This is a genomic window from Paenarthrobacter sp. NPDC089322 (assembly GCF_040684895.1).
GTDB lineage: Bacteria > Actinomycetota > Actinomycetes > Actinomycetales > Micrococcaceae > Arthrobacter.
Window position 1 is genome coordinate 109,420 of sequence record NZ_JBFBGW010000008.1, and the last position, 44,410, is coordinate 153,829.

The following is a 44,410-nucleotide window of genomic DNA, read 5'->3' on the forward strand; positions in this document are numbered from 1 at the left end:
CCAGGCAGGGCCACAAAGGCAACGTGAAAGGACATCATGACGGTCATTGATTCGGTAGCGCCATCACCTGAAGAAAAATCAGTACGTAGCTCACAGGACTCGGCAGGCAATAAATTCGATCGGGCCGAACGGCTTGAGGTGATTGCCTCCATCACCAACCATCACTTGCCCGTGTTCACAGAACTTAGCGACGCCATCTGGGATCATCCTCAACTGCGGTGGGAGGAGTCTGACGCCGTCGAAAGGCAGATAGCGCTTGCAGAACAGCACGGCTTTAAAATCACAAGGGAACTAGGAGGCATCCCCACCGCCTTCTCGGCTGAGTACGGCAGCGGTGGCCCTGTCATCGCAGTCCTCGGTGAGTTTGATGCTCTTGCCGGTCTGAGCCAGGCATCAGGCTCAGCCTCCCGGACCCCTGATCCAGGCAACACAACGGGCCACGGACACGGCTGCGGTCACCATTTGCTCGGTGCCGGTTCCCTACTGGCTGCCGTCACCGTTGCCGAGTATCTGCGGACATCGGGGCTCCCTGGACGTGTTCGCTACTACGGATGTCCCGCAGAGGAAGCAGGGTCAGGGAAGGCCTACCTTGTCAAAGCCGGGGCATTCGATGACGTCGATGCGGCTGTTACATGGCATCCGATTCCCAACACCTCAACCCGTCAATGGCTGAGCTTGGCCAATATCAACCCGGTCTTCCATTTCCGCGGTGTTGCGGCACACGCAGGCGGCGCCCCGCACATGGGCCGCAGTGCACTGGATGCAGTGGAACTCCTCAACGTAGGAGTCAACTTCCTTCGGGAACACATGCTGGATAGTTCACGGATACACTACGCGATCACGGACGCCGGCGGGGAATCTCCGAACGTAGTTCAATCCCAAGCTTCGGTCTACTACTTGGTAAGGGCGAGGACCGTCCGCGAGATGCAGGAGCTCTACGAACGTGTCCTCAAAGTAGCCCGCGGTGCCGCACTAATGACAGAAACGGAGCTAACGGTCGAAATCCAAGGAGCGACCGCCGAGCTGCTGCCCAATGAAGTATTGGAACGGGCAATTCATGAAATCACTGAGCTTATTGGGCCCGTCCCCTTCAACGAAGCCGACCAAGCCGTCGCACAAAAGTTCCTGACGCAATACCCCGAGTCCGAGATCACAGCAGTCCGGCAGCGTTTTGGTATCGACCGCTTCGATACCAAGGCCCTCCACGACTTGCTGCCTGCGCTGAATCCTTCAATGCCCAGGCACCAGGAGACCGGATCAACGGATGTGGGTGACGTTAGCTGGGTGACACCAACCGTCCAGATTTTCTCCGCGAGTATGGCCATTGGCACCCAAGCCCACTCCTGGCAATGGGTCGCCCAAGGAAAGCTTCCAGCAGCACATAAGGGAATGGCGCATGCCGCCAAAGTCATGGCAAGCACAGCGGTAGAGCTGCTCACAGATGAACCGCTCCTGGCAGCGGCGAAAGCCGAGCACCTGGAAGCCACCACGCTCACGCCATTCATTTCCCCGATTCCCGACGGCGTCCTGGCGCCTCCGCTGCGTACAAACGACGCCTAAGACTTCCCCTTTGGAGTAGCAATGAGTTCCACACGTATCCTTCGGAACCCCCAACCCGGTGCTGTCAAGGCCGGGACGTCGGCGGCAGTCGGGTTCCTGATTTTCCTGGAATTTGGCAGCGGGCTGTTGCAGGGCTGGTTGGGCCCCCTGCTTCCTGCCATTGGCGCAACCCACGGCGCCTCTGCCGCGTCCCTCAACTGGATCATGGCCATCTATCTTCTGGCAACCGTCGTCGCGGTTCCTATTTTGGCGAAACTCGGCGATATGTTCGGTCACAAGAAACTGCTGGTCTTCGCGACTGCTGCCGTGGCTGCCGGATCCCTGCTGGTCGCCTTTGCGCCCAGCTACGAATGGCTCCTGGTTGGCCGCGCCCTGCAAGCACCTCTTGGTGCATTCCTTCCATTGGAGTTCGCCATCGTCCGTCACAGGGACCCTGAAAACGCGGGCAAGAGCATCGGTCGGCTGGTCGGCGCGCTCACTCTAGGCGGAGTCGCGGGTGGCTTGATTTCAGGGGCGGTTATGGACGCTTTGGACAGCCTCACACTGACCCTGCTGGTCCCGGGTGTTTTCCTGGCACTGTGCATTCCGGTGGTGAAGTTCTTGGTTCCGGAGACAACGCTTCTTAAAAAGGGCTCCATTGACTGGCTCGGCGCAGCCTTGCTGGGCTTGGGAATGCTCGCACTCCTTGGTGGCGTATCCAATGGGAACGCCCTGGGTTGGACAAACCCGCTTGTGATTGGCGGGATCGGACTTGGGCTTTCCTTCCTTGTCGCTTGGGTCCTTGTTGAACGCTCGGTCAAGCACCCCCTTATCGACCTTCATGTTCTAACGCGCGGCATCGGTCTCCCCGTCCTGATGTCGCTCCTTGTGGGCGCTCAGATGTTCGCTTCCAACACGCCCAGTTCGCTCTTCCTCCGCGCGGACCCGGCAAACGGTTATGGATTCGGACTTAGTGCATCAACAGCAGGCCTGGTCCTTGCCAGTTACGCCTTCGCCCTCTTTGTCGGATCAACCTTCAGTGACAATCTCGCCACGCGCCTGGGAGCAAAGAGCACAATTATCGGCGGAGGAATTCTTAGCGCCGTTGGGTACTTGCTCATGGTTTTCTGGCCCGGAACGGTACTAACGTTCAGCGCGTGGCTATTCGTCTCTGGAGTAGCTTCGGGGATCCTCATCGGGGTTCTTCCCACTGTCATCGTCAAGCGAGCACCGGCAGATTCAGTAGGCATCGCCTCGGCAATGTACAACACATCGCGCTCCGTGGGAGGCGCAGTAGCCGGAGCCGGCTTTGTGCTCGTCATGTCATCCCTCATAACGCAGACAAGCGTCAATGGTGCTCCATCGGCCATACCTTCCCACGACTCGTACCGCATCGTATGGAGCATCTGCGCCGCCATTTGCCTGGTGGTTTCCCTCATGGCTACACGGCTGAAGAGTAGCAAGTCAGTGGAAACTGCAGGCTCACAAGGCAACGAGAGCCCATCGCTACGAGACCCGGACCATGAGCTCCAATCGGTCGGTAAATCCTCCGAAACGATTAAGCACGAACCGGCTCCCACTGCCCCTTCAGCGGCTCAGGACTTGTAAACGCGAAGAAAAACCAGGACCACGGAAGTAGGTTTGCTATGAAGAATATTGAAAAAGTAAGTGAAGTAATCACTGACCTGGCTCCAGAGTTTGTCCAACTCTCGGATGCTGTTTGGGACGAGCCCGAGCTCCGCTGGGAAGAACACGTAGCTGTTCGTCGCCACTGTGAACTGGCGGAGAAGTATGGGTTCACCATCACCCCGAACGTTGCGGGCCTCCCGACGGCATTTTCAGCTGAGAAGGGGACCACCGGGCCTATCATCGCCTTTCTGGGCGAATACGATGCACTCGCAGACATGAGCCAGGACAGTGGGAATCCTGAACGCTGCCCAAACCCACACAGTGATTCGCTTAACGGCCACGGTTGCGGTCACCATCTGCTGGGGGCCGGGTCCTTGTTGGCAGCTGTTGCAACAGCCCGGTATCTGGAGGAAAACAGCCTCCCCGGCCGCGTCCGCTACTACGGCTGTCCAGCCGAAGAGGCGGCAGCCGGCAAAACGTATATGGTCAGAGGCGGCGCATTCGACGACGTCGACGCAGCGATCACTTGGCATCCAAACAATTCCACAGTAGTCCGTCAGGTTCTGACACTCGCCTACGCGCAGGTCTACTTCCACTTCACCGGCATCGCATCACATGCAGGGGTGAGCCCCCATTTGGGCCGGAGCGCGCTCGATGCCCTTGAACTGACAAACACCGGACTGAATTACCTGCGCGAACACATCCCGGACTCGGCACGGATTCACTATGCCATCACTGACGCTGGCGGTCTGTCGCCCAACGTTGTACCTTCCCGGGCTTCGGGCTTCTATATCGTCCGCGCCGAAGACACCGCCCAGATGCGGGAGCTCTTCGACCGCGTCGTAAAGGTGGCTGAGGGTGCGGCACACATGACGGAGACAAAGCTGACGATTGAATTTGATGGTGCCTGCTCGGAGATCCTTCCCAACGACACTCTTGAACAGGCGCTGCACAGCACAGTGCAAACTTTGGGAAACATCCCTTTCACTGAGGAGGACCACGAGGCAGCTTCCACTTTCACTCTCAACTCATCACCCCGGGACATCAGGCACGCCAAGCAAAGCTTCGGTTGGCCATCCGAGGACCCACGTTCGCTCCATGAAAGCCTGCCGCTCACCGACTTTGACCGGCCGCGCACCCAGATGACCGGTTCAAGTGACGTTGGCGACGTGTCCTGGTCCGTGCCGACGGTACAGATCCTGGCATCGACATACGCGCTCGGAACCCCGTTTCACAGCTGGCAAGCAGTGGCTCAGGGTAAAACGCCCGCAGCGCACAAAGGCATGGTCTACGCGGCGAAAGCAATGGCCGGCACAGCCCTCTCCATCCTCACGGATCCGGATCTCTTGGCAGCCGCAAAAGCGGAGCATGCACGCGCCACAGCCGAGAACCCGTACGTGTGCCCGGTGCCTGACGATGTTGTCGCGCCTCCCCTTAGGACGAACACGGACGCCGGCAAAGAACTGCAACCGTCTTTGGCAGGAGCATCATCCCGTTAAGGGGGGATCGGCCGGGACGCCCTGGCCTTGAGTTTCCAGCCTATGTTTGAAGCAAAGTCACTGACCACGCTTCCGTTTACCTGGATCGCGTGTTTCCGTTCACCTCAGTGAGCACGCGATCCAGGTAATCAAACCTAACGCCCTGTCCAAACTGATTTTTGTCCAAGCTAATTGGACATTCCCCTCGAGGAGTGGGACATGCCTAACAGCATTGTCGATCCTGGCTCAACAAATATTGCACCCCTTATCAACCATCCCGTTCTGTGGGCATGTGCCATCGGGGTTTTCCTAGTAATCATTCTGCAGTCAGTGATCTACTATCGAGCGGTCAAACAGGCCGCTCCCGAGGCAAACCTGACTGCGGCTCAGGTTCGCGGGTCCGTCCGCACTGGTGCGGTCGCGGCGATCGGTCCCTCGCTTGCCGTCTCACTCATAGCCCTTTCGCTGCTGCCTCTGTTTGGCACGCCTGCAGTACTGACAAGAATCGGACTGGTCGGTTCTGCCGCCTTCGACGTAGCGGCAGCAGGTATTGCTGCCGGCACCCAGGGGGCACAGCTTGGCGGTCACACCTATACCCAGAAGATCTTTGCACTGGGATTTGCGGCAATGACCTTGGGCGGACTGTTGTGGATGCTCGCAGCCCTTATTCTCACTCCCGTCCTCAGCAAAGGCGATGCGAAGCTGCGAAAGATAAACCCCGCAGTGATGACGATCGTGCCCGCGGCGGCCTTACTGGGTGCGTTCTTCACGCTGGCCTTGCAGGAAACCTTGAAGTCCCCGACGCACCTGATCACGATGCTCGTTTCGGCGGCAGTCATGGGGGTCTGCCTGCTCGTAGCCAAGCAGCTCAAACGCCCTTGGGTACGCGAGTGGGGGCTGGGCATTGCGATCCTGGTTGCCCTCGCGGTCGCCTTCGTCATCACCGATGCAACTTCGATGGCCTGAGCAGAAAGACCCCGAAATGTCACGTTCAAAAGAAACCCGAAGCGGCCTTGCCGCGTTCGACCACGCCACCGCAGTCTGGGGCCCTGTAACCCTCGGACTTGGCTTCCTCATCTCCCTGCTGGCCGCCCTGTACGCCGTCTTCGGGACGGGATTGGGTATATCCGGAAGCCAGTTATGGACCGCTGTTGGTGCCGTTGTAGCAACTTTCGGCGCCCTTGCTGTGATTGAACCGGTCTCCTATTTCCCCATCCTGGGCCGCTCCGCAATGTATCAGGCGTTCCTCATAGGAAACATATCCAACAAGCTGCTCCCGGCTGCCATTGTTGCCCAGACGAACCTCGACGAAAAACCCGGTACCCGGCGGGCTGAACTCATTGCCGGAAGCGCGATCATCGGAGCGGTCCTGGTCCACATCACCACCTTGGTACTTTTCGTGGCAGTGCTTGGTTCATGGCTTGTCGCGTCATTGCCACCCTCAGCGGTTGCAATTGCCCGGCTCTACATCCTGCCTGCGATTTTCGGGGCGGTTCTATTGCAGAGCGTGCTTGCCATGAGAACGATCCGCACAACCATCATTGCGGCCGTGGTCGGGGTTCTGATCGTCTTCGTACTCCTGCCTCTGCTTCCAGCGCTGGCCTACTTTGCCACCGCATTGGCAGTGGCCCTCACAATTGTTGTGGCTTGGTACACGCGCTCAAATTCCCAGCGCCCTTCTGAGCCCATCACCACGTCCGTTCCGCATTAGACACTGCGGCGGAGGAAAGTGCACGCAGCCTGAAATTCAGAGACCCAGCGCCATACTTGTTTTATGCAGGCGACGACTGTCCTTGTGGAGGGCGAGAGTGACCGGCTTGCGGTCCTTGCGCTCGCTCTTCGCCGCGGCCATGACCTGACCGCTGAGCGGGTCACGGTGGTGCCAATGGGAGGTGCTACAAGCATCGTCCGCTTCCTGGACCACTACGGGCCTAACGGCGCAAACCACAGGCTCCTCGGGTTGTGCGACGAAGGCGAATCCCGCGGCATTGCCCGGGCACTCGGCCGGGCGGGCGTGGGGACCGGCCCACTGGACGAACTCGGTTTCCATGTTTGTCGCGCTGATCTGGAGGACGAACTCATCCGCTGCCTGGGCATCGATGCCGTACTCAACGTCATCGACGCCCAGGGCGAGCTTGCGTCCTTTCGGCTCCTCCAACGCCAGCCGTCGCAGCGCGAGCAGCCGGTATCGGCGCAGTTGCGCCGGTTCTTCGGAGGCCGCAGTGGAAACAAGATTCGCTACGCGCCGTTGTTGGTCGCTGCCTTGCCTGCCGGGCAGGCGCCGGAGCCGCTCTCCCGGCTCATTGGCGACTTCCGGCGCGAAAGCTAAGGCTCCAGCGGCCGGCGGGGTGGTCCGGACGTGAGCTTTGCCGGCAGTATCCTTGCGAAGAAGCTGACTACTTTATAGCGACGCGTCGGGATGGAAACAGCTTTGCCTTTGGCATTGTCCTCCAGGCCTTCCCGCACTACGCGCTCGGCTTTGAGCCAGAGGAAGCGGGGAGCCACGGACTTGTCCATGCCCATGCGTTCGTGGAATTCGGTGTGCGTGAAGCCCGGACATACGGCCGTCACCTGCACTCCGGACTTTGCATATGCGGTGTTGGCCCAGCGACTGAACGTTACCTGCCACGCTTTTGCGGCTGAGTAGCTGCCGCGGTTGGCGAAAGCAGCCACACTGGCGACGTTGATGATCCGGCCCTTGCCGCGGGCGAGCATGACCTCCAGGGCAGCATGGCACAGTTCCATGGGCGTCTGGACGTGGAGGCGAAGATGGCGCCTTTCCTCCTCCAACTTGTTCTGCTCGAACGACTTCAGGAGCCCGATCCCGGCGTTGTTGACCAGCACGTCCACCGGCCTGCTTGGGTCGCGGAGCCGGTCCGCCACCGCGGAAACCCCGACGTCGGTAGTCAGGTCTGCGGACAAGACCTCCACCGAGATACTGAAGTCGCGTTCGAACTCCTCCGCCTTCTCCTTCAGCCGCTGTTCATCGCGGGCCACCAGGATCAGGTGATGGCCCTGCTCGGCGAGTTGGCGCGCAAATTCCGCGCCCAAGCCGGCGGTAGCACCGGTGACCAGGGCTGTGAGTTCGTTGGCTCGGGTAGTCATGCGCCTAGATTAGTCCCCACCTCCCCCGCGAGATGGCACTTAATGACAATGTTTGCCCGTGGGACTGTCATTAAGTGCCATCTCGGCGAGGGGTTGTTAGGCGAACTTCGCCAGGGGGTTTGCGAGGCGTCCGGCCATCTGCAGCCCGCCGGACGGGTCGGAGATGTCCAGCATCTGCTGGTTGTTCCGCAGCTGCAGCCGGTTGAGGCAGGACAATTCAAAGTCCGGCGCGAATAGGTCGTGCATCGCGAACTGGTCCGTGAGCTCCGGGTGGCGTGCCTGGTACTCACGCAGCACCGCGGCGGCGGTCCCCCAGAACTCGTCCTCGCCCAGCGTCCCGTCCTCCACAAGGATTGCCCCAAGGAAACGGAAAATGCAGTCGAAGACGTCAGTGAAAATCGCCAACACCATTTCCTCGGCAGGAATCTCGGCCTTGATGCGGGACACTTCGGACGGCAGCTCCAGCCTGTCCCCCATCACCACGATTTCCTCGGCGAGGTCCTTCATGATGGCCCGAACGGGCACACCATCTTCAAGGACCAGGATGACGTTCTCGCCGTGCGGCATGAAGGCGAGTTCGTACTCGTACAGACAGTGCACCAACGGCACGAGGTAGGCCTCGAAGTAGCGGCGGAGCCACTCCGTCGGTGCCAGCCCCGAGCGGGAAATCAGTGCGGAGACCACGGAATTTCCGGAGCCATCCAGATGCAGCAACGACGCCATGGTGGCCAACTGCTGACCGTTCTCAAGCAATGGCAAGGGACTTTCCCTCCACAGCGCCGAGAGCATCTTGCGGTAGGGCGAACCCTTGGCCGAGGCGGCCTCGTAGTAGTGGTTGTGGTATCCGATCGCAGCGCATTCCTTGATCATGGCCAGGCCCCGGTTCTGGAGCTCCTGGTCCTTGTCGATCAGTTCCTGCAACCAGTCGTTGATGGCCGGTGTTGCCTTCATGTACTGCGGCGACAACCCGCGCATGAAGCCCATGTTCAGCACGGACATAGCCGTCTTGACGTACGCCTTCTCCGGTGAGGTGGTGTTGAAGAACGTACGGATGGACTGCTGGGCCTGGTAGGAGTCCTCTCCGGTTCCAAGGTGGACGATGTGCCGCTGGGCGATTTCTGCCGCGAACGTCACCGTGAGCTTGTTGTCCCACTGCCACGGGTGGACCGGCATCAGCAGGTAGTCTTCGGGGTCAAGGCCGGAAGCGGAGAGCTCGGTGTTGAACCACGCCAGGGTTGCCGGGCCGAGCTCGGATTCGAAGTGCGTCCGATAGTCCAGACCGGCACTCGACGTGAACACGGCTTTGCTCCGGTGCACGGCGATCCACTGAATCTTCACGGTGGCCCCTGTTTCCGGGGCAAAGGCGTGGTAATCGGCGATGCCGAAGCCCAGCCGGCCATTGTTGGCCACGAAACACGGATGCCCCTCGGTCATACTGTGCTCGATCGCTTGGAAATCGACTGCCCGGTCCGCGCCGCCCGTGACACCGGCGACCAACTCCGCCGAGCTGTACGGCTTGCCCTGCTTGTAGGCATGGCTCGCCAGGGTGCTGCTGATCTCTTCCAGATACACGGGCAGCATTTCCTCGCGGATGCCCAAGGCCTCATGGAACTCTGCGATGAAGTCCAAGGCATCCACCGGCAGTTCCTCGCCGTCCCGGAGGCGGGCGATCGATTCGGCGTTCACGGACCAGTGCTCAAGTTCCAGGAGCCGGGCCCGGAAACGGTACTCCACGGTGTCGTCGTCGCTCGCTACCTTGTACAAACCGACGCCGTCACCTTCGTCACGGATCAGCTCCGGAACCAGAATGCGCTCGTGCGAGAACTCCGCAATGGCCTTGCGAACCAGATGCCGGTTGGCGGCAGCCCAGCGTTCCGGAGTCAGATGGGCTACGGGAGCGGCGATCTCATTAACAGGCGTCTCGGCGGTGGTGGTCACAGGGATTCTCCTCTGGTCGCCGCGGCAGGCGCGGCCAGAATCGGGGTCAGGGTAGCGAGGAAATCCTCGCGGGTGCAGAAGCTCAACAGCCCTTGCTTGTGGTCTTCGGCAGGGTCGACGGCGGGAAGCGTCACCACGCCGTGCGGCCGGAAACCCACCTTCTCGTTGAGAACGTGAATCTTGTGGTTCCGGGCGTCAGGCTCGACGACGACCCGCCGGGTTGCGGGGTCATCGAACAGTTCCGCCATGACGGCCTGCATGACGGCGGTGGTGAAGCCTGGTTGCGGGTCACCGCTGGGCGGGGACACCAAAAGGTGCATGCCGACGTCACCCTTGAGGACCTCATAAACGTCCGCCAACGGTGATGACTCCGGACGGTACCGCTCCATCAGGAAGGCGGGGACGCCGTCGTCGAGCCCCAGAAAGGCCTGGTGATGCCCCGACTCTGCGATCCTCGTGTACTCCTCCACAACGTCCTGCTCCGTGGACGACACCATGCCCCAGAAGCGTGCGTACTCCTGGCTCACCCAGCTGTGGAGGACCGGTGCGTCGGCGATGGGATCAACGGGACGGAAAGTGAAGCTCATGCGGAGGCTCCGATGGGTGCGGCTTCGGCAGCGGGGACGGCGGCCGGAGCGCCAAACTGCTGGAACGCGATGCTGCGTTCAACCGGGTACACCTCGCGGCCCGTGATTTCCCGCAGGATGCAGGAGTTCCGGTAGGCGGCCATGCCGAGGTCCGGGGTTACGAAACCATGGGTGTGCAGTTCCGCGTTCTGGACGAAGATTTCACCCGGTTCGACGCCGGTCCCGTAGTTGCGCTCGACGTCAAACCGGCCCTTGGCGTCGCGCCGGATGCGGTCCTTGATGCCAGCCAGGAAGGCGGGTTCCTTGTAGGTGTAGCCGGTGGCGAGCACCACGGCCTCCGACTCCAGTGAGTAGTCACGCCCGTGCTCCTCATGGCGCAGGTGGAGGGTGTGGGTTCCGGTGGCGGCGTCCCATTCCGCAGCGGTCAGCGAGGAGTGGGTGTGCAACTGAGTGTCCACGATTCCGGACAGGCTCTTGGTGTAGAGGAGATCGTAGATGTCATCGATCAGGTCCGAGTTGATGCCCTTGTACAGGTTCTTCTGGTTCTTGATCAGGTGGTCGCGCTGCTCGCCGGGGAGTGAGTGGAAGTAGTCAACGTACTCGGGCGAGGTCATCTCGAGCGTGAGCTTGGTGTACTCGAGCGGGAAGAAGCGGCCTGAGCGGGTCACCCAGTTCAGCTGGTACCCGTAGACGTCAATCTCCTGAAGGAGCTCGTAGTAAAGCTCGGCTGCACTCTGCCCGCTGCCCACGATCGTGATGCTGCGCTTGGACTGCAGCTCACTCTTCCTCGACAGGTAGTCGGCGTTGTGGAGGACCAGCCCCCCACCGTCGACTATCCCGGCACACGAGACCGGGATATAAGGTGACGTGCCGGTGCCAAGGACCAGCCGGCGTGCGCGAAGCACCTCAGCGCCGTCCGGGCCTTGCACGGAAAGGCGGTACACGCCGTCGTCGTAAGCCACATCCAGCACATCCGTGCTAAAACGGACCGACTCCAGCTGACCGGCCACCCACTGGCAGTACTGGTTGTACTCCGCGCGCAGCGGGTAGAAGTTCTCACGGATATAGAAGCGGTACAGGCGGCCGGTCTGCTTCAGGAAGTTCAAGAACGAGTACGGCGACGTCGGGTCCGCCAGTGTGACGAGGTCAGCCATGAACGGCACCTGCAGATGCGCCGGCTCCAGCATCATGCCGGGGTGCCAGTCGAAGGATTCACGTCGCTCAAGGAACACGCAGTCCAAGTTCTCCACCGGCTCGCTCAGGGCGGCCAGCCCCAGGTTGAAAGGCCCGACGCCGATACCCGCTACGTCGTAAATCCTGCTGTTGTCCGGGGTGCTCACGCGGCGGCCTCCGTGGTGTTGGCGAGCAGGCTGGCGCCTGTCCGGCGGATAAGTTCGATGATTTCCTGAATGTCGCTCAGGGACGCCTCGGCATTGAGGAGGGTGAATTTGAGGTAATGGCGTCCGGCTACCTTGGTGCCTGCGACGACAGCTTCGCCCGACGCGAAGATCGCAGCCCGGATGGCGGGATTCAGGACATCTGCGGCGTCCTCGTCAAGCCTTGTGCCGTCAACTTCGGGGCGGTAACGGAAGACGAGGGTGCTCAGCTGGGGTGCGGCGGCGAGTTCGAACTGGGCGTCGTCGCCGAGCAGCGTGCCCACGCGGCCGGCAAGGTCAATGGCTTCGTCGAACAGCGCACCGATGGCATCGGCACCCATGATGCGGAGCGTAAGCCAGAGCTTCAACGCATCAAAGCGGCGGGTGGTCTGGATGCTCTTGTCCACCTGGTTGGGGATCTCGGCCTTGGCGGCGCTTTCCGGGTTGAGGTAGTCGGCGTAGTAGGTGACGTGGCCCATCATGGCGCCATTGCGGACCAGGACGGCGCTGGAGCTGACCGGCTGGAAGAAGGTTTTGTGGAAATCCACCGTGACGGAGTCGGCAAGGTGGATCCCGTCCAGGAGGTGGCGGTAACGGCCGGACACCAGGAGGCCGCCACCATAGGCAGCGTCAACATGCAGCCAGGAGTCGTAGGCGCGGACGAGTGCCGACAGTTCGGCCAACGGGTCTACCGAACCGAAGTCAGTGGTTCCGGCAGTGGCCACGACCGCCATAGGCACCAGGCCGGCGTCGTGCGCCTCTGCCAAAGCCGACGCGAGTGCTGTGGGGTCCATGCGGTGGTCTTCAGCCGTTGGCACGGCGATCACGGCATCAAAACCGAGGCCCAGCATGGAAGCGGACTTCTGGATGCTGAAGTGGCTGTCAACGGATGTGAAGATCCGGAGCCGGTCCAGCAGGTGCGGCAGACGCGCTTCACCGTTGCTGGCCCGCAGCTTCGCAACAGCGTGGTTCCGGGCGATCAGCAGCGCCTGGAAGTTGGACTGGCTGCCGCCCGAGGTGAAGACGCCGTCGGCCGCTTGGCTGAAGCCGATGCGCTCCGCGGTCCAATCGATGAGGCGGCGCTCGATCATGGTGGCACCCGCGCTCTGGTCCCACGTGTCCATGGAGGAGTTCACTGCCGAAAGAACAGCTTCACCAACAAGGGCCGGGATGACGACGGGGCAATTCAGATGTGCGGCATACCGGGAATCGTGAAAGTAGATCGCGTCCTTCAGGTAGAGCCCGTCAAGCTCCTCCAGGGCCGCCGCCGTGTCCGGCAGGGGACGGTCGAGGTCGACAGCACCAACACGCGCCTTCAGTTCTGCATGCCCGACGCCGGTAAACGGCTGGGCGGTCCGCTGGACTTTGGTGGAGACGGCATTGACTCCTTGAAGGACCTGCGCGACGTAACTGGGCGAATTTCGTGCGTTGAACAGCTGGTTGGTGGCAGCGAGGGCCAGTTCCACTTTGGAGCCAAAGTCCTGCTCCTGAACGATCCGCTCTTCGACACTAGGTGACGTCACGTCAGCTTCCTTCCATTGCATTGGGGCGCTAGTTAGCAAAGGCAAGCCTTACTTAGGATTGCCTTTCCGTCAAACTTTTGTGACCTAATTCGCCCTGAATGCGTTTTCTTGTCAGTTCGAAAGGGTGAGTGTCGTCATTGACTTTGTTTCGCGCGGTTTTCGGGGCAAGATTCTGCCCATTTTTGGGCACACACTGTCCGGCATGCTCGTGGCCCCCGGGACGCGTAGCCGAGGAGTAGAGTGCAAGGACTATCCCGTCAACGGCTTGGGGGAACCAATGAATGATCGCGATCACGAGCGCATCGGCTTCCGCGAAATCGACGAACACGGAAATGGTGTACCGGCAATCAACCCCCACATGCCGGCCGCCGTCGACCCGGCTCACACGCGGCTGCAGCCCAACCCCTTCATCATCGCGCTCTGGGTCCTAACCGCAGGGTTGTGGTTCTTCGGAGCGTGGGCCTTCAGCACGGCGGCGGCCGCCGTCATGGCCCCGCCCACCAGCGAGATCGCCCAGGTGAACTACATGCTGCTGGCCAACGCCCCCTACGCCCTGCTCGCAGCTGTCCTGCTGACGGCTGGCCTCCTGTTTTGGCACGCCTCGCGTTGGCAGCAGAAGCGGACGGGTCTCTAACTCACTCGAAAGCGCGGCCCGTCCGGCAAGTGCGGGCGAGCGGTTGGCGCGGGCAAGCGACGGGCGCGGGCAAGCCCAACTAGGTCGCATTACAGCGCGTTTTGAGGGCTCAAAACGCCATCTGCTGCGACCTACATTCAGGGTCGAGGCTCGGACTGCTTCCTCGTCACGGTTTTTTGTAACATCGCTACTGAGCGCCATGGGCATGGCTTCGCCCACTACTCAGTGGGACTCAATCACGGATCGTGACGCGAAAATCTGGAAATTCTTCACAGGCTAAGAGAACTCGTTGGTGAAGGTCATGCCTTCGAAACCTTGACCGGTAAACCCGTAATCCAGCTTGCCTCGCCGGGCTTCGCCCGGAACCAGCACGCCGAAGTCGAAAGTGACGCCATGCGGGTCCATGGACTGTGTGGTGCAGTGGATCCTGTGGATGTCTGCTGCCGGATCCGAACACGTCCAACCCGCTGGTGGCACAAAGCCATCCGTGGCAAACGAGGCGCCTTCGGACAAGGTGAAGTCCGCCTCAGCCCAGCCCGAGGAGCCTTGACCGTCGATTGAAAGACCAACGCTTAGGACCCGCTCGGTGGTGCCGCTACCCTGCCGGACTCCAAAGGTGACCTCCACAGCTTGTGCCGGTGCCGTGGGAGAGGGTGTCGGCGTTGGTGTCGGCGTCGGGGACGCTGCCGGGCCGGTCGGCGTCGGGGAGGCTGCCGGACCCGTCGGCGTGGGAGACGGCGAGGGTGTCGGCGTCGGGGAGGCTCCCGGACCCGTCGGCGTAGGAGACGGCGAGGGTGTCGGCGTCGGGGAGGCTGCCGGACCCGTCGGCGTAGGAGACGGCGTTGGGGATGCTGCCGGGCCAGTCGGCGTCGGAGACGGCGACTGTGCAGCCTTGCCCCCGGAGGTGTAGTTCCGCGGCAGTGGATCCCGGGAGGCCGGGCCCCGCAACGCCAGGATCGGCGCAACGGCCACCCCGGGTCCCAGATCGGAGGGCGACGTCACGAGTGTGGCCGGAGCCCACGGCACATCAAGCGGAGCCGGCGACGGAACAACCGGGGGGACGAACGGTGCGGCAGGCGATGGCACACTGCTTGGACGTGTACCCGATGGCGCTGCTTTCTGGAGCGGGGCGTTCGGCGCTTCGGCCGCGCTGGTGTTCGCCGAAGTTTGCCCGAGCCACATGAGCGCGCTGAACACCGCCAAACCGACGGCAGCCACGGCAGCTGCTGCTATTTTCCACATCTCACCGAAGGACCTGACGGCCGTGGTTCCGCTGGCGGCCTGCGGCATGGTTGGCCCGGACGAAATCCCGGCCACAGCCGCCGGAGTGAACACGACGCCGGTTACCAGCGGGAAGATGATCACCCTCATGGCGCTCTGGATGTCATTAAGCTCAATCAGCAGGGCAGTGCACTTGGAGCAGTTGTCCATGTGTGCGCGCACCTTCTCATAGGTGCTCCGCTTCAGCGCACCCCTGGCATACTTCCCGAGCTGGCTGGAATATTCGAAGCATTCATCATCCGGGGTTCGACTGATGTGCTTCTGCAGGTAAGCCTGGCGCAACCCCTCCCTGGCGCGGATTGCCAAGGAAGACACGCCGTTAGCGCTAACACCTAAGAACGTGGCAACCGCGGCCGGCTTCATTCCCTCGATGTCCAGGTGCCACAGCACGATCTGCCAGCGCTCGGGCAGGGACTTGAAAGCCGCCGCCATCGCGGACGACTCGAATTCGTTGAGGACGCGATCGTGATCCACAACGGCGAAATCCAGCATTGCGTCGTCAGGTGCCGCCTGGAGGCGCCTGGCCTTCCGGTTCCGGTCGTGAGCCATGCGCTGAACCGTCGTCAGGAGGTAAGCACGGAAGAACTTGTCCGGCCCCCTACCCTGACTCAGCGCCTGGAAAACCGACGCGAATGCCTCCGCCACCACATCATCCGAGTCACTGGGGTTGTCTATCTGGGCACGCGCAACATACTGCGCCGCCGGCAAGTGTCGGTGGTAAAGCTCGGCGAACGCATCCTTATTGCCGGTTCTAACCATCGCGATGATTTCTGGATCGCTATGCGGCTCGGCCGCCATAGTCCCGGGCACACCACTAGGCCCTGAAGCAGGTTTCTTCCCCATGCCCCCTAGTGTTACATCACATTGCGGAATGACTTGAATCGCAGGTTGCTTAGCAGTAAAGGCGGTCGGCGCGCCGAATGCCCCGCGTGGTCACCGTTATCGGGGCACGATTCCTCGGCTTCTCCTCGTAACGACACCGGGATGGGAACGTCCGGAAAGAAAACTCCCACTTTCTGCAACACGAACGGAAGCCAACTCCTACTTACTTCCTGAGAGCTGCCCAGGGGAACCTGGCGGCTAACCCAAAATCTCCAATCCAAGGTGCATGGACGCCCACCTTGGTCCACACGATGAGGGCACTGGAACGGATTACAGAAAGCTGGAAGGAACTCGTTTTGAAGTCATCCTTTAGGAAAGCGACATCGATTGTCGCCACATTGGTGGTGTTCCTTGGGCTGCTGTCTTTCGGCTCGTTGGGTTTCGGCGCCCCCGCCGAGGCCTATCAGGTGGCGACCACGCAGGCGAGCGTTAACGGCGGCGTTGCCACATTGTCCATGCCTGGATCGAACCTCGTCACCACCTATGACCAGTCCGGGCTAACAGACTTGGTGGGCAGGGCCCGGATGGACAGCCGCGGCTATGTCGCCACTGACTTTCAGCAAGGCATGCCCGCCACGACGCCAGGGGTTGAGTTCGCGTCAAACCTGATCAACAACTGCCCCGCATCCGGCACGTGTTCCGGCTTGGGAACCATAACAATCTCCTTCAACCAGCCCGTGCGGAACCCGGTCCTCAACATTGCTGGCATTGGCGGAAACGTCTACATGGACATCGGCGACGACGGAAACATTGACGAGCAGTCACAGCTCCATGCGGTCCTCAACCTTGCAACTCCGGGGTTGTCAATGACCAAACTCTCCGGTGGCAACCTCGCTGTTTCAGGAAATTCGATCACCGCCACAAACCATAACGCGGGCACGTCTTGCGAGACGAACGTCCAAAACGATTCACCGGATCCTTGGGACGCGCAGGCGACTGCTGCCTGCGGGGCGGTACGCATCAACGGCATCGTGAACACCTTGACGTTCAACATCAGTGCCGTGTTTGTCCCGACGCTCGACAACCGTCCTGGCTACACCAACAACGACACATCAGATCCGCCTCACAACACCGATAACTACGTGATCTCGATGACTGTGCCGCAGGACTTCGGAGATGCACCGGCTACTTACGACCAAGCCAATGCAGCCAGGGCTATCCTCTCCGACGTCACCTTGGGACCAAACGTGACGGAAGACAACGCCCAGGTGGCCAACGGCACGTCCTCACCGAACGCCAGTGCCACCGCGGCCCTGGACCAGATGGACGACGGCGTGATCCTGGCGCCCCACGTCGCAGGCACCACCAGCTACTCCACCACTGTTGCAATCAGTGGGGCCAGCAAAGCAGGCACTGTCTGCGGGTGGATTGACTTCGACAAGGACGGCATCTTCGACAACCCGGCAGAGCGCGCCTGCGCCACCTTTGCTGCCGGTGCAACCACGGCAACGTTGAATTGGACCGCGATTTCCAGCCAAGTCACGGCGGGCACCACCTATTCACGGTTCCGGATCGGCTACAACAGCACCCAGACGATGCTCCCCACCGGTGCCTCAGACTCTGGTGAGGTGGAGGACTACGTTTTCACCATCACCCCCGCGATAGTGCCCGCCCCGGCCATTTCGCTCGTGAAAACAGTGAACAAGACCACGCTGGTGGCCGGCGAAACTGCGACGTACACCTTCGTTGCAAAGAACACGGGAAACGTGACGCTGACCGGCGTAGTGATCTCCGAAACCCAATTCTCCGGCACGGGAACCATGAGCGCCCTGTCCTACACGTGGCCAGCCCTGCCGGGTGTGCTGCTTCCGGGACAATCTGTCACGGCAACCGCAACGTATGTAGTCACCGCCGCGGATGTCACCAGCGGATTGCTGACCAATACCGCGAAAGTCACCGGCAACCCACCTCTTGGCAACCCGGTCACCGCCACAGACGACGCCCAGGTCTCCGCACCACCGGCCTGGAAGATCAAAAAGACTGCGGCTGTGGACGGCAACTCATCCAACGGCAGCGAGGTCAGCCCTGGTGACACCATTACTTACACGGTCACGGCCACAAGCGTGAGCGGGCAGATCACGGGAGTCGTCCTTACGGACAACCTCGCTGACGTCCTGGACCATGCGATCTTCGTGTCCGGCTCGGCCAGCCTGACCATCGGTACTGCCGCTCCCATCGTCGTCGCCGACCCCGCCGCCGGCTCGACCACCCTCGTCACCGCACCGTTCACCCTGCCTGCAGGGCAGACGGCCACGCTGCGCTACAGCGTTACCATCCACGACGACGCCTGGAGTGCGGAGCTAGTCAACGTCGTAACCGGAAACGCATCAACTCCACCACTGTCCTGCCCCACAGGTTCCGGAACACCCGCGCCTGATTGCACCACAACGCACCGGACGCCTGCCAAGATCCTCATCGAAAAGATCGGTGAGTCATCTGATTCGACGTGGGTCCCCATGGCCGGTTCAACCTGGGCTATCCATGACGACGCCAGTGGAACACCGGGCGCGCTGAATACGAGCTACCCCGTGGAAGCAATCACGGGCCAGACCGGGCAGTTCCAGCTCGAGGGCATCCAGCCAGGCGTGTACTGGCTCCACGAAATCACGGCCCCGGATGGTTTCAGCCTTCTGGCCGAACCCGTGCAATTCACCGTTGCCCCTGATGGTTCGGTGAGTCTTGGACAGGGCAGCGGCACCGGTGTTGTCACCACCAGCGACGTCGACGGAGACGGCATCTTCCTTGTCACCGTCCGCGACGTTCCAGCACTGGAACTCCCCGAATCCGGCGGAATCGGGTGGTGGCCCTTCACTGTGGCCGGTTCCATGCTTCTTCTTACCTCGGCACTCATGGCCGCCGGCACCAGCCGACGCCAGAAGGTCCGGTCTGCATCTTCCTGATAACAGTCCCCGCTCCTACGTAACCCGTTAGGAGCAGGGCATTCACAAATGTTCAATTCCGAGCATCAGCACCACACAATAAGAAAGAGGATAAAAGTGAGTAATCAAAGCTCTCGGCGGCTTTGGAAAACCGCCGCCGCTACCATAGCCGGGGCGGTGTTGGCGATGACCTTCTCGGTAACGCCCGCGTCCGCCGCTCCCCTGGTGGACGGCGACCAGCTCGGTTCCATCACCGTGCACAAATTCGAACGGCCCTCCACCGCCACGGGCTTGCCGAACAACGGCACCGCCGTTGACACTACGGGGCTGACGCCTCTGGCCGGCGTCGAATTCACCATCCAGCAGGTCAACACCATCGACCTCTCCACGAATGCCGGCTGGGACGCTGCACACAACCTGAGCAGCGTTTTCTCCCCCGCGGACCCGACCGGGTCCATCACCGGTGCCGGTTACACCCTGGGCGGCGGGCAGGCACAGACCACCGATGCCGCCGGCACAGCAGCCTTCAGCGATCTTCCCGTCGGCCTGTACCTCGTCACCGAAACCAACTACCCCGCAGGCGTGACGCCGGCGGCTCCATTCCTGGTTTCCGTGCCGTTGACCGATCCTGACAACAACGACAACTGGATCTACGACGTCCACGTCTACCCCAAGAACTCCCTCACCGGGGCAGAGAAGACCGTCACCGATGCCCCCGATGTAAAGCTGGGCGACCAGATCGACTTCACCATCACCGGTGACATCCCGAACGAGGACGTCATCGACGGCTACAAGATCGTTGACCAGCTTGACCCCAAGCTGACCTACGTCGACGCCACCGCTACCCTCGTTGACGGCACCGTCCTCACCGAAGGCACCGACTACAACGTGGTCTTCGATGCAGCCACGAACACCGTCTCCGTTGTCTTCACGCCGGCTGGCCGTGCACTGCTCGCAGCCCACAATGACACCCGCGTCCAGGTTGTCGTCAACACCAAAGTCAACACCATTGGCGAGATCGAGAACGAGGCATTGGTTTACCCGAACGCTGCCAGCTTCGACATCACCCCGGGCCAGCCTGGCGGACCGATCGTTACTCCCCCGGTTGTCACCAAGTGGGGCGAGATCACGCTCGAAAAGGTTGACGAGAACGGTGCAGCCCTTGCCGGCGCTTCCTTCTCCGTTTACGCAACCGAAGCCGACGCACAGGCCGGTACCAACCCCATCGCCCTCAACGGCCAAACCACCTTCACGGTAGCGGCAGATGGAACCCTGACGATCTCCGGACTGCGCTACTCGGACTGGGCCAACGGCGCTGCCGTAGCTCCCGGCGATGCAGAGTACCGCACCTACTACCTCGTCGAGACCACCGCTCCGGCAGGGTATGAACTGCTCGCCGAGCCGATCTCCTTCCTGGTCAATGCAACAACCACCACCGTGGGCATCGACCTCGAGGTCAAGAACATCCCGTCCAACTCCGGATTCGAACTGCCGCTGACCGGTGGCGTGGGAACCGGGCTGCTCTACGCAGCCGGTGCACTCCTCATCACCGGCGCAGGTCTGCTGTTCGTCCGCTCACGCCGGACCAGCAACAACTAACACCCAGGAACCGCTACAGCGGTCCTAATCACCGAAGTGGGGAAGAACGCCGAACAAGCGCTCTTCCCCACTTTGCTTCATCCCGGAACAACCTTCTCCCAGGAACCTGATGACACAGCGCCAACTTTCCCAGCTGCGCCCGCGCAGAAGAGTTCAACAACCGCGGCACACGCCCACCACGTGGAGCAAGCAACGCATCTTCATCGTGCTGGCCGCAATCATCGGCGTTGGTGTCCTTCTCTACCCAACGGCGGCGGCCTGGTTCTCCGATCGGGTCCATGCAACAGAAATCAGCGGCTATGTGGAGACAGTGGAAAACCTTTCGCCCTCAGCTCAGAAGTCCTTGTTGGACGAAGCCCGGCAGTTCAACTCGGATCTTCCATCGGGCCCTCTCCGCGACCCCTACTCTTTGAACGAGAAGGGCGAGCATACAGTCATTGGTGCAGGATCCGATGCCTATAAGAAGATGCTGGACGTCGGTCCGGGAGGCATGATGGCCCGGATCAGCATTCCAGCCATTCACTCGGATCTTCCAATTTTCCACGGCACCGACGAGGCCACTCTCGCCAAAGGCGCAGGGCACCTCTTCGGTTCAGGATTGCCCGTTGGCGGCACCAGCACCCACAGCGTACTCACGGCACATTCCGGATTCGTCAATGCCACCCTCTTTGATGATCTGGACAAAGTTGCCGACGGCGACATCTTTACCCTCAGCGTGCTCGGCGAGACCCTCTATTACCGGGTAAACCAGATCAAGACCGTGCTCCCGGAGGAAACTGACGACCTCCGCAAGGTTGACGGAAAAGATTACGTCACGCTGGTCACCTGCACGCCAAAGGGCGTCAACAGCCACAGACTTATCGTGAGGGGTGAACGTATCGATCCCCCAGCCACGGACGAGGGTCAACGAATGCTCCCCAGCCAGGCATTGGACCCCGGTTTCCCCTGGTGGGCACTTGCGTTCGTGGGAGCGATCGTCGTGGCCGTACTTGTGACCCGGCCACGCAAGGGGCCCGCTGAAGAACCCCGGGAAGCTGTGGAAAGCGACGAATAGCGGCTATTCGTTGTCCGGCTCGCCCACGGGTTTTTCGGCCGGCCAGTCGACGTCCTGCTCGTAACCTTCATGCTTCTGCAGGTAGGCCGCGATGTAAGGGCAATGCGGGATGATGCGCTTTCCGGATGCCACCACATCGTCCAGCGCAAAGTGCGCAAGCACCTTGGCCAGCCCCTGGCCCTTGAACTGGGGCCTCGTCTCCGTGTGTGTGAAATCGATGTGACCGGGCCTGTTGATGAACTGGGAAATCACCGCCAGTTCACCGTCGACGCGCAGCTCATAGCGGTGGAATTGGTCGTTGCGCACTGTTGTGACGCCAGCGCGGAAGGAGTCTGCCAGGGAGTCGGTTTGCTCGGTCATGATTCGAGATTGGCACGTAAACCTTGCTCTGGCAATGTGGACGGTTGTTCGTCCCGAGGGCCGGATGTTTCGACGGGAGCCGGCGGCAGCACCGGCGTCGTGACCCTGCCAAGCAACAACACTGCGAGCGCAAAACAAGCTGCTCCCCCGCCGAGCAGCGCCAGCGTCAGGCCGTTGAAGGCGGCATCCGCCACAGGAACAAAAACCACGACGGCGGCAGTCACCACGGCGGTCCGGGAGGGACCCCGGGCGTGGCTGGCCGCCGTCGGACGTTCCTCAAGGTGGCCAAGAAGCGCAACGGTAGGCAGCAAGAGACCTACGACCGCACAGAAGACGGGAATCCGGGCCCACCACCATTCGCCCGTTCCGGCTGACGGCTTGGGAAAATCGGTGAGCAGCAGGAGCGCCGACATACCCACCAAGAGCGGAAGATGCCAGAGGTAGACGGTCATGGACCAGCGACCCGCGACCGCGATGGTTGTCCGCACCCACCGGATCCCGCCCAACCATCGCACTCCCGGAAGCAGCAGTTGAAGCATCGCCGTCTGGGAGATAGCCAAGAGAAGCAGGCAGAGGTTGGGTGGGTTGATATTAACCACCATGTTGCCCGGGTAGATGCCCACTCCGGTGACGAGCCCCAGCAGGAGGTTGCTGGCGACCATCACGCCAAGCAACCACGGCCGGCTGCGGTCCTCGAAGTAGCCGTCCAGCATGAAGAATCCCAGTTGTTGGACGGCGCACCACAGGAAAATCATGTTGGTGAAGGCCAACACGGGTGCCGCGCCCCTCAAGGAATCGACTGCGATGATCAGGGCAACCAGCGCCCCGAAAGTCACCAGCGGATGGCGTTGATGGAGGCGGGCCATCAGGGGGATGCTGAGTTGCGCCGTCAGATACGCTGCCAGGAACCAGAGGGGCATCGCTGCGCCTGTGGTCATCAGCTGGATCACCTGCGGGTGGACGCCGAGCAACAGAGCCGCCCAAAGCCCTGCCCACATCAGGGCGAGCAGGGCCATGGCGGGTCGGACCAACCGCAGGAGCCTGAGCTGCGCGAAGTCGAAGCCCGTTCCACCCCGCGCTTTCAAGCGTCGCCATGATTGCAGTCCCGTGACGCCGCCCAGGACGAAGAACAACGGAACAATCATCAGGAGCCACACCACCGGCGTGAACCAGGCTTGCTCCATGAGGGTGTTCTCAGTGGTGACTGTCCCGTCCTTGTGGAGGACGGGGCTGACCATCATGCAGTGGGCTACGACCACCAGCAGCAGGCAAATGAAGCGGACAAGGTCGATCGCCGGGTCACGCTGCACCGGTTGACTCTCGCTTGCCCTTTCCATGGTTCTCCCTACGGATGCACTCATGTTCGTGCTGACACCATTGTCCGCCCGGGCCGCAGGTGGGACCAGAGTTCTGCTGCCGCCTTCCAGCCGACCGGCCCACGCTCAACCTGCCATGCGCCGCAGGAGCCGTGCCCTTTCCGCCGGGTCGCGCGCGGCGGCGCATGCTGCAGACGCCAAGCCGAAGGAGGCATCGACGATGGCCAGGTCGGCACCGGCGGAAGCACCGAATGCAGCGAACTCGGCGGTGTGGTGGGCGGCGCCTTTGACGTCGTAGCCAACCATCGGGTGAATAACGGGCACTATCTGCGAGACGTTCCCCATGTCCGTCGAGGCTACAGGCTCGGCGCTGTATGTTACGGACCTGCCCCGGCCTGTCATGGCTGCCCGGTACGCGTCGGAAAGGAAGGGGTCCTGGCGCAGTTCGGCATAGTCATTACCGGTGGGTGTGACTTCGAGGGAGCATCCACTGGCTAAGGCGCCTGCTTCAAGGCAACACCGCACCTTGTCTTGGATTACCCTGAGTGTCTCCATGCTGGGAGCGCGCATCTCGATGCTGGCCCGCGTCCTGGCCGGTATGACGTTGACGGCGCTGCCGCCTTCGTTGACGATCAGGGAAACGATCGATCCCGCGGGAAACTGCTGCCGGGCAAGCGCGATGGCAGTTTGCGCGATCACCATTGCATCCAAGGCGTTGACCCCTTCGGCGGGCGCCGCGGCTGCGTGGGCAGGACGCCCTTCGAACACGACTCCCCACATGCACATAGCCAGCGACGAGCCGCCCACTACATCCGAAGCCCCGGCATGCGCCATCATCGCCAGGGAGACGTCGTCAAAGAAGCCGGCCTCTATGAGGTCCACTTTTCCGCCGGTGGTTTCCTCCGCGGGGGTCCCCAGCACCTTCACGGTCAGACCGAGCTGGTCGGCCACGGCGCACAAGGCCAGGGCTGCTCCCACGGCGCTGGCAGCATTGACGTTGTGCCCGCAGGCATGGCCGATGGCCGGCAAAGCATCATATTCGACACACAGCGCCACCACGAGTTCGCCGGTACCGAACCGCGCGCTGAAGGCAGTGGGCTGCCCGGGCTGCTGTTCGTCGAAGCTGAATCCCGCTTTCCGCAGCACACGTCGCACGCGTTTCACGGCGCGGAACTCCTGGCCTCCCAGCTCCGGATCCGCGTGGATGGCATGGCTGAGGTCCAGGATCTCCGGTGTCCAGCGTTCCACTGCGGCTTTCAGGGCAGCGTCCACGTCATGTTGGGAGAGATGCCCGACGGCGGCTGCCCGCCTCTCGCTCGCTACTCCCGTGATCACGCGGCCACCTCCTCAACATGGCGCCTCGGGTAGGTGGCGCTGGCCCCCGCGGCGATCAAGGCACCCACAGCGAGCGCTCCCCAAATGGCGTACAGCCCACCCTCGGTGATGCGGCCGGATTCTGCGGAAGCCGAGGAAATCAGCTTGACCACGGCAGCTCCCACGGCGATACCAACCGATAACGCGAGTTCGTTGAGTCCCGCCGCGGTGGAGGTTTCTTCCAGCGGGATGCCTTCCACGGAGAGCGCCCGGGTTCCTGCTTGGTACATTCCCAGGCTGAGGTTGAACATGGCGAAGCCCAGGCAGTAGCCCGCGAATGAGCCGTGCGCAGCCATCATGACGAGGAAACCGCCGGCCAAGAGGACTCCGGCGAAAACCAGGGTGGTTGGTTCACCGAAGTGGCGCAGCGCCTTTGCGGTCAACAGGGAGGAAACCAAGGACAGGACGGAGGCCAGCGCAAGAATGATTGCGATCATGAGCGGGCTCAGGGCGAAGCCGTAGCCGGACTTGTCCGGGTTGGAGTGCAGGAAGATACCGTTGGTGCCGAAGTAGCTGATGGACGCAAAGCCGAAGAAGAAGGTCGCAAGGGAGATCGCGCGGATCCGTGGGATGGCCAGCATGCGCAGGTCCATGAACCGTTTGCTGTGGGTTGCACCGGCGTCACGGCGGGCCCAGTACGCAAGGAGCGCCAGACCCAGGATCCCGACGCCGATTGTGCGCACATCCAGCCACCCCCATTCCGGCGCCATCGATAGCGCCACGACAAAGCCGATCAAGCCCAGCGCGCAAGCCAGCAACGGCGCAAGGGCGATGCCCTCACGAGTGGGGACCCCGGCGTCGGGCAGGAGGAAAGAGCAAACGAAAGCGACCACGGCGAACGGGACTGCCACCCAAAAACCGAGTGTCGGATCCGTGACGCCAACGATTCCGGCGAGAAGGCCTCCCGCTCCCACCATGATCATGAGCATGCCGATCATCACGCTGACGCCGGTGCGGGTGTGCGCGGGACTGGTGACGCGGAGGATGCCCATCATGAGGGGGATGAATCCCACCACACACGTGAGCATGACAACGCCAATCGTGACCGTCCAGAGCGAAGGCCACAATGCCATCTGGAGCACACCCACCGTCACGATGCCCGTGGACCAGCGAAGCACAAGCCTGTACCCGTAGCTGTCGCCGAGCCTCGAGATGATCGGAGTGAGCACGGCAAAGCTGACGTTGGAGATGAGGAAGATGCCGTTGATCGTGGGGTCGTCAATCTCAAAGACGGGTCCCAGCGCAGGCAGGATCGGGTTGAGGTATCCCTGGGTGACGCCGCTCAGGGATTCGATCAGGGCCATCGCCAGGATCATTCCCGCGATGGTCCGGTGGGTTGTTCGTGACGTCGCCGGGGGTGCTGTGTTGCTTGCCATGGGCTTCCTTGGAGTCTGTGTTATGACGGAACGGTGATGCGAGTCACAACGCTAAGGCGACCATCTACACTTGCCTCAGAATTGTTTGAACCCTCCCTCAAAGCAGGTCACGTTGAATGAATCAGCCGTAACCACCGAGCTTGACCTCGAAATCGTGAATGCACTTCAGATCAATCCGCGTGCGGAATGGAGCCGGGTGGCAGAAGCCCTTGGCCTGTCCGCCCCCACGGTAGCCCGTCGCTGGAGCGCCCTCGCCGGGCAAGGACAAGCGTGGATCACGCCGGCACCGGGCCCTCGGTATCTGAGCGCCGGATGGTCGGCCTTCATCCACCTTTCGTCAGCGCCGAGCGACAGCGAAGCGCTGATCGAACGGCTGTGTGCCGAGCCGGCCTTCGGCACGGTCTCGCTTGTCACCGGCTCCCACGACGTCTTTGTGGACTGTTTCGCTTCCAGCCACAACGAGCTGATGGACATCGTCACGGGCTCGTTCCCGAAGTTGCCGGGCGTGAGCCACCGCGAGGTTGTCTTCGTCACCAAGCTGTACCGGCAGGCCTCGGATTGGCGGAGCGGGACGCTGGAGCCCGCCCGGGCGCGGCTCGTTTCAGCCGGGCCACTCGCTGAGCAGCAGGGATACTCCCCCGATCACCTCGACGCCGCCCTGCTCGTGGAACTCGCCAGGGACGGGCGGGCAAGTTGGGCTGAGCTCGGCGCGGCCTGCGGCGTTTCACCACAAACTGCCCGACGACGGGTGGAACGTTTCCTCGCCACGGGATACATGACGCTTCGTTGTGACTCGTCGACGGCGGCACAACAGGGACTGCGTGAGGTCACCTTGGTCCTGAACGTCCCGGCCCAATACGTCGACGACGTCGGCCGCTACTTCGCCGCCCTCGGCAACTGCCGGTTGAGCGCCCAGGTCCTGGGCGCTCAAAACCTGCTGGTCACACTGTGGGTGCGCGACTACTTGGAGGTGCAGGCCTACGAACGCGAGCTCGCGGGACGGGCTCCGGGAAGCGCGGTCATCTCGCGCCAAGCGGTGGTCCGGACCTTCAAACGCCTGGGTCACATCCTTGACGACACCGGGTGCAGCCAACGGGTGGTCCCACTGCCGCTGTGGCGGGAGGGCTCCTGATCTCTATCCACAACCGGTAAAGCAGGTCTGGACGGGGCCGCCGGGAACCGGCAGGATCAAAGCCATGACAACCTCCATTTTCGTGAATTTGCCCGTCAGCGACCTCGAGGCTTCCAAGGCCTTCTACACAGCACTCGGCTACTCCATCAATCCGAACTTCACCGACGAGACCGCAGCATGCGTTGTCTTCAGCGACACGATTTACGCCATGCTGCTCACGCACGACAAATTTTCCCAGTTCACCAAGCAGCCCATCGCCGATACCCAAAACTCGACGGCGGCAATCGTTGCGCTCTCGGCCGACAGCCGGGAAGCTGTGGACACGCTTGCCACCAAGGCTTTGGAAGCGGGCGGTTCAGAAACCTATGACGCCCAGGACCTCGGGTTTATGTACAGCCGTGCTTTCCGGGACCTCGACGGCCACCACTGGGAAGTCCTGTGGATGGACGAGGCTGCTGCCCAGGACGGCCCGCCGGCTTCCTAGCCCACAAGACCTCTAGCGCAGGGTCAGGGCCAGGATTCCCAGTACGACGGCGATCAGCGGCGTGGTGCCTTGGAGCGCCGCCGCGCGGAGGTACTTTTTGCCGCTGGCAGCGAGCACGAGGGCTGCCAGAAGCATGGATCCGCAGCTGCTGAAGACGAGTGTCCAACCGACCTGCGGAGCCCCCGACCAGATGGCAACGATACCTGCCAAGGCCCCGATTGCGAGGAACAGGTTGTAGAAACCCTGGTTATACGCGAGCGGTTTGGTGGTTTCGGCATCAGCCTGCGAAGTGAGGCTGAACCGCTTCCATGTGGCTGGCCTGGTCCAGGTGATGGACTCCATCGTGAAGATGTAGACGTGGAGCAACGCCGCAATCAGGGCAAAAATCAGGGAGGCCAGGATCATGAGTTGATCCTAGCCTCCCCTTGTCCTTGCTTTGCGTCAGACGCAGCCAGTCAGGCGTTCAGCATGGCCAGCGTGGCTCCGGCGAACGACCACGCGGAGCCGTTCCAACGCGCCAGCAGGCCTTGGAGGTTCTCGCCATCGGCACGGTGGGCAGCCGTTTCAGCCTCGAGCGTCGCAAGGATTCCGGTGCGGAGCTCGGTGTTGAAGTTCACCTTGCCCACCTGCATGGAAGGCGCTTTGGCCAGTTCAGCGGCTGGTATCCCGGATGCGCCATGGAGCACCAGGGGCACACCGGTCCGTGCAGCAACGTTCTGAAGGACATCCCAGCGGATGTTGGGCTCACCCGTGTACTTTCCGTGCACGTTCCCCACCGCCACTGCCAGCAGCTGCGCGCCGGTTCGGTCGACGAAGTCAGCCACCTGCTCCGGGGCCGTCAGGCCTTCAACGGAAGTACCGGCGTCGTGCGCTTCACCCGAGGCGCCGAACGCTTTGTCCTCGTCACCCGCCAAGCCGCCCAGCTCCGCTTCAATGACGACGTCGGCACGGCCGTCCGCGTCCAGCGCGGCACGGACGTCGCGAACCAGGGCGATGTTGTCCTCGTAGGCCAGCGACGAACCGTCGGCCAGGACCGCATCTGCACCGGCAGCCACTGAGTCACGGATGACCTGCAGGTCCGAGGCGTGGTCCAACTGGACCGAAACCGGAACGCTGGCATCGTCCGCCAAGCCCCGCAGGGCTGTGATGAGCCGAAGCCCGTTGGGCGTTGCAGCCGTCTTCGGAGCTACCAGCAGGATGACGCCGGACCTTGCTTCCTCGGCGGCCGAAACCACGGCCATCGCAGTGGTGAAGTCATAACAGGTGAAGGCAGGAACAGCCGATCCTGCAGCCAGGGCAGAGCTGACCAGCTGGTCGAGTTTGGCTCGCATTAGTGGGCCAAGCCTCCCACCAGAATCCATGCCACGTAAGTCAGGGCAAAGCCGGCCAGGCCCAGGATGGTGGTGAGGACGGTCCAGGTCTTAAGGCCGTCGGACACCGTGAGCCCGTAGTAACGGACCACGGTCCAGAAGCCGGCGTCCGTGACGTGCGACAGGCCGAGCGAACCAAAGCCGATGGCGATGACGATCACGGCGATCTGGGCCGGCGAATAGCCGCCTTCCATGACCGCGGAGGTCAGCAGGCCCGTCGTCGTGACGATGGCGACTGTTGCCGAGCCCTGTGCGGCACGAAGGGCCAAGGAGATGATGAAGCCCAGCACGATTACCGGCAGGCCAAGGCTGTCCAGCGTGTGGGACAGGGCCGCGCCGATGCCGGAAGTGCGGAGGACTTCACCGAAAACGCCGCCGGCTGCAACAACCATAAGGATGGACGCGATGGGAGGCAGCGCGCCTTCGAAGATCTCGCCGGTTTCCTTGAGGGACCAGTGGCGGCGGACTGCCAGCAGGAAGAAGGACAGGGCAACGGCAACCAGCAGTGCGAAGAACGGGTTCCCGATGAAGGACGCCACGCCGTACCAGTAGTTGTCCTTGGGGATGGTCAACGTGCCCACGGTGCCGAGGAGGATCTGGACGATCGGGGCGGCAATCAGGAACATGATCAGGCCGGGCCGCGGAGGCGCGATGGCGCGGGCACCGGGACCGTCGTGGCCGACGTGGACGAGGGTTTCCGCCGAGCCGAACTCGTCAACCTGCTGCTTGACGCCGGGGAGCAGCTCGTACTCCTTGCGGTTCATGATGCTGGCAACCCAGTAGGACAGGAAGCCGAGCGTCACGCAGATGATGAGGGAGATCAGCGTGATGAGTCCGATGTCCGCCCCGAAGACACCGGCACCCGCAACGATGCCCGGGTGCGGCGGGACGGCGACGTGGATGGACAGCATGATGCCGGCCATGGGCAGGCCGAACTTGATCGGGTGAACATTCGCGATCTTGGCGAAGGCGTAGACGATCGGAACGAGGACAATGACACCCACCTCGAAGAAGACGGGGATTGCGACGAGGAAGCCGACTGCGGTCAGCGCGATGGCGACCCGCTTGGCTCCGAGCTTCTCAGTGAAGTGCGTCGCCAGCGACTGAACGCCGCCGGAGACCTCGATCATGCGGCCAAGGATGGCACCGAGGGCAATGAGCAAAGCCACCTTGCCCATGGTGCTGCCGACGCCGGTAGTCACCACCGTGAAGATGTCCTTCAGCGGAATCTGCGCGGCAATGCCTACCAGGATGCTGACGGCCAGCAGGGCAACGAACGCCTGGATCTTGAAACGGATGATCAGCACCAGCAGCAGGGCGATGCCCGCAGCGGCGATGGTCAGCAGCAGCGGAGTACCCAGCTCCACGGCGGGCTTGATGGCCGGCGCGTCGGCGGCGCGAACCATCAGCGAATTGATGAGGGGATTCATTTGGGGAGTGTCTCCTTTGACATACCAGTCTAGAAGACCGGCGAAAGGTGGCGACGACGACGAAGGGGGGACCGCCGTCGTCGCGGGTTTTATCTGGGTGCTGGAAAGCGGTGGTACTTAGGCCGTGCGCTTGGCGGGCGCGACAACCTTGATGACGGCGGAATCGTCGGCAGCAGCAAGGCCCTGGGCCTGGCCGAGGAGGTAAAGCTGTTCGGCGGCGGCTGCAACGGGAGCCGCGAGTCCGGCGGCACGGGTCGCCTTGCCCACGATGCCCATGTCCTTGACGAAGATGTCCAGGCGGCTGAGGACCTCGGCGCCGTCTTCGCTATAAGCCTCCAGGATGCGGGGTCCGCGGTTGGAGAGCATGAACGATCCTGCGGCACCGGCTTCCAGGGCCGCGAGGGTCTTGGCCTGGTCGAGTCCGAGGGCGTCGGCAAGGGCCATGGCCTCGGCAGCTGCGGCGATGTGGACGCCGCACAGCAACTGGTTCACGGTCTTAAGAGCCTGGCCGTCGCCGGGCTTGTCGCCCACGATGCTGAGGGTGGAGGCCAGCAGGTCCAGTGCAGGACGGGCCTTCTCCAGTGCTTCCGGCTCAGCACCGACCACGATCAGGAGGTCGCCTTCTCCGGCCCGCTTCGGGCCGCCGGACAGCGGAGCGTCCACGAGGGCAGCGCCGTATTCGGCGAGCCTCTCCACGGTTGCGGGGATGGCCTCGGTGCCAACAGTGCTGCCGAGGATCACGACGGCGCCCGGCTTCAGGACGGAGGCGACGCCGTTCTCGCCGAACAGGACATCGTTCAGCTGCTCGCCGTTGCGGACTGCCAGGAGCAGTGCGTCCGCGCCGTCGGACGCTTCGCGGGCGGTCCCGAAGGTCTTGATTCCTGCCGCGGCAGCGAGTTCCAGGCGGGGTTCGGCAATGTCAAAGCCGTGGACCGTCAGCTCGGACGCGAGGCGGGTGGCCATCGGCAGGCCCATGGCGCCAAGGCCGAGGACGGTGACTGTGTAGTTGCTGGTCATGGTGTTCTCCATTGAATTAGAAAGTGGCGCTGAGTTTGCGGGTGACCTGGGCGAGGGACTGGTCGTCGCCCACGTTGCCTGCGAAGACGATGTACGGAATGCCCTTGGCGGGTCCGTCCACGGGTTCCCAGAGGGAAACGATGCCCGGGAGCATGGGACCGCGGACGATCGCGCGTCGGATTTCGAGGCCGTGCGCGGCGACGTCGGAGGAAGTAATGCCGCCCTTGGCGATGACAAACCGCGGCGGGAAGGTCTTCAGGGTGCGGTTCACTAAGGCGACGACGGCGGCAGAGACGGTGCGGGCAATCTTCAGGCTCGCTGCGGGGTCGTCCGTCTTGATGAGCAGGCGGCTGGTGTGGACGATGACGTCACCTTGGCGGAGGGCCTCCACGACGTCGGACACGACGGTTCCGACGAAGGCTTCGGTTGCCGCTTCGGTTTCGGAGGCCAGGAGCTTCTCGACGTCGATTTCGATGATCCGCGCGCTGCTGTGCTCGGCCGTGAGGACGTTGAGCTGGCGGGTGGTCAAACCCACGTGCGAGCCCACGACGATCAGGCCGCCGGCGGTGGAGGGTGTGTTGCCGGCGTAGGCTTCCTCCGAAGTGAGGGCCGTGCGGATTTCCTGGCCGATGCGGCCGCGGACGAACGGCGGACCCACACGGTAGAGCAGCTTTTTGCCGCGCCGTTCTGCTTCTTCCAGGCCAAGGGCCAGCGCGCGGAAGTCGTTTTCGGTGACGATATCCGCCACGATCGGCGTGGAGTTGGTGGCGGACTCGATTGCATCCGCGATGGCCTTCGCGGAAATCGCGGGATCATTGGCCGCTGCACCTGCACGAATGATGTTCAGGTCCAGGATGATCACGTCATCGGCCGGGAATCGGCCCTGCGACTTCTCCTCCACATACTTGGCCAGCCCGGAGTTGGAGAACCCGAACGTCGCATCCCTGGCGAACTCGGTCTCCGCCACCGGGGTGAGCGAACCGCCGTCGGCCCGCATGTAGTGGACACCGCCGATGGTGACGCGGCCGGCGTCGGGAAAGGCCGGAACGATCACCACGCCGTCGGTGGTTTCACCGGTTTCGGCGGCCACGGTCGCAGCGATGACGTCCGTCTCCAACGGGTAGTGTCCCCTGAGAGTGGAGTCGCTTCGGCTGACGAAGCCTACGCCCAGGCCGGCAGGAGCGGCTGCGGCGAGGGCATTGCGGACGATTTCCTCGTTCCGCGCGGCCGCTTCTGCGGCGTCCAGGCTGCGGGTGTTGGTGAGGACGTAGACGGCAGGCCCGGTCCCATGCTCGCGGATATGCGCAAAAGCCCATACGAAGTCTTCGACGTCCCAGCGGGTGAGCACAGCGAGATCCGCTACGGACTGCGTACCGGTGGGGTCGTCGTCGAGGACTACCAGGACGCGGGGGCTGCTTGCCGAGGACGCGGCGACGGTATCTGCCACGAGCTGCGCGGGGATCTGAACTTCCGCGGGGAAAGCGGCCAGCATGTTGGCTTCAAGTGTCACGGTGCACTCCATTGTGGTCTGTAGCTTTTACGTGAATGTAAGATGTCAGACATCTAACATTTGAATGTTAGTGTGACACATGGCTCTTCAGCGCGCAAGGTGCCTCCGGTCACTAGGCTGAACTCATGGATGACACTGCTGTACCGCTTTCCTTTGTGGATGTTCGCGGTCCAAGCGGGGCGCACCAAGACGTGCCCGTCGTGCTGATCCATGGATGGGCATCGGGCTCCGCTTACTGGGAACCGCTGGCAGCTTTACTGCTCGACGCCGGGTGGCCGGTGTGGATTCTTGACCTCGCGGGCTATCACCCCGGGGACAGGCTTCAGAAGGACTTCACATGGACACTGGAGACGGCTGCGGCTGGCGTTGCTGCGGTCATCCGGGCCCGGTCCGACGGTCCCGTTCATCTCGTCGGCCACTCCATGGGTGGCAGCGTCGCGCTGACGGTTGCGGCCGCGAACCCCGGGCTCGTGGCTACCGTGGCTCTGGTAGGAATGGTTCCGGCTCCTCCCAATGATGCGTTCCGCGCCATGTTGCAGTCCCAGCTGGCGCAAGGCTTCATTGATGATCAGACCAAGGCCAAGTGCATGAAGGCTTGGTACGGGAACTTGACGGGCCAAGACATGGAAACGCTCAGCAAAGGGTTCGACGTGCCCTTCGAAGTCCTCGGCCCCAGCGGCGAGGCGGCCATGACCGGCGTCGAACCTTCAGTGCCCGGGCGCGTCCACGCGCCACTGTTGGTGCTCGCAGGAGTGGGCGACCGCGTGCGGTCCATCGACCAGATGGAGGCGTTCGTGGCGGCCGCGCCGGAGCGGAGGCGGTTTCATGCGGTTCCCGACGCCGGCCACAGCGTGCACTGGGAGCAGCCTGAAGCTTGCGCCAAGGCGTTGGATGAATTTTGGAGAACAAGCTGGCCTCCGCCAGCGTAAGATGTCTGACAACCGTCCAGCCCTGGAGGAAACATCTCCCGGACAGCTGGACGTTGTGAGGCCCGCTCTGCGCCCCAAAACCTGGGGTTAGGGCGCAGATCGGCCTTACAGTCAGGAGTACAGGAAATGGGGATACATGGCACGTAAGTCGCTGGTCGGCGTCGTTGCTGATGAGCTGCTGGACCGGATTGTCGCGGGAGAGTTCCCGCCGGGAACCGTTGTCCCGGGAGAACTTGAACTCAGCGCCAGGCACGAGGTGAGCCGCATGACCGTGCGCGAAGCCATGAAAACCCTGGAGGCCCAGCGCATCCTGAGCGTGGAGCGTGGCCGCGGAACCTTCGTCAATCCGCTGAATCAGTGGGCGTCACTCGAAGCGGTGCTGCGTGCAACCTCCGAGGGGGCCAAGGATGCCGCAGCCGCCATCCAACTCATCGAGTTACGCCGGATGCTCGAGACCGGCGCCTGCGAACTAGCCGCGGAGCGTATCTCCGATGACGAGCTCACCGCGCTCAAGGACCATGTCGAAAAGATGCAGGCCGCCCATGAAGCCAGCGACCTCGCAGCCTTCGTGGAAGCTGACCTCGCCTTCCACGACGTCATCCTCCATGCTTCAGGCAACGTCTTTGTCGCCGTGCTCTTCGAGCCGCTGCACCGGGTCCTGGAAGCGCGCCGCGCTGAGACTTCCGCTTTCCCGGAGATCCAGGAACACGCAATCGGCCATCACCGGAACATCGCCGCCGCACTTGAATCCCGCAATCCCCACGAGGCCCGCCTTGCCATGGACGCCCACATGCAGCAGACCCTCGACGACCTTAAGACGTACGTGCTGGAGGCGTAGGCACCCAACTGGGTCGCAGTTAAGCGCGTTCTGAGCTGTCAAAACGCGCTTAACTGCGACCCAGTTGGGTCAGCGGCGCAGGCTTTCCGACGGCAGCTCGCCGAACGCCTTCAAGTACAGCGCCGAGAAACGACCCTGGTGCGAGAAGCCACAGAGTTCGGCAACGGCCGTGACGGACTGCTCCCGCGGGTTGGCCTCCAGCAGCATCTCGCGGGCGCGGTCCAGCCGGATACTCCGCAGCAACTCCGACGGCGTAGCCCCATACTCCGCGCGAAGAGCGGTCTGCAGGGTCCGCACTGAAACGCCCAGGCACTCCGCGATGTCCGGCACTGTCAGTTCCTCGAACGCGTGGCGCTCAAGCAACTCCCGGCATTCGCGGACCAGGCGGCTTTCGCCATCTGCGTTCCGGGCGTCCGAACCGACCGGCGGCTCCATCGCCATCAGCAGCCGCGACATCATGCTGTCTGCGAGCAATCCCTGCACGAATGCCGGGGCGGCAGCCTGCGGCTGACTCACCATGTCGTCGTGAAGTTCGACGACGGACCTCAGGAAAGCGCGACCGGCGGCACGCGTGAGGTCCATGCCATAGCCCAGGCCGGCAGCCTTCCCGCCGTACAGTTGACCGGCCACGCGTTCCAATGCCAGACGGCGGACATACACGATGAGGTGCGGGCTGCCGCCGTCCCAGCTCATGGAGAAGGGCCGGTCCACGGGCGGAACAGTTGCCATGTTCGGGCTTGAGTCCACGGTCTCGGAGCCGACCTGCATGGTGGCGTGCCCGGCGAGCGGGACCTGCACCAAATGGAAATCCTGCAGGCCTTCCGGTTCGATCCGAACGTCTGCCCCATAATCCAGGAACTCGATCCCGACATCACCGCGATGCAGGGACCGCAGCTTCATGTCCACGGACGATTTGCTGGTGCGCGGCGCCAGCTGATGGCCGCAGAAGAGCTCCGCGATCTTTTCGTGGGCTTCGTCCACGTCTTTGGTGGCCAGTGTGGGCCGTCCCCGAAGGACATCCCGGGGAAGAATCCTGACCATTTGGCACCTTCTTACAGGGTCATTTCACAGCGTTTCGCTTTTCGGATGATCCTCACGCCAAGTGGATATTCCGTAGTTCGGCGGCTGTCTACAGTCGCTCTTAGGACAAGTATGACGCACGTCATATTCGCACAACAGCACTGAAGCGAGGTGAGTACCAGATGAAGAACATCAAGCTCGTACACGTTCGCCGGGAGGAGTGGGAACGCGACTTCGCAGCATGGGGCAGGGAAATGCGCCAGCCGGAAGCACGGTTGACCGCAGCTCCGTGGGTGGGGTGGCTTGAAGAGACGGATGAGCAATACCCGGGAGATTGACCGATGCGTTTTTCGGATGCCCTCTGCGCCAAGTGGATATTCGAGGCATCGGCGGCTGTCTAGAGTCGCTTCCAGAGCAAATATGACGCACGACATATTTGGGCAACAACAAGAAAGGAACCGGCCATGTCAGGACTCCAAGGCAGGACAGCCATCGTCACCGGCGGAGCTACCAAAGTGGGCCAGGGCGTCGTCACAGCCCTGCGGGACTCCGGCGCCACCGTGGTGGTTGCGGACATAAACCCCGACGGCGAACCCCTCACCAAAGCGCTCGGCGAAGGAATCCTCTATTCCCACACAGACATCACCGACGACGCTGCCTTAGCCGAACTCGTGGAGGGCACCGTCGCCCGGCACGGCAGCTTGGACATCCTGGTGAACCTGGCCTGCACCTACAAAGACGAAGGTGCAGACTCGGGCCGCCAGGACTGGCTTGAAGCACTGAACGTCAACCTCGTCAGCGCCGTGATGGCCAGCAATGCCGCAAGGCCCTACCTCAAGGCATCCGGCCACGGCGCCATCATCAACTTCACCTCCATCTCAAGCTCGGTGGCTCAAACCGGGCGGTGGCTCTACCCCGCCAGCAAAGCCGCCCTGGTGCAGATCACCCGCAGCCTGGCCGTGGACTTCGCCGCGGACGGTATCCGGGTCAATTCGGTGAGCCCGGGCTGGGTGTGGAGCAACATCATGGCTTCGCTCAGCAACGGGAACCTTGAAAAGACAGACTCCGTGGCGGCCCCGTTCCACGCACTGAGGCGGGTGGGCCGGCCGCACGAGGTGGGTGACGTCGTCGCGTTCCTCGCCGGCGACCAAGCCAGTTTCGTGACGGGCGCCGACTGGGCCGTTGACGGCGGCTACTCCGCCTTGGGCCCGGAGCGGGCCGAGGAAACGATCCCCCTGCTCGCCGCCAAGTAGACGCCAACCAATCGCACCGCCAACCAAACTCCAAGCTTCGCCAGCTAGCTTCACAACTACGTCCCACAACAGAGAAGGACAAGAACCATGACGCAACGCCACATCACCATCGTCGGTGCAGGCCAGTCCGGGCTTCAACTGGGCATCGGCTTGTTGGACGCAGGGTTCCAGGTGACCACCATTTCCAACCGGACTCCGGAAGAAATCCGCGACGGCAAGGTGTCCTCCAGCCAATGCATCTTCCACAACGCCCTTGAGCACGAACGGGCACTCGGCCTGGATTTCTGGCCGGACGCCCCCACCGTGGATGGCATCTCCTTCACCATCCCGCATCCCGAACTTCCCGGAGAGAAGGCCATCAGCTGGGCCTCCCGGTTGGACAATCACGCCAAGTCCATCGATCAGCGGGTCAAGTTCCCCCGCTTCATGGAGGAGTTCACGGCACGGGGCGGGGAGCTCGTCTTCGAGGACGCCGGAGTGGCGGAATTGGAAAAATACACGCAGAACTCCGACTTGGTGATCGTTGCTGCCGGTAAAGGTGAAATCGCCCAACTTTTCACCCGGGACGCTGGACGCAGTACCTACGACGCACCGCAACGGGCCCTCGCCCTGACGTACGTGAAGGGCTCGAAACCGCGCGAGGAATACTCCGCCGTGTCCTTCAACCTCATCCCGGGCGTCGGCGAATACTTCGTCTTTCCGGCACTCACCACGAGCGGCCCCTGCGAAATCATGGTGTTCGAGGGCATCCCGGGCGGACCCATGGACAGCTGGAAGGGACTCACTCCAGAGGAACATCTGGAGAACTCCAAGAACATCCTCAGGACGTTCCTGCCGTGGGAGGCCGAACGCGCCACGGACATCGAGCTCACCGATCCCAACGGTGTCCTCCAAGGTCGCTTCGCCCCAACCGTCCGCCACCCGATTGCCACCCTGCCGAGCGGTAGGCAGGTACTTGGCCTGGCCGACGTCGTGGTCTTGAACGATCCGATTACCGGGCAAGGTTCCAACAACGCGAGCAAGTGCGCTGCGTCGTACCTTGCCAGCATCGCGGGGCACGACGGCGCCTTCGACTCGAACTTTATGCAGGCCACGTTTGAACGCTACTGGGATTACGCGCAGCACGTCGCGCACTGGACCAATGCCCTCCTGGCCCCTCCACCGCCGCATGTCCTGGAACTGCTTGGGGCGGCCAACGCGGCTCCGGAGATCGCACACAGATTTGCGAACGGCTTCAACCACCCGCCGGAATTCCAGGACTGGTTCATGTACCCGGACAAGGCCGCGGACTACCTGGCGAGCCTCAGCGCTGCCAAAGTTTCGTAGCACACGCCTGCTAATAAGGACTCATCATGCGAAAGATTGCCATCATCGGTGCCGGCGAATCCGGCGCCCAATTGGCCTTGGGCCTGCAGCGGGAAGGCTATGCGGTCTCCCTGTTCTCCGACCGTTCCGCTGCACAGATCCGCACGGGCAAAGTCATGTCCAGCCAGTGCATGTTTTCCACGGCCCTGGACGCCGAGGCACAGCTGGGCACGGCCCTGACAGGCCTTTACGAGTCCGGCTCCGTTCCGGACATCAACGCCATCAGGGTGCGGGTGGACCGGGAAAAGGAACCCATCGAGTGGGAAGCGCCGCTGGACGGACCGGCCCGCTCCGTGGACCAACGGATCAAGAGCGCGCTGTGGATTGAGACATTCGTGGCGGCAGGCGGTGACTTCCGGATCGAGAAAGTCACTCCCCGCATGCTCGAGGAACTCGCCCGGGATTACGATCTCGTCATCGTCAGCACCGGCAAGGGCGAGGTCGGGCAGATCTTCCCGCGGGACAAAGCAAAGTCGCCTTTCGACCGGCCCCAACGGGTCCTCGCCTTGAATTACGTGACGCCCGCCGGTGATGACGACGGCGGTGCTGCCGCCGACGCCCGTGGCCCGTCGCCGGAGTCCGCCATCCGAATGTCCATGGCGCCAGGCGTTGGCGAGTTCTTCACATTTCCCGGCCTGACCGTCTCCGGCCCCTGCCGGATGATGGTGTTCGAAGGCGTGGTGGGCGGCCCCATGGACTGCTGGACCGACGTCGGGACCCCCGAGGAGCAGCTCCAGCGTTCGCTGGAGATCCTGCGTGGGCATTTCCCGCACGAGGCCGGACACTTCGCCGGGGCGAAGCTGACCGACGACGGCGCCACGCTTCTGGGGCGCATCACGCCCACGGTGCGGTCCGCCATCGGGGAGCTTGGCAACGGCAGGCTGGTCTTTGGCTTGGGTGACGCCGTGGTCCTGAACGACCCCCTGACGGGACAAGGTTCCAACAACGCGACGTTGGCCGCCAAGTACTACCTGGATTCGATCATCCGCCGAGGCCAGGAACCGTTCGACCGCGCGTGGATGGAGCGCACATTCGATGAATTCTGGCGGGGTTGGGGCCAGTGGACAGTGGCGTGGACCAACGACATGCTCAAACCCCGAAGGGACCACCAGGTGACCCTGCTGAGCGAGGCCATGGAGCATCCCTCCTTGGCAGCGAGCATTGCGGGTGGTTTCGATGATCCGCGGACTTCCTACCCCTGGTGGTTCGATGCCGCGGCCGCCGGCGACTTCATGCAGGCCCGCAAAGAAGAGGATTCGGCGGCATTTGATGTCAGGGACTTCCGGAGTGCGCTGGGGCAATTTGCCACAGGCGTCACCGTGGTCACCACCGTCTCGGCCGACGGGCGCAAGGTGGGCATGACCGCCAACTCCTTCACGTCGGTGTCCATGGAACCGCCGCTCGTGCTGTGGTGCCCCAGCAAGCGGGCTCCCAGCCTGGCCGACTTCGAGGACGCCACACACTTTGCCATCAACGTTCTGGCCAGCGACCAGCACGTCCTCTCCCGGCAGTTCGCCACTCCGGCAACAGACAAATTCGCCGGTGCGGAGACTACGGAAGGCATCGCAGGGGTTCCGTTGCTGGACGGCGCGGTTGCCACGTTCCAGTGCCGCACGGTGTCCCGCCACGACGCCGGCGACCATGTCATCTACGTCGGTGAAGTGGAAAGATACAACAACGACGGCGGGGCTCCCCTCGTGTTCCACGGCGGCAAGTACCACGCGACAGCCAACCACCCGGATTTCTGAGTACTTCTGAAAGGAGTGGCCCCGCATGGACGGTCCCACTGATGTTGCGATTATCGGTTCGGGCATCAATTCACTGGTTGCTGCAGCCGAACTTGCCCTGGCCGGAAAGCGCGTATGCCTCATTGAAAAGGCTGACCGGTTGGGAGGCTTCATCCACTCGGGAGAACGGACCTTGCCCGGGTTCATCCACGACACCTTCTCCTCGTGGCATCCGTTGTTCGTGTCCGGCGGTGCGTACGCTGCGCTGGGCAAGGAACTCCATGCCCGTGGCCTGGAGTACTGCAACACTGACGGGCCGGTAACGGCAGGTGTTGCTGCGGATCCGGGTACAGGATCCCACCGCGTGGTCATCGCGCACCGGGACCCGGCGGAGACGGCTTCCGCGTTCAAGGAGCCCAAGGACCAGGAAGCCTACCTTGCGATGCTGGACGACTTGGGCCGCAATTCCGGCACGGTGTTCGGGGCGTTCGGTGCCGAACTCCGCTCCTTGAAGGATGTCGCGAAGCTCGCTGTGGGTTTGTTCAGGAGCGCGCGGTTGGCCGGCACCGAGGCCTTCGTTCGCGACTCCGTCATGAGTGGCCGCAACTACGTCCGGAGCCGTTTTGATGGGTGGGAAGCGGACCAGCTCTGGTCGCCGTGGCTCTTGCATGCGGGGCTTGGCCCCGACCAGGCCACCGGCGGGGTCATGCTGCCGGTGATGGCCATGAGCATGCACGGCTTCGGACTCCCGGTGGTCAAAGGTGGCGCGTCCCGGTTCGTGGCAGCCTTCGAGTCCCTGCTGCGGGACAACGGTGTCCGGATCATGCTGGGCACCGAGGCCCGGGAGATCCTGGTGCACTCAGGCTCAGTGGGCGGCGTGCTGACGTCCCGGGGAGTGGTTGATGCGCGGACCGTGCTGGCCAATGTCTCACCGCAGGCCCTCTACACGAAGCTCCTCACCCAACCGCCTGCCCCGGCTGCCGGCGCAGCTGCCCGGTACCAGAATGGCCGTGGCGCCCTGCAGATCCATCTGGCCCTGGACAAGCCGATGGCCTGGCTGGACCCCAGGTTGGATACCGTGCCCCTCGTCCACGTCAGCAACGGCTCAGACAGCACAGGCATCGCATGCGCACAGGCGGAGGCCGGGTTGCTGCCTTCTGTACCGACGGTCGTGGTGGGCCAGCAGTGCGTCCTCGACCCGTCAAGGGCTCCCCAAGGGAAGGCCACCCTGTGGCTCCAGCTTCAGGAGGTCCCGTTTGAGCCCGTAGGCGATTCCGCCGGCGAGCTGGACGTCACCGGGGGTTGGACAGAGGAATTGAAACTTGCCTACATGGAACGTGTCCTTGCCCGGTTGGAACAGTTCGCACCCGGCACCAGGAACTCCGTCCTCGCGTGGGACATCATTGCACCTACCGACCTTGCGGCAATGAACCCGAACGCCGTGAAGGGCGACCCCTATGGCGGGTCGGCGGAACTGTTCCAGAACCTCTTATGGCGGCCCTTCCCGGAGGCGGCGGGCCACGGCACGTCCGTCGAAGGGCTCTGGCACATCGGCGCGTCAACCCATCCCGGTCCCGGGCTGTCCGGCGGCTCGGGGCATTTGGTCGCTGCGAAACTCACTGCTCCCACTCCCGTTTCTTCCCGCATCTCCCGTATTCAAGCAGTACTTAAACCACGTAAGCGTTAGGAGAACAATGTCTGTTCTGGCCGGGCTCACTGCAGCCCTTTCGAATGGTTCGGTGGAGATCATCGACCTCACCACTCCCCTCAGTTCCGAAACCCCGATCCTGAACCTGCCGCAGCCGTTCGCGAACACGGTTGGGTTGTCGGTCTCGCCCGTCAGCAATTTCGACGACGCCGGTCCGGCTTGGGCGTGGAACGACGTCACGGTGGGCGAACACGCCGGCACGCACCTGGACGCTCCGGTGCACTGGATCACGGGCAAGGACGGCAAGTCCGTGGACCGGATCGAGCCGCACCGGTTGGTGGGCCCTCTAGTGGTGATCGATAAAACCGCGGAAGCCGCCGCGGATCCAGATTTCCTGTTGGAACCGGACCACTTTGAGCAGTGGCAGGCCGAGCATGGGTTGTTTCCGGAGAATTGCTGGGTGATCTTCCGCACCGGTTGGGCTGCGCGTGGCGGTGACGCTGCGGCTTTCGTCAACGCGGACGACGCCGGTCCGCACACTCCCGGGGTCTCTGCGGCAGGTGCCAAGTGGCTTGCCGGTAATGCGTCCATCAGCGGTTTCGGCGTGGAAACCGTGGGCATCGACGCCGGGCAGGCCGGCACCCTGGACCCGATGTTCCCGGTTCACTCCTTCCTGCTGGGGGCGGACAAGTACGGCGTCACGTCCCTGCGAAATGTGGATCGCCTGCCGGTCACGGGTGCCACCCTCGTGGTTGCTCCGTTGCCGATCGTGGGCGGGACGGGCAGCCCCAGCCGGGTGTACGCGCTGGTGGAGCCCGGTAACGCCGCGGAGCGCGCATGAGCAGCGAGCCGGGCGTGACACGGCAGGCGCGGGTATCGGAGCTTGTCGGGCGGACGTTGGCGAAGCTCGGCGTCGGGCATGTTTTCGGCGTGGTGGGCTCCGGAAACTTCGATGTCACCGGCACCCTCATGGCCGAGGGTATTCCGTTCACGGCTGCCCGGCATGAAGGCGGTGCCTCGACCATGGCCGATGCCTACGGGCGGATGTCCGGGAAGGTGGGCGTGGTCACCACCCACCAGGGTTGCGGGCTGAGCAACGCCATCACAGGCATCGGCGAGGCTGCCAAGAGCCGGACTCCGATGATCGTCCTGACGGCTGATACGCAGGCTGCGGCCACCAGGTCCAACTTCAAGATCGACCAGGATGCTTTGGCCCGCAGCGTCGGAGCCGTGGCAGAACGCATCCACTCCCCCGCCACAGCCATCGCCGACACCGTCAGGGCATTCCGGACCGCGGTCAATGAGCGCCGCACTGTGGTCCTGAGCCTGCCGTTGGATGTCCAAAGTGCCACCGCCGCTGACGAGGTGGGTGCCGTCGTCGTGCCTGTCCCGCTGAAGGTGCGCCCGGACGCCGGCTCCGTAGAGCAGCTGGTCGATCTGATCCGTGCTGCCGAGAGGCCGGTGTTTGTTGCGGGCCGCGGCGGGCGCGGAGCGCGGGAGGAGATCCTGGCCCTGGCGCAACATTCCGGAGCATTGGTGGCCACCTCGGCCGTGGCAAGCGGGCTGTTCAACGGAGACTCGCACAACCTGGGCATCTCGGGCGGGTTCTCGTCGCCGCTGACCGCTGAGCTGATCAGCGGCGCGGACCTGATCGTCGGGTGGGGCTGCACGCTGAACATGTGGACCATGCGGCACGGCAGGTTGATTTCGGCCGACGCCAAAGTGGTGCAGGTCGACGTCGAGGATGCCTCCTTGGGCGCCAATCGGCCCATCTCGCTAGGCGTGCTGGGCGACTCCGCGCTCACCGCGCAGGATGTGCTGACGGCGCTGCGTTCCGTCCAGCCGGAACCGGCGGAGAAGTACCGCACGGAACCGAACGCGCTGGCCATCAAGCAGGGCTCGCGCTGGCGGGACGTGCAGACGCCGGACGTGTCCTCTTCGGTGTCCATCGATCCGCGGGTCCTGACCCGCGAACTCGACACGTTGCTGCCCGCCGAACGGATCGTGTCCGTGGATTCGGGCAACTTCATGGGCTACCCAAGCCAGTATCTGGCCGTGCCGGACGAGTTCGGATTCTGCTTCACCCAGGCCTTCCAGGCGATCGGGCTCGGGCTGTATACGGCGGTCGGCGCAGCCATGGCGCAACCGGAGCGTTTGCCCGTGCTGGGCGCCGGGGATGGAGGCTTCCTCATGGGCATCAGCGAACTCGAAACCGCCGTCCGGATGAAATTGCCACTGGTGTGCATCGTCTACAACGACGCCGCGTATGGGGCCGAGGTGCACCACTTCGCTTCCGGACACCCGGAGAAGGACCTGGCGAGCGTGGTGTTCCCGGACACGGACATTGCTGCGATCGCTCGGGGTTTCGGCGCGGAGGGTGTGACCGTCCGGGCTCTCGGCGATCTGGATGCTGTAAGGCCTTGGATCGCCGCGTACGAAGCCGGCACCCAAACCAGGCCACTCGTAATCGACGCCAAAATCGCCTCCGACGGCGGCTCCTGGTGGCTGGCTGAGGCGTTCCAAGGCCACTAGGTGCCGGCCATCCCAACTGAGTCGCAGTAGAGCGCGTTTAGAGCCGCCAAAACGCTGTGAGGATTGTGCTGGCTGGTCTGGGATTGGCTGGCAGAGTAGGTGCAGGCCGTTCCACCCCGCGGTCGTGACTCACAAAACGCTTGGCCCCTTGTTCAAGGGTGTCCTTCTGAGCGACTTGTCCGTCTGCGGTGTGGACGGCCGGTACCTGCCCGGCCCACATCGGTG

Annotated in this window: 37 protein-coding genes; 21 read left to right on the plus strand and 16 right to left on the minus strand. The window is 62.8% G+C overall.

The features are described from left to right. Positions 1 to 36: 36 nt before the first annotated feature. The 6 genes from AB0N65_RS10800 (at position 37) to AB0N65_RS10825 (ending at position 6,975) form a co-directional block, all read left to right on the plus strand. A complete protein-coding gene (locus AB0N65_RS10800) occupies positions 37 to 1,560 on the plus strand; it encodes an amidohydrolase (protein ID WP_364160963.1) in 1,524 nt (507 codons plus the stop codon). A 21-nt stretch (positions 1,561 to 1,581) separates the two neighbouring features. Beyond that, on the plus strand, positions 1,582 to 3,147 hold the full coding sequence (locus tag AB0N65_RS10805; protein WP_364160965.1) for an MFS transporter: 1,566 nt from the start codon (positions 1,582 to 1,584) through the stop codon (positions 3,145 to 3,147). Between the two features lie 38 nt (positions 3,148 to 3,185). Beyond that, positions 3,186 to 4,667, plus strand: coding sequence for an amidohydrolase (locus AB0N65_RS10810; RefSeq protein WP_364160967.1), 1,482 nt, complete (start codon positions 3,186 to 3,188; stop codon positions 4,665 to 4,667). Positions 4,668 to 4,865: 198 nt separating this feature from the next. Beyond that, positions 4,866 to 5,612 (plus strand): DUF5058 family protein, encoded by a 747-nt coding sequence (locus tag AB0N65_RS10815; RefSeq protein ID WP_364160969.1) that lies wholly within the window; start codon positions 4,866 to 4,868, stop codon positions 5,610 to 5,612. Between the two features lie 16 nt (positions 5,613 to 5,628). Then, entirely contained in the window at positions 5,629 to 6,357 is a 729-nt protein-coding gene (locus tag AB0N65_RS10820; protein WP_364160971.1) for a hypothetical protein, read from the plus strand. 63 nt (positions 6,358 to 6,420) lie between these two features. Beyond that, complete coding sequence (locus AB0N65_RS10825) at positions 6,421 to 6,975, plus strand: TOPRIM nucleotidyl transferase/hydrolase domain-containing protein (RefSeq protein ID WP_364160973.1); 555 nt, start codon at positions 6,421 to 6,423, stop codon at positions 6,973 to 6,975. On the opposite strand, the gene AB0N65_RS10830 is transcribed toward AB0N65_RS10825, so the two are convergent. The 5 genes from AB0N65_RS10830 to AB0N65_RS10850 form a co-directional block, all read right to left on the minus strand. After that, positions 6,972 to 7,751, minus strand: coding sequence for an SDR family oxidoreductase (locus AB0N65_RS10830; protein WP_364160975.1), 780 nt, complete (start codon positions 7,749 to 7,751; stop codon positions 6,972 to 6,974). The two genes, AB0N65_RS10825 and AB0N65_RS10830, sit on opposite strands and share 4 nt — an antisense overlap. A 96-nt stretch (positions 7,752 to 7,847) precedes the next feature. Then, positions 7,848 to 9,689: an IucA/IucC family siderophore biosynthesis protein gene (locus AB0N65_RS10835; RefSeq protein WP_364160977.1), complete on the minus strand. Its 1,842-nt coding sequence runs from the start codon at positions 9,687 to 9,689 to the stop codon at positions 7,848 to 7,850. After that, positions 9,686 to 10,276, minus strand: coding sequence for a GNAT family N-acetyltransferase (locus AB0N65_RS10840; protein WP_364160979.1), 591 nt, complete (start codon positions 10,274 to 10,276; stop codon positions 9,686 to 9,688). The genes AB0N65_RS10835 and AB0N65_RS10840 overlap by 4 nt, the downstream gene beginning before the upstream one ends. After that, on the minus strand, positions 10,273 to 11,616 hold the full coding sequence (locus AB0N65_RS10845; RefSeq protein WP_364160981.1) for a lysine N(6)-hydroxylase/L-ornithine N(5)-oxygenase family protein: 1,344 nt from the start codon (positions 11,614 to 11,616) through the stop codon (positions 10,273 to 10,275). The genes AB0N65_RS10840 and AB0N65_RS10845 overlap by 4 nt, the downstream gene beginning before the upstream one ends. Next, positions 11,613 to 13,175 carry an aspartate aminotransferase family protein gene (locus AB0N65_RS10850; RefSeq protein ID WP_364160983.1) on the minus strand — a complete coding sequence of 521 codons (1,563 nt, stop codon included), beginning with the start codon at positions 13,173 to 13,175 and terminating at the stop codon, positions 11,613 to 11,615. Before AB0N65_RS10850 ends, AB0N65_RS10845 begins: the two co-directional genes overlap by 4 nt. 277 nt (positions 13,176 to 13,452) lie before the next feature. On the opposite strand from AB0N65_RS10850, the gene AB0N65_RS10855 reads away from it, so the two are divergent. Next, entirely contained in the window at positions 13,453 to 13,809 is a 357-nt protein-coding gene (locus AB0N65_RS10855; RefSeq protein WP_364160985.1) for a hypothetical protein, read from the plus strand. A 276-nt stretch (positions 13,810 to 14,085) separates the two neighbouring features. On the opposite strand, the gene AB0N65_RS10860 is transcribed toward AB0N65_RS10855, so the two are convergent. Further along, on the minus strand, positions 14,086 to 15,849 hold the full coding sequence (locus AB0N65_RS10860; RefSeq protein WP_364160987.1) for a sigma-70 family RNA polymerase sigma factor: 1,764 nt from the start codon (positions 15,847 to 15,849) through the stop codon (positions 14,086 to 14,088). A gap of 419 nt (positions 15,850 to 16,268) precedes the next feature. Between AB0N65_RS10860 and AB0N65_RS10865 the strand changes: the two genes are divergently transcribed. The 3 genes from AB0N65_RS10865 (at position 16,269) to AB0N65_RS10875 (ending at position 21,504) form a co-directional block, all read left to right on the plus strand. Beyond that, on the plus strand, positions 16,269 to 18,872 hold the full coding sequence (locus AB0N65_RS10865; protein WP_364160989.1) for a GEVED domain-containing protein: 2,604 nt from the start codon (positions 16,269 to 16,271) through the stop codon (positions 18,870 to 18,872). Between the two features lie 96 nt (positions 18,873 to 18,968). Next, entirely contained in the window at positions 18,969 to 20,450 is a 1,482-nt protein-coding gene (locus AB0N65_RS10870) for a SpaH/EbpB family LPXTG-anchored major pilin (RefSeq protein ID WP_364160991.1), read from the plus strand. Positions 20,451 to 20,559: 109 nt separating this feature from the next. Further along, positions 20,560 to 21,504, plus strand: a complete 945-nt coding sequence (locus AB0N65_RS10875) for a class C sortase (protein WP_364160993.1) — start codon at positions 20,560 to 20,562, stop codon at positions 21,502 to 21,504. Positions 21,505 to 21,507: 3 nt separating this feature from the next. On the opposite strand, the gene AB0N65_RS10880 is transcribed toward AB0N65_RS10875, so the two are convergent. From AB0N65_RS10880 to AB0N65_RS10895, 4 genes are all read right to left on the minus strand, one after another. Beyond that, positions 21,508 to 21,864, minus strand: coding sequence for a GNAT family N-acetyltransferase (locus AB0N65_RS10880; protein ID WP_364160995.1), 357 nt, complete (start codon positions 21,862 to 21,864; stop codon positions 21,508 to 21,510). Continuing rightward, positions 21,861 to 23,201, minus strand: coding sequence for an acyltransferase (locus AB0N65_RS10885; RefSeq protein WP_364160997.1), 1,341 nt, complete (start codon positions 23,199 to 23,201; stop codon positions 21,861 to 21,863). The genes AB0N65_RS10880 and AB0N65_RS10885 overlap by 4 nt, the downstream gene beginning before the upstream one ends. Positions 23,202 to 23,306: 105 nt before the next feature. Then, the gene (locus AB0N65_RS10890) at positions 23,307 to 24,515 is read right to left on the minus strand and encodes an amidohydrolase (protein WP_364160999.1); all 1,209 of its coding nucleotides are present in this window, start codon (positions 24,513 to 24,515) and stop codon (positions 23,307 to 23,309) included. Then, positions 24,512 to 25,930, minus strand: a complete 1,419-nt coding sequence (locus tag AB0N65_RS10895) for an MFS transporter (RefSeq protein WP_364161001.1) — start codon at positions 25,928 to 25,930, stop codon at positions 24,512 to 24,514. The genes AB0N65_RS10890 and AB0N65_RS10895 overlap by 4 nt, the downstream gene beginning before the upstream one ends. Before the next feature lie 112 nt (positions 25,931 to 26,042). Here AB0N65_RS10895 and AB0N65_RS10900 point away from each other — a divergent pair, with 112 nt between their 5' ends. Both AB0N65_RS10900 and AB0N65_RS10905 read left to right on the plus strand, forming a co-directional pair. Then, on the plus strand, positions 26,043 to 27,062 hold the full coding sequence (locus tag AB0N65_RS10900) for an AsnC family transcriptional regulator (RefSeq protein WP_364161003.1): 1,020 nt from the start codon (positions 26,043 to 26,045) through the stop codon (positions 27,060 to 27,062). Positions 27,063 to 27,126: 64 nt separating this feature from the next. After that, positions 27,127 to 27,546: a VOC family protein gene (locus AB0N65_RS10905; protein WP_364161005.1), complete on the plus strand. Its 420-nt coding sequence runs from the start codon at positions 27,127 to 27,129 to the stop codon at positions 27,544 to 27,546. A gap of 12 nt (positions 27,547 to 27,558) precedes the next feature. Here AB0N65_RS10905 and AB0N65_RS10910 read toward each other — a convergent pair whose 3' ends face one another. The 5 genes from AB0N65_RS10910 to AB0N65_RS10930 all read right to left on the minus strand — a co-directional run bounded on the left by AB0N65_RS10910 (position 27,559) and on the right by AB0N65_RS10930 (position 32,873). After that, complete coding sequence (locus AB0N65_RS10910; protein WP_364161007.1) at positions 27,559 to 27,951, minus strand: DUF1304 domain-containing protein; 393 nt, start codon at positions 27,949 to 27,951, stop codon at positions 27,559 to 27,561. Positions 27,952 to 28,001: 50 nt separating this feature from the next. Further along, positions 28,002 to 28,877: a class II fructose-bisphosphate aldolase gene (locus tag AB0N65_RS10915; RefSeq protein ID WP_364161009.1), complete on the minus strand. Its 876-nt coding sequence runs from the start codon at positions 28,875 to 28,877 to the stop codon at positions 28,002 to 28,004. Beyond that, positions 28,877 to 30,346 (minus strand): GntP family transporter, encoded by a 1,470-nt coding sequence (locus tag AB0N65_RS10920; protein WP_364161011.1) that lies wholly within the window; start codon positions 30,344 to 30,346, stop codon positions 28,877 to 28,879. The genes AB0N65_RS10915 and AB0N65_RS10920 overlap by 1 nt, the downstream gene beginning before the upstream one ends. 117 nt (positions 30,347 to 30,463) lie before the next feature. Continuing rightward, the gene (locus tag AB0N65_RS10925) at positions 30,464 to 31,363 is read right to left on the minus strand and encodes an NAD(P)-dependent oxidoreductase (RefSeq protein ID WP_364161013.1); all 900 of its coding nucleotides are present in this window, start codon (positions 31,361 to 31,363) and stop codon (positions 30,464 to 30,466) included. Between the two features lie 16 nt (positions 31,364 to 31,379). After that, positions 31,380 to 32,873 (minus strand): four-carbon acid sugar kinase family protein, encoded by a 1,494-nt coding sequence (locus AB0N65_RS10930; protein ID WP_364161015.1) that lies wholly within the window; start codon positions 32,871 to 32,873, stop codon positions 31,380 to 31,382. Between the two features lie 125 nt (positions 32,874 to 32,998). Between AB0N65_RS10930 and AB0N65_RS10935 the strand changes: the two genes are divergently transcribed. Both AB0N65_RS10935 and AB0N65_RS10940 read left to right on the plus strand, forming a co-directional pair. Then, entirely contained in the window at positions 32,999 to 33,802 is an 804-nt protein-coding gene (locus AB0N65_RS10935; RefSeq protein WP_364161017.1) for an alpha/beta hydrolase, read from the plus strand. 136 nt (positions 33,803 to 33,938) lie between these two features. Next, positions 33,939 to 34,640: a FadR/GntR family transcriptional regulator gene (locus AB0N65_RS10940; protein WP_364161019.1), complete on the plus strand. Its 702-nt coding sequence runs from the start codon at positions 33,939 to 33,941 to the stop codon at positions 34,638 to 34,640. Between the two features lie 69 nt (positions 34,641 to 34,709). On the opposite strand, the gene AB0N65_RS10945 is transcribed toward AB0N65_RS10940, so the two are convergent. Then, positions 34,710 to 35,681: an AraC family transcriptional regulator gene (locus AB0N65_RS10945; RefSeq protein ID WP_364161021.1), complete on the minus strand. Its 972-nt coding sequence runs from the start codon at positions 35,679 to 35,681 to the stop codon at positions 34,710 to 34,712. Positions 35,682 to 35,842: 161 nt separating this feature from the next. On the opposite strand from AB0N65_RS10945, the gene AB0N65_RS10950 reads away from it, so the two are divergent. The 7 genes from AB0N65_RS10950 to AB0N65_RS10980 all read left to right on the plus strand — a co-directional run bounded on the left by AB0N65_RS10950 (position 35,843) and on the right by AB0N65_RS10980 (position 44,185). After that, positions 35,843 to 35,998 (plus strand): hypothetical protein, encoded by a 156-nt coding sequence (locus AB0N65_RS10950; RefSeq protein WP_364161023.1) that lies wholly within the window; start codon positions 35,843 to 35,845, stop codon positions 35,996 to 35,998. A 126-nt stretch (positions 35,999 to 36,124) separates the two neighbouring features. Further along, positions 36,125 to 36,913: an SDR family oxidoreductase gene (locus tag AB0N65_RS10955; RefSeq protein ID WP_364161025.1), complete on the plus strand. Its 789-nt coding sequence runs from the start codon at positions 36,125 to 36,127 to the stop codon at positions 36,911 to 36,913. An 87-nt stretch (positions 36,914 to 37,000) separates the two neighbouring features. Next, the gene (locus AB0N65_RS10960) at positions 37,001 to 38,239 is read left to right on the plus strand and encodes a styrene monooxygenase/indole monooxygenase family protein (protein WP_364161027.1); all 1,239 of its coding nucleotides are present in this window, start codon (positions 37,001 to 37,003) and stop codon (positions 38,237 to 38,239) included. A 26-nt stretch (positions 38,240 to 38,265) separates the two neighbouring features. Then, complete coding sequence (locus tag AB0N65_RS10965) at positions 38,266 to 40,026, plus strand: flavin reductase (protein ID WP_364161029.1); 1,761 nt, start codon at positions 38,266 to 38,268, stop codon at positions 40,024 to 40,026. Between the two features lie 25 nt (positions 40,027 to 40,051). Next, positions 40,052 to 41,692, plus strand: coding sequence for an NAD(P)/FAD-dependent oxidoreductase (locus AB0N65_RS10970; RefSeq protein ID WP_364161031.1), 1,641 nt, complete (start codon positions 40,052 to 40,054; stop codon positions 41,690 to 41,692). 7 nt (positions 41,693 to 41,699) lie between these two features. Next, the gene (locus AB0N65_RS10975; RefSeq protein WP_364161033.1) at positions 41,700 to 42,494 is read left to right on the plus strand and encodes a cyclase family protein; all 795 of its coding nucleotides are present in this window, start codon (positions 41,700 to 41,702) and stop codon (positions 42,492 to 42,494) included. Then, positions 42,491 to 44,185, plus strand: a complete 1,695-nt coding sequence (locus tag AB0N65_RS10980) for a thiamine pyrophosphate-binding protein (RefSeq protein WP_364161035.1) — start codon at positions 42,491 to 42,493, stop codon at positions 44,183 to 44,185. Before AB0N65_RS10975 ends, AB0N65_RS10980 begins: the two co-directional genes overlap by 4 nt. Positions 44,186 to 44,410: the final 225 nt, after the last annotated feature.

Coding starts and splice junctions, on each gene's coding strand:
- AB0N65_RS10940 (WP_364161019.1), top strand. CDS start 33,939: ATGGCACGTAAGTCGCTGGTCGGCGTCGTTGCTGATGAGCTGCTGGAC.
- AB0N65_RS10855 (WP_364160985.1), top strand. CDS start 13,453: ATGAATGATCGCGATCACGAGCGCATCGGCTTCCGCGAAATCGACGAA.
- AB0N65_RS10880 (WP_364160995.1), bottom strand. CDS start 21,864: ATGACCGAGCAAACCGACTCCCTGGCAGACTCCTTCCGCGCTGGCGTC.
- AB0N65_RS10910 (WP_364161007.1), bottom strand. CDS start 27,951: ATGATCCTGGCCTCCCTGATTTTTGCCCTGATTGCGGCGTTGCTCCAC.
- AB0N65_RS10905 (WP_364161005.1), top strand. CDS start 27,127: ATGACAACCTCCATTTTCGTGAATTTGCCCGTCAGCGACCTCGAGGCT.
- AB0N65_RS10950 (WP_364161023.1), top strand. CDS start 35,843: ATGAAGAACATCAAGCTCGTACACGTTCGCCGGGAGGAGTGGGAACGC.
- AB0N65_RS10945 (WP_364161021.1), bottom strand. CDS start 35,681: ATGGTCAGGATTCTTCCCCGGGATGTCCTTCGGGGACGGCCCACACTG.
- AB0N65_RS10895 (WP_364161001.1), bottom strand. CDS start 25,930: ATGGCAAGCAACACAGCACCCCCGGCGACGTCACGAACAACCCACCGG.
- AB0N65_RS10920 (WP_364161011.1), bottom strand. CDS start 30,346: ATGAATCCCCTCATCAATTCGCTGATGGTTCGCGCCGCCGACGCGCCG.
- AB0N65_RS10825 (WP_364160973.1), top strand. CDS start 6,421: ATGCAGGCGACGACTGTCCTTGTGGAGGGCGAGAGTGACCGGCTTGCG.
- AB0N65_RS10960 (WP_364161027.1), top strand. CDS start 37,001: ATGACGCAACGCCACATCACCATCGTCGGTGCAGGCCAGTCCGGGCTT.
- AB0N65_RS10840 (WP_364160979.1), bottom strand. CDS start 10,276: ATGAGCTTCACTTTCCGTCCCGTTGATCCCATCGCCGACGCACCGGTC.
- AB0N65_RS10820 (WP_364160971.1), top strand. CDS start 5,629: ATGTCACGTTCAAAAGAAACCCGAAGCGGCCTTGCCGCGTTCGACCAC.
- AB0N65_RS10810 (WP_364160967.1), top strand. CDS start 3,186: ATGAAGAATATTGAAAAAGTAAGTGAAGTAATCACTGACCTGGCTCCA.
- AB0N65_RS10875 (WP_364160993.1), top strand. CDS start 20,560: ATGACACAGCGCCAACTTTCCCAGCTGCGCCCGCGCAGAAGAGTTCAA.
- AB0N65_RS10885 (WP_364160997.1), bottom strand. CDS start 23,201: ATGGAAAGGGCAAGCGAGAGTCAACCGGTGCAGCGTGACCCGGCGATC.
- AB0N65_RS10805 (WP_364160965.1), top strand. CDS start 1,582: ATGAGTTCCACACGTATCCTTCGGAACCCCCAACCCGGTGCTGTCAAG.
- AB0N65_RS10935 (WP_364161017.1), top strand. CDS start 32,999: ATGGATGACACTGCTGTACCGCTTTCCTTTGTGGATGTTCGCGGTCCA.
- AB0N65_RS10915 (WP_364161009.1), bottom strand. CDS start 28,877: ATGCGAGCCAAACTCGACCAGCTGGTCAGCTCTGCCCTGGCTGCAGGA.
- AB0N65_RS10830 (WP_364160975.1), bottom strand. CDS start 7,751: ATGACTACCCGAGCCAACGAACTCACAGCCCTGGTCACCGGTGCTACC.
- AB0N65_RS10955 (WP_364161025.1), top strand. CDS start 36,125: ATGTCAGGACTCCAAGGCAGGACAGCCATCGTCACCGGCGGAGCTACC.
- AB0N65_RS10965 (WP_364161029.1), top strand. CDS start 38,266: ATGCGAAAGATTGCCATCATCGGTGCCGGCGAATCCGGCGCCCAATTG.
- AB0N65_RS10925 (WP_364161013.1), bottom strand. CDS start 31,363: ATGACCAGCAACTACACAGTCACCGTCCTCGGCCTTGGCGCCATGGGC.
- AB0N65_RS10815 (WP_364160969.1), top strand. CDS start 4,866: ATGCCTAACAGCATTGTCGATCCTGGCTCAACAAATATTGCACCCCTT.
- AB0N65_RS10970 (WP_364161031.1), top strand. CDS start 40,052: ATGGACGGTCCCACTGATGTTGCGATTATCGGTTCGGGCATCAATTCA.
- AB0N65_RS10860 (WP_364160987.1), bottom strand. CDS start 15,849: ATGGTTAGAACCGGCAATAAGGATGCGTTCGCCGAGCTTTACCACCGA.
- AB0N65_RS10980 (WP_364161035.1), top strand. CDS start 42,491: ATGAGCAGCGAGCCGGGCGTGACACGGCAGGCGCGGGTATCGGAGCTT.
- AB0N65_RS10800 (WP_364160963.1), top strand. CDS start 37: ATGACGGTCATTGATTCGGTAGCGCCATCACCTGAAGAAAAATCAGTA.
- AB0N65_RS10975 (WP_364161033.1), top strand. CDS start 41,700: ATGTCTGTTCTGGCCGGGCTCACTGCAGCCCTTTCGAATGGTTCGGTG.